Annotated in this window: 47 protein-coding genes (2 of these 47 running past the window's edge); 13 read left to right on the top strand and 34 right to left on the bottom strand. The window is 59.4% G+C overall.

Features of this window, described 5'->3' with window-relative positions:
• Both rcsC and gyrA read right to left on the bottom strand, forming a co-directional pair.
• Nucleotides 1-2,611: the 5' portion of a two-component system sensor histidine kinase RcsC gene (gene rcsC, locus ACLEXF_RS08725; protein ID WP_017899297.1), read on the bottom strand. 230 nt of this gene lie to the left of the window's left edge; 2,611 of the gene's 2,841 nt are visible here — the first part of the coding sequence; it begins with the start codon at nt 2,609-2,611; its stop codon lies off the left edge, out of view.
• Nucleotides 2,612-2,742: 131 nt separating this feature from the next.
• Nucleotides 2,743-5,376, bottom strand: a complete 2,634-nt coding sequence (gene gyrA / locus ACLEXF_RS08730) for a DNA topoisomerase (ATP-hydrolyzing) subunit A (protein WP_004201688.1) — start codon at nt 5,374-5,376, stop codon at nt 2,743-2,745.
• A gap of 146 nt (nt 5,377-5,522) precedes the next feature.
• On the opposite strand from gyrA, the gene ubiG reads away from it, so the two are divergent.
• The 4 genes from ubiG to yfaE all read left to right on the top strand — a co-directional run bounded on the left by ubiG (nt 5,523) and on the right by yfaE (nt 10,367).
• The gene (gene ubiG, locus ACLEXF_RS08735; RefSeq protein ID WP_087832074.1) at nt 5,523-6,251 is read left to right on the top strand and encodes a bifunctional 2-polyprenyl-6-hydroxyphenol methylase/3-demethylubiquinol 3-O-methyltransferase UbiG; all 729 of its coding nucleotides are present in this window, start codon (nt 5,523-5,525) and stop codon (nt 6,249-6,251) included.
• 344 nt (nt 6,252-6,595) lie between these two features.
• Entirely contained in the window at nt 6,596-8,881 is a 2,286-nt protein-coding gene (gene nrdA, locus ACLEXF_RS08740) for a class 1a ribonucleoside-diphosphate reductase subunit alpha (RefSeq protein ID WP_004201691.1), read from the top strand.
• Between the two features lie 101 nt (nt 8,882-8,982).
• On the top strand, nt 8,983-10,113 hold the full coding sequence (nrdB, locus tag ACLEXF_RS08745; protein WP_004140835.1) for a class Ia ribonucleoside-diphosphate reductase subunit beta: 1,131 nt from the start codon (nt 8,983-8,985) through the stop codon (nt 10,111-10,113).
• A complete protein-coding gene (gene yfaE, locus ACLEXF_RS08750) occupies nt 10,113-10,367 on the top strand; it encodes a class I ribonucleotide reductase maintenance protein YfaE (protein ID WP_004201692.1) in 255 nt (84 codons plus the stop codon). Before nrdB ends, yfaE begins: the two co-directional genes overlap by 1 nt.
• 463 nt (nt 10,368-10,830) lie before the next feature.
• Here the strand turns inward: yfaE and glpQ are convergent, their stop codons facing one another.
• Entirely contained in the window at nt 10,831-11,901 is a 1,071-nt protein-coding gene (glpQ, locus tag ACLEXF_RS08755; protein ID WP_004201693.1) for a glycerophosphodiester phosphodiesterase, read from the bottom strand.
• Nucleotides 11,902-11,910: 9 nt separating this feature from the next.
• Complete coding sequence (gene glpT, locus ACLEXF_RS08760; RefSeq protein WP_004201695.1) at nt 11,911-13,257, bottom strand: glycerol-3-phosphate transporter; 1,347 nt, start codon at nt 13,255-13,257, stop codon at nt 11,911-11,913.
• 272 nt (nt 13,258-13,529) lie between these two features.
• Between glpT and glpA the strand changes: the two genes are divergently transcribed.
• From glpA to glpC, 3 genes are read left to right on the top strand one after another with little or no spacing between them, the layout of a single operon-like run.
• Nucleotides 13,530-15,152: an anaerobic glycerol-3-phosphate dehydrogenase subunit A gene (glpA, locus tag ACLEXF_RS08765; RefSeq protein WP_080841623.1), complete on the top strand. Its 1,623-nt coding sequence runs from the start codon at nt 13,530-13,532 to the stop codon at nt 15,150-15,152.
• Nucleotides 15,142-16,401: a glycerol-3-phosphate dehydrogenase subunit GlpB gene (glpB, locus tag ACLEXF_RS08770; protein ID WP_131076372.1), complete on the top strand. Its 1,260-nt coding sequence runs from the start codon at nt 15,142-15,144 to the stop codon at nt 16,399-16,401. Before glpA ends, glpB begins: the two co-directional genes overlap by 11 nt.
• Nucleotides 16,398-17,576 (top strand): anaerobic glycerol-3-phosphate dehydrogenase subunit GlpC, encoded by a 1,179-nt coding sequence (glpC, locus tag ACLEXF_RS08775; RefSeq protein ID WP_131076371.1) that lies wholly within the window; start codon nt 16,398-16,400, stop codon nt 17,574-17,576. Before glpB ends, glpC begins: the two co-directional genes overlap by 4 nt.
• Nucleotides 17,577-17,597: 21 nt before the next feature.
• Here glpC and yfaU read toward each other — a convergent pair whose 3' ends face one another.
• From yfaU to ACLEXF_RS08810, 7 genes are all read right to left on the bottom strand, one after another.
• Nucleotides 17,598-18,401, bottom strand: coding sequence for a 2-keto-3-deoxy-L-rhamnonate aldolase (gene yfaU, locus ACLEXF_RS08780; RefSeq protein ID WP_004201703.1), 804 nt, complete (start codon nt 18,399-18,401; stop codon nt 17,598-17,600).
• Between the two features lie 14 nt (nt 18,402-18,415).
• Nucleotides 18,416-19,705: an MFS transporter gene (locus ACLEXF_RS08785; protein ID WP_004201705.1), complete on the bottom strand. Its 1,290-nt coding sequence runs from the start codon at nt 19,703-19,705 to the stop codon at nt 18,416-18,418.
• A 41-nt stretch (nt 19,706-19,746) separates the two neighbouring features.
• The gene (gene rhmD / locus ACLEXF_RS08790) at nt 19,747-20,952 is read right to left on the bottom strand and encodes an L-rhamnonate dehydratase (RefSeq protein ID WP_017899291.1); all 1,206 of its coding nucleotides are present in this window, start codon (nt 20,950-20,952) and stop codon (nt 19,747-19,749) included.
• A gap of 10 nt (nt 20,953-20,962) precedes the next feature.
• Nucleotides 20,963-21,748, bottom strand: coding sequence for an IclR family transcriptional regulator (locus ACLEXF_RS08795; RefSeq protein ID WP_032456422.1), 786 nt, complete (start codon nt 21,746-21,748; stop codon nt 20,963-20,965).
• A gap of 203 nt (nt 21,749-21,951) precedes the next feature.
• A complete protein-coding gene (locus ACLEXF_RS08800; protein WP_108433376.1) occupies nt 21,952-23,148 on the bottom strand; it encodes a nicotinamide mononucleotide deamidase-related protein YfaY in 1,197 nt (398 codons plus the stop codon).
• 102 nt (nt 23,149-23,250) lie between these two features.
• Nucleotides 23,251-23,793, bottom strand: a complete 543-nt coding sequence (locus ACLEXF_RS08805) for a YfaZ family outer membrane protein (protein WP_004201712.1) — start codon at nt 23,791-23,793, stop codon at nt 23,251-23,253.
• A gap of 283 nt (nt 23,794-24,076) precedes the next feature.
• Entirely contained in the window at nt 24,077-25,006 is a 930-nt protein-coding gene (locus tag ACLEXF_RS08810; protein ID WP_101992189.1) for an Rpn family recombination-promoting nuclease/putative transposase, read from the bottom strand.
• A 138-nt stretch (nt 25,007-25,144) separates the two neighbouring features.
• Here ACLEXF_RS08810 and nudI point away from each other — a divergent pair, with 138 nt between their 5' ends.
• The gene (gene nudI / locus ACLEXF_RS08815) at nt 25,145-25,570 is read left to right on the top strand and encodes a nucleoside triphosphatase NudI (protein ID WP_048295238.1); all 426 of its coding nucleotides are present in this window, start codon (nt 25,145-25,147) and stop codon (nt 25,568-25,570) included.
• Here nudI and ACLEXF_RS08820 read toward each other — a convergent pair.
• Both ACLEXF_RS08820 and tctD read right to left on the bottom strand, forming a co-directional pair.
• On the bottom strand, nt 25,562-26,968 hold the full coding sequence (locus tag ACLEXF_RS08820) for a HAMP domain-containing histidine kinase (protein WP_004201716.1): 1,407 nt from the start codon (nt 26,966-26,968) through the stop codon (nt 25,562-25,564). The two genes, nudI and ACLEXF_RS08820, sit on opposite strands and share 9 nt — an antisense overlap.
• Nucleotides 26,955-27,632, bottom strand: a complete 678-nt coding sequence (gene tctD, locus ACLEXF_RS08825; RefSeq protein WP_004201723.1) for a transcriptional regulator TctD — start codon at nt 27,630-27,632, stop codon at nt 26,955-26,957. The genes ACLEXF_RS08820 and tctD overlap by 14 nt, the downstream gene beginning before the upstream one ends.
• A gap of 133 nt (nt 27,633-27,765) precedes the next feature.
• Between tctD and ACLEXF_RS08830 the strand changes: the two genes are divergently transcribed.
• The 3 genes from ACLEXF_RS08830 to ACLEXF_RS08840 are packed head-to-tail and all read left to right on the top strand — an operon-like array spanning nt 27,766 to nt 30,722.
• Nucleotides 27,766-28,746, top strand: a complete 981-nt coding sequence (locus ACLEXF_RS08830) for a Bug family tripartite tricarboxylate transporter substrate binding protein (protein WP_017899284.1) — start codon at nt 27,766-27,768, stop codon at nt 28,744-28,746.
• 15 nt (nt 28,747-28,761) lie between these two features.
• On the top strand, nt 28,762-29,193 hold the full coding sequence (locus tag ACLEXF_RS08835) for a tripartite tricarboxylate transporter TctB family protein (RefSeq protein WP_004201725.1): 432 nt from the start codon (nt 28,762-28,764) through the stop codon (nt 29,191-29,193).
• Nucleotides 29,194-29,204: 11 nt separating this feature from the next.
• Nucleotides 29,205-30,722, top strand: coding sequence for a tripartite tricarboxylate transporter permease (locus tag ACLEXF_RS08840; protein ID WP_182948990.1), 1,518 nt, complete (start codon nt 29,205-29,207; stop codon nt 30,720-30,722).
• Here ACLEXF_RS08840 and menE read toward each other — a convergent pair.
• The 7 genes from menE to ACLEXF_RS08875 all read right to left on the bottom strand — a co-directional run bounded on the left by menE (nt 30,719) and on the right by ACLEXF_RS08875 (nt 38,307).
• The gene (gene menE / locus ACLEXF_RS08845) at nt 30,719-32,080 is read right to left on the bottom strand and encodes an o-succinylbenzoate--CoA ligase (protein ID WP_117129843.1); all 1,362 of its coding nucleotides are present in this window, start codon (nt 32,078-32,080) and stop codon (nt 30,719-30,721) included. The two genes, ACLEXF_RS08840 and menE, sit on opposite strands and share 4 nt — an antisense overlap.
• Nucleotides 32,077-33,042, bottom strand: a complete 966-nt coding sequence (gene menC / locus ACLEXF_RS08850; protein ID WP_117129842.1) for an o-succinylbenzoate synthase — start codon at nt 33,040-33,042, stop codon at nt 32,077-32,079. The genes menE and menC overlap by 4 nt, the downstream gene beginning before the upstream one ends.
• Nucleotides 33,042-33,899, bottom strand: a complete 858-nt coding sequence (menB, locus tag ACLEXF_RS08855; RefSeq protein WP_032456427.1) for a 1,4-dihydroxy-2-naphthoyl-CoA synthase — start codon at nt 33,897-33,899, stop codon at nt 33,042-33,044. The genes menC and menB overlap by 1 nt, the downstream gene beginning before the upstream one ends.
• 14 nt (nt 33,900-33,913) lie before the next feature.
• Nucleotides 33,914-34,672, bottom strand: coding sequence for a 2-succinyl-6-hydroxy-2,4-cyclohexadiene-1-carboxylate synthase (gene menH / locus ACLEXF_RS08860; protein ID WP_057216358.1), 759 nt, complete (start codon nt 34,670-34,672; stop codon nt 33,914-33,916).
• The gene (menD, locus tag ACLEXF_RS08865; RefSeq protein WP_117129841.1) at nt 34,669-36,339 is read right to left on the bottom strand and encodes a 2-succinyl-5-enolpyruvyl-6-hydroxy-3-cyclohexene-1-carboxylic-acid synthase; all 1,671 of its coding nucleotides are present in this window, start codon (nt 36,337-36,339) and stop codon (nt 34,669-34,671) included. Before menD ends, menH begins: the two co-directional genes overlap by 4 nt.
• 81 nt (nt 36,340-36,420) lie before the next feature.
• Nucleotides 36,421-37,710 (bottom strand): isochorismate synthase MenF, encoded by a 1,290-nt coding sequence (menF, locus tag ACLEXF_RS08870; RefSeq protein WP_117129840.1) that lies wholly within the window; start codon nt 37,708-37,710, stop codon nt 36,421-36,423.
• Nucleotides 37,711-37,845: 135 nt separating this feature from the next.
• On the bottom strand, nt 37,846-38,307 hold the full coding sequence (locus tag ACLEXF_RS08875) for a GNAT family N-acetyltransferase (protein WP_004201734.1): 462 nt from the start codon (nt 38,305-38,307) through the stop codon (nt 37,846-37,848).
• Between the two features lie 57 nt (nt 38,308-38,364).
• Between ACLEXF_RS08875 and rnz the strand changes: the two genes are divergently transcribed.
• The gene (gene rnz, locus ACLEXF_RS08880; protein ID WP_064150944.1) at nt 38,365-39,285 is read left to right on the top strand and encodes a ribonuclease Z; all 921 of its coding nucleotides are present in this window, start codon (nt 38,365-38,367) and stop codon (nt 39,283-39,285) included.
• Between the two features lie 56 nt (nt 39,286-39,341).
• Here rnz and nuoN read toward each other — a convergent pair whose 3' ends face one another.
• The 14 genes from nuoN to ACLEXF_RS08950 all read right to left on the bottom strand — a co-directional run bounded on the left by nuoN (nt 39,342) and on the right by ACLEXF_RS08950 (nt 56,073).
• The gene (gene nuoN, locus ACLEXF_RS08885) at nt 39,342-40,799 is read right to left on the bottom strand and encodes an NADH-quinone oxidoreductase subunit NuoN (protein ID WP_004201737.1); all 1,458 of its coding nucleotides are present in this window, start codon (nt 40,797-40,799) and stop codon (nt 39,342-39,344) included.
• 6 nt (nt 40,800-40,805) lie between these two features.
• Nucleotides 40,806-42,335, bottom strand: a complete 1,530-nt coding sequence (gene nuoM, locus ACLEXF_RS08890) for an NADH-quinone oxidoreductase subunit M (RefSeq protein WP_004201738.1) — start codon at nt 42,333-42,335, stop codon at nt 40,806-40,808.
• 298 nt (nt 42,336-42,633) lie between these two features.
• Nucleotides 42,634-44,475: an NADH-quinone oxidoreductase subunit L gene (gene nuoL / locus ACLEXF_RS08895; protein ID WP_004201740.1), complete on the bottom strand. Its 1,842-nt coding sequence runs from the start codon at nt 44,473-44,475 to the stop codon at nt 42,634-42,636.
• A complete protein-coding gene (gene nuoK, locus ACLEXF_RS08900) occupies nt 44,472-44,774 on the bottom strand; it encodes an NADH-quinone oxidoreductase subunit NuoK (RefSeq protein ID WP_002913148.1) in 303 nt (100 codons plus the stop codon). The genes nuoL and nuoK overlap by 4 nt, the downstream gene beginning before the upstream one ends.
• Nucleotides 44,771-45,325 carry an NADH-quinone oxidoreductase subunit J gene (gene nuoJ, locus ACLEXF_RS08905; RefSeq protein ID WP_004201743.1) on the bottom strand — a complete coding sequence of 185 codons (555 nt, stop codon included), beginning with the start codon at nt 45,323-45,325 and terminating at the stop codon, nt 44,771-44,773. Before nuoJ ends, nuoK begins: the two co-directional genes overlap by 4 nt.
• Before the next feature lie 10 nt (nt 45,326-45,335).
• A complete protein-coding gene (nuoI, locus tag ACLEXF_RS08910) occupies nt 45,336-45,878 on the bottom strand; it encodes an NADH-quinone oxidoreductase subunit NuoI (RefSeq protein WP_002913152.1) in 543 nt (180 codons plus the stop codon).
• 14 nt (nt 45,879-45,892) lie between these two features.
• Nucleotides 45,893-46,870 (bottom strand): NADH-quinone oxidoreductase subunit NuoH, encoded by a 978-nt coding sequence (nuoH, locus tag ACLEXF_RS08915; RefSeq protein ID WP_002913156.1) that lies wholly within the window; start codon nt 46,868-46,870, stop codon nt 45,893-45,895.
• Nucleotides 46,867-49,593, bottom strand: coding sequence for an NADH-quinone oxidoreductase subunit NuoG (nuoG, locus tag ACLEXF_RS08920; protein WP_407259683.1), 2,727 nt, complete (start codon nt 49,591-49,593; stop codon nt 46,867-46,869). The genes nuoH and nuoG overlap by 4 nt, the downstream gene beginning before the upstream one ends.
• 33 nt (nt 49,594-49,626) lie before the next feature.
• Nucleotides 49,627-50,964: an NADH-quinone oxidoreductase subunit NuoF gene (gene nuoF, locus ACLEXF_RS08925; RefSeq protein ID WP_002913158.1), complete on the bottom strand. Its 1,338-nt coding sequence runs from the start codon at nt 50,962-50,964 to the stop codon at nt 49,627-49,629.
• Nucleotides 50,961-51,461, bottom strand: a complete 501-nt coding sequence (gene nuoE / locus ACLEXF_RS08930) for an NADH-quinone oxidoreductase subunit NuoE (protein WP_002913160.1) — start codon at nt 51,459-51,461, stop codon at nt 50,961-50,963. Before nuoE ends, nuoF begins: the two co-directional genes overlap by 4 nt.
• Nucleotides 51,462-51,463: 2 nt before the next feature.
• Complete coding sequence (gene nuoC / locus ACLEXF_RS08935; RefSeq protein ID WP_004201746.1) at nt 51,464-53,272, bottom strand: NADH-quinone oxidoreductase subunit C/D; 1,809 nt, start codon at nt 53,270-53,272, stop codon at nt 51,464-51,466.
• An 87-nt stretch (nt 53,273-53,359) separates the two neighbouring features.
• Nucleotides 53,360-54,034, bottom strand: a complete 675-nt coding sequence (gene nuoB, locus ACLEXF_RS08940; protein ID WP_002913178.1) for an NADH-quinone oxidoreductase subunit NuoB — start codon at nt 54,032-54,034, stop codon at nt 53,360-53,362.
• Nucleotides 54,035-54,049: 15 nt separating this feature from the next.
• On the bottom strand, nt 54,050-54,496 hold the full coding sequence (gene nuoA, locus ACLEXF_RS08945) for an NADH-quinone oxidoreductase subunit NuoA (protein WP_002913181.1): 447 nt from the start codon (nt 54,494-54,496) through the stop codon (nt 54,050-54,052).
• Nucleotides 54,497-55,146: 650 nt separating this feature from the next.
• A complete protein-coding gene (locus ACLEXF_RS08950; protein WP_004201747.1) occupies nt 55,147-56,073 on the bottom strand; it encodes a LysR family transcriptional regulator in 927 nt (308 codons plus the stop codon).
• Nucleotides 56,074-56,948: 875 nt separating this feature from the next.
• Here ACLEXF_RS08950 and alaA point away from each other — a divergent pair.
• Nucleotides 56,949-57,671, top strand: partial view of an alanine transaminase AlaA gene (gene alaA, locus ACLEXF_RS08955; RefSeq protein WP_004201748.1) — the 5' portion only. 495 nt of this gene lie beyond the right edge of the window; 723 of the gene's 1,218 nt are visible here — the first part of the coding sequence; its start codon is at nt 56,949-56,951; the stop codon falls past the right edge of the window.

Genomic DNA, 57,671 nt, shown 5'->3' on the forward strand with positions numbered 1-57,671 from the left:
GCACAATATCGATGTGCTGCTTGCTGAGAACGTTGAGCGCGTCGACCCCGTCGTTGGCGGTCACGCACTGGTAGCCGAGCGATCCCAGCTGATCCGCCAGCAGGCGGCGGTTGATCGGATGATCGTCGACCACGAGAATCATCATGTCGTCGTTATTGCCGACCTGCGCCTCCGGCGCCATCAGCGCCCGGCTATTCTCCGCACTGGCCAGCGCGACGTGGAAAATACGTCCCAACAGCGGCAGCAGTTCATGCGGCGTCGTCACGCTATGCAGCCACTCGCCGGCGGCCCGCTCCTGCGGAATACCGATATGACGACGGCAGAAGATGACCATCGCCCTTCCCTGCCAGCCGCTCAGCGCTTCATCGTCAGTGAGTAAGACATCCTCGGCGTCCGGGGTTTCTCCGGCATGGCGGCGTACCGTCAGGCCGTGATAGCTGAGCAGCGAGGTGACGAACATCGCCAACGAGGTGTTGTGGATGGCCAGCCAGCAGGTCTTGCCAGCGAAACCGTCCGCCGTCACCTGCGGCGTGTTCTGCACGCCATACAGCGGGATGCGGATGGTAAAGCGGCTGCCCATTCCCGGCTCCGTTTCCACGGCGATATCGCCATCCATCATGCTGATCAGTTTTTCGCAGATCGCCAGGCCAAGGCCGGTGCCCTGGAAGTTGCGCTGCACGCCGGTCCCCACCTGGAAGAAAGGGTCGAAGAGGCGCAATACCTCTTTCGCCGGGATCCCCTCCCCGGTGTCGCGGACGCTAATCTGCAGATAATCTCCTGCGCACTGAACGTGGAGGATAATGCAGCCGGTGTCGGTGAACTTGATCGCATTGCTCAGCAGGTTTGAGATCACCTGCTGCAGACGCATCGGGTCGCCGGACATCTGTTCCGGAACGTCCGGTTCGATAAAGCAGTACAGACCCAGCTGCTTGCGCACCACCAGCGGCAGATAGTTGGCGGAGATATGGTTCATGACCTCGCGCGGGGAAAATTCCCGCGGCTCGATCTTCAACTGCTCGGACTCGATTTTGGAGAAATCGAGAATATCGCTGATGATTTTCAGCAGCAGGCTCGAGGAGTTGTTCATCGCCGTCACCAGGCGATCGACGCCTTTCGGCAAGGCTTTAGTCTGCAGCAGATCGAGGTTACCGATGATGCCATACAGCGGGGTACGCAGCTCATGGCTGACGGTGGCAAGGAACATCGATTTCGACTGGCTGGCCTGCTCCGCCGCCTGGGCCATCTCCTGCAGCGACTCCTCCATCTTCACGCGGGCGGAAACGTCCACCAGCACGCAAATCGCCACGTTTTCATTGCGATAGCGCGAGTGGACAAAGCTAATCTGCAGGTTGGTATGGTTGCTGGTCAGCACATCGACAAAGTTGACCTGCTGGCCGCAGATAATCTGCGTCAGCCGCTGGCGGTCCTCGTGGGTCAGCATGTTCAGATAGTTGTGCGCCAGCTCGTTACTGAGAATGTTGGTTCCGTCGAGGGTGCGCAGAATACAGATCCCCACCGGGGCGGAGGCCACGATTTTGCGGTTGAACTGCTCATGTTCTTCCAGCCGTTGAGCGTCATTTTCCGCCGGGATAAAAATGCGCCGCTCATACATCCGCGCCAGCGCAAACAGCATCGCGCCGCTGAGGATATTGAGAACGATGGCGTTGATGATCAGCATGCGGATCCGCTCCAGCACCTGGTCTACCGAGACGGAATAGACGATGCTCAGGGAGGACGGCGCGAGGCTTTTCTTCAGCACCAGCTCGCGGAAACCCGTGCTGTAGCCAAACCACATTCGCTCCTGCATCCACTTCGCTTCGCTCTGGACTTTGCCTTCCGCGCCGGCCAGCGAGATCAGCGGCTGGCCGTTATCGTCGAAGATCGTCACGCTCATCGGCAGGCTGCCCGGCGTAAAGAAGCTTTCCATGCGGATGGTCTGCTCCACGCCGAGCATCGCCTGCAGGCGATTGGCCATATAGATCGGCGTCAGGGCGTAAAAGTAGCCCACCCCGGGGCGCACGCCCTGGCTTATCCAGAAGAGATTGTTGCCGCGCTCGTTTTGCGGCGCATTGCGGTATTGCTCAATGCGTTGATGCAGGACTTTCAGCGCCTGATCGCGCTCAATCGGCACGTCCCGCAGGCCAAAGTTGGCCATACAGAGATTATCGCTGCCGATGAGAAAGATGCGGTTAAGGTCGTAGGCGGCGGTAAAATTATCCCGCCAGTAGCGCATAAACCACGCCAACGATTGGAGCGAATTACGCCAGGCACTACTCATTGCGCTGCAGTCGGAGTCAGGATACAGGGGTTCAAAGCTGGGGATCGCAATATCGCCGCTTTGCCCTTGCGCTACCGCATCCCCTGCCGACAGCCGGTTACCGGCGACATACTTCAGCTCTTTAATCACGTCCGCCGTACGCTGAATGTAGCGCTGGGCCTGATCGGCATTGAGATTGAGCTCCTGATGGATCTCGGCTTCCCGCTCGTGTAGCGCGTTGACGATATAAAACACAGAGACAAACGCAATCAGCAGCCACAGCAATACCGCCAGCGCTCTGAACAGATAACGTGAAACCTTCAGGGTTGTGTGGAAAGAGGCAAGATATTTCAATGTGGCGATGCTCGGCCGTCAGGGACTCAACAGAATGGGGTTAAAGTAGCGGTAAACCGGCTTTGCCGCAATGTTAATGCAAAAAGGGCCGGGAGAATACCCGGCCCTTTCAGAACATTTACCTGGGACGATTACTCTTCGTCTTCGGCGATGTCGTCATCAGTATCCGCTTCCGGGGCGATATCGTCATCGCCTTCCGCCGCGCTACCGTCGATGGCGTCCAGCTCTTCATCGTCTACCGGCTCAGCGACGCGCTGCAGACCCACCACGTTTTCATCTTCCGCGGTGCGGATGAGGATCACGCCCTGGGTGTTACGGCCCACGATGCTCACTTCGGAAACGCGGGTACGCACCAGCGTCCCGGCGTCGGTGATCATCATGATCTGATCGCAATCATCCACCTGTACGGCGCCGACCACGGAACCGTTACGCTCGGTGACTTTGATCGAGATAACGCCCTGGGTGGCACGCGACTTGGTCGGATACTCAGCCGCGGCGGTACGTTTACCGTAACCGTTTTGCGTCACCGTCAGGATCGCGCCTTCACCGCGCGGAATAATCAGCGAGACGACGCTGTCGTTTTCCGCCAGCTTAATGCCGCGTACGCCGGTGGCGGTACGGCCCATGGCGCGAACGGCATCTTCTTTGAAGCGCACGACCTTGCCGGCCGCGGAGAACAGCATCACTTCGTCCTGACCAGAGGTCAGATCGACGCCGATCAGCTCATCGCCTTCGTTCAGGTTGACCGCGATGATGCCAGCGGAACGCGGACGGCTGAACTCGGTCAGCGCGGTTTTCTTCACGGTACCGCTGGCGGTGGCCATAAAGACGTTAACGCCCTCTTCGTACTCGCGGACCGGCAGGATAGCGGTGATACGCTCATCGGCTTCCAGCGGCAGCAGGTTGACGATCGGACGACCGCGCGCGCCGCGGCTGGCTTCCGGCAGCTGATAGACCTTCATCCAGTACAGACGACCGCGGCTTGAGAAGCAGAGGATAGTGTCATGGGTGTTGGCCACCAGCAGGCGGTCAATAAAGTCTTCTTCTTTAATGCGCGCTGCCGATTTGCCTTTACCGCCACGACGCTGTGCTTCGTAGTCGGTCAACGGCTGATACTTCACATAGCCCTGATGCGACAGGGTGACCACCACGTCTTCCTGGTTGATCAGATCTTCGATGTTGATATCAGCGCTGTTGGCGGTGATTTCGGTACGACGTTCGTCGCCGAACTGGTCGCGGATCAGCTCCAGCTCTTCGCGAATCACTTCCATCAGACGGTCGGCGCTGCCGAGGATGTGCAGCAGTTCCGCGATCTGTTCCAGCAGCTCTTTATATTCGTCGAGCAGTTTTTCATGCTCAAGGCCGGTCAGTTTCTGCAGACGCAGATCCAGAATCGCCTGAGCCTGCTGCTCGGTCAGGTAGTATTTACCCTCGCGCACGCCGAACTCTGGCTCCAGCCATTCCGGACGCGCGGCGTCATCACCGGCACGTTCCAGCATCGCCGCGACATTACCGAGATCCCACGCCTGGGCAACCAGCGCCGCTTTCGCTTCAGCCGGGGTCGGCGCGCGACGGATCAGTTCGATAATCGGGTCGATGTTGGCCAGCGCCACGGCCAGCGCTTCGAGGATATGCGCCCGGTCGCGCGCTTTGCGCAGTTCAAAAATCGTACGACGGGTCACCACTTCGCGGCGGTGGCGCACGAAGGCGGCGATGATGTCTTTCAGGTTCATGATCTTCGGCTGGCCATGGTGCAGCGCAACCATGTTGATACCGAAGGAGACCTGCAGCTGGGTCTGGGAATAGAGGTTGTTGAGCACCACTTCCCCTACCGCGTCGCGCTTCACTTCAATCACGATGCGCATCCCGTCTTTATCAGACTCATCACGCAGCGCGCTGATGCCTTCCACGCGTTTTTCTTTTACCAGCTCGGCGATTTTCTCAATCAGGCGCGCTTTGTTCACCTGATAAGGAATTTCATGCACGATGATGGTTTCGCGGCCGGATTTGGCGTCCACTTCTACTTCCGCGCGCGCGCGGATGTAGACTTTACCGCGACCGGTGCGGTAGGCCTCTTCAATGCCGCGACGGCCGTTGATAATGGCGGCGGTCGGGAAATCAGGGCCAGGAATATGCGCCATCAGCCCTTCAATGCTGATGTCTTCGTCGTCGACATAGGCCAGACAGCCGTTGATCACTTCCGTCAGGTTATGCGGCGGTATGTTGGTGGCCATCCCGACGGCGATCCCGGAGGCGCCGTTTACCAGCAGGTTAGGAATTTTGGTCGGCATGACGTCCGGAATACGCTCCGTACCGTCATAGTTGTCAACGAAATCGACCGTCTCTTTTTCAAGATCGGCCATCAGCTCATGAGCGATTTTCGCCAGACGAATTTCGGTATAACGCATCGCCGCGGCGGAGTCGCCGTCGATGGAACCAAAGTTACCCTGGCCGTCCACCAGCATGTAACGCAGCGAGAACGGCTGCGCCATACGGACGATGGTGTCGTATACCGCGGAGTCGCCGTGCGGGTGGTATTTACCGATTACGTCACCAACGACACGGGCTGATTTTTTATAGGCTTTGTTCCAGTCATTGCCCAATACGTTCATGGCGTAAAGTACGCGACGGTGTACCGGCTTCAGGCCATCTCGGACATCCGGCAGCGCACGGCCAACAATGACCGACATCGCATAATCCAGATAAGAGTTCTTAAGCTCTTCCTCAATGTTGACCGGTGTAATTTCTCTCGCAAGGTCGCTCATCTAACCGCTATCCCTCTACTGTATCCCGGATTCAAAGGTCGCAAATTATAACACAGCCGCGCTAAGAGAGGTAAAGCAATACGGTTTATTCATGGCGCGCTGCTGATATACTCCCAGGTCTGAACAGAAAAGGAGTAAAAGCGCCCATGAATGCCGAAAAAACGTCGGTAGCCCCTAACGTCGATCATGCTGAAATCGCCAAATTCGAAGCCGTCGCCTCGCGCTGGTGGGATCTGGAGGGCGAGTTCAAACCGCTCCACCGCATTAATCCCCTGCGGCTGGGCTATATCGCCGAACGCTCAGGCGGCCTGTTCGGTAAAAAAGTCCTTGATGTCGGCTGCGGCGGCGGCATCCTCGCCGAGAGTATGGCGCGCGAAGGCGCGACGGTCACCGGACTGGACATGGGCGCAGAGCCGCTGCAGGTGGCGAAACTGCACGCCCTGGAGAGCGGTATTCAGGTGGAATATGTTCAGGAAACGGTTGAGGAACATGCCGCGAAGCACGCGCAGCAATACGATGTCGTCACCTGCATGGAGATGCTGGAGCACGTCCCTGACCCACAGTCGGTAGTCCACGCCTGCGCGCGGCTGGTGAAGCCTGGCGGTCAGGTCTTCTTCTCCACCATCAACCGCAACGGTAAAGCGTGGCTGATGGCGGTGGTCGGCGCGGAATATGTCATGAAGATGGTGCCCAAAGGCACCCATGATGTGAAAAAGTTTATCAAGCCGGCCGAACTGCTGGGCTGGGTAGATCAGACTACTCTGAAAGAGCAGCATATCATCGGTCTGCATTACAATCCGTTGACCAACACCTTCAAGTTGGCGCCGGGGGTTGATGTTAACTATATGTTGCATACCAGCGCCAGAAAAGCGTGACGTCAGCAGCTGCGCTTATGATGATTGCGCGGCATCAAGCCGCGTGATTATTTCTTCCGATGAAGAAATCAGCACTCGATCAAATTTTCATTTTTTTTTCTGTTTTATTGACTTCTTCTCCAGGCCTTATGCGACGTGGACTTGCGGATTATTACCCTTCCGCAACCTCAATTTAACGTCAAAATCAACCCTTGTACTCAAAAGATTCCTTACTAAAATACTCACCATATAGCGTTTCTTTTATCGACAACCCCCTACATATAGTATTTATCCACAGAGTTAGTCACAACGGCCTTCTGTGGATAAACGGGGGATATTTTCTTTCACGGACAGGTAAAATCCACATGAATCAGAGTCTGCTGGTGACAAAGCGCGACGGGACCACCGAGCGCATCAATCTCGACAAAATCCATCGCGTACTGGATTGGGCGGCAGAAGGACTGAATAACGTTTCGATTTCCCAGGTAGAGCTGCGCTCGCATATCCAGTTCTATGACGGCATTAAAACCGCGGACATCCACGAAACCATTATTAAAGCCGCTGCGGACCTGATCTCCCGCGAGGCGCCGGATTACCAGTACCTCGCCGCGCGTCTGGCGATCTTCCACTTGCGTAAAAAAGCCTTCGGCCAGTTTGAGCCGCCGGCGCTTTACGATCACGTGGTGAAGATGGTCGAGAAGGGTAAATACGATCATCATCTGCTGGAAGACTACACGGAAGAAGAGTTCCAGCAGATGGACGGTTTCCTCGACCACTGGCGCGACATGAACTTCTCCTATGCTGCCGTGAAGCAGCTGGAAGGCAAGTATCTGGTACAGAACCGCGTCACCGGCGAAATTTATGAGAGCGCGCAGTTCCTTTATATTCTGGTGGCTGCCTGCCTGTTCTCTAACTACCCGCGCGAAACGCGTCTGGACTACATCAAGCGTTTCTACGACGCGGTGTCGACCTTTAAAATCTCGCTGCCGACGCCGATCATGTCCGGCGTGCGTACCCCGACCCGTCAGTTCAGCTCCTGCGTGCTGATCGAGTGCGGCGACAGCCTGGATTCCATCAACGCCACCTCCAGCGCGATTGTGAAATACGTTTCCCAGCGCGCCGGCATCGGCATCAACGCCGGCCGCATTCGCGCGCTGGGCAGCCCGATCCGCGGCGGCGAAGCCTTCCACACCGGCTGCATTCCGTTCTACAAACATTTCCAGACCGCGGTGAAGTCCTGCTCGCAGGGCGGCGTTCGCGGCGGCGCGGCGACCCTCTTCTACCCAATGTGGCATCTGGAAGTGGAAAGCCTGTTGGTGCTGAAAAACAACCGCGGTACCGACGCCAACCGCGTTCGTCACATGGACTACGGGGTGCAGATCAATAAGCTGATGTACACCCGTCTGCTGAAGGGCGGCGACATTACCCTGTTCAGCCCTTCCGACGTCCCGGGCCTGTATGACGCCTTCTTCGCCGATCAGGACGAGTTTGAGCGCCTGTACACCCAGTACGAGCAGGACGACAGCATTCGCAAGCAGCGCATTAAAGCGGTTGAACTGTTCTCGCTGATGATGCAGGAGCGCGCCTCCACCGGCCGCATCTACATCCAGAACGTCGACCACTGCAACACCCACAGCCCGTTCGATCCGGTGGTCGCCCCGGTGCGCCAGTCTAACCTGTGCCTGGAGATCGCTCTGCCGACTAAACCGCTGGAAGACGTCAACGACGAAAACGGCGAAATCGCGCTGTGCACCCTGTCGGCCTTCAACCTCGGGGCTATCGACAGCCTCGACGAGCTGGAAGAGCTGGCGGTGCTGGCGGTGCGTGCCCTGGACGCGCTGCTCGACTATCAGGATTACCCCATCCCGGCCGCCAAACGCGGCGCAATGGGCCGCCGTACGCTGGGCATCGGCGTGATCAACTTCGCTTACTATCTGGCGAAGCATGGCAAACGCTACTCCGACGGCAGCGCCAACAACCTGACCCACAAAACGTTCGAAGCGATTCAGTACTACCTGCTGAAGGCCTCCAACGAGCTGGCTATCGAACAGGGCGCCTGCCCGTGGTTCAACGAAACCACCTATGCGCAGGGTATCCTGCCGATCGATACCTACAAAAAAGACCTGGACGGCATCGTCAGCGAATCCCTGCACTACGACTGGGAAGCGCTTCGCGAGTCCATTAAAACCCACGGCCTGCGCAACTCTACACTCTCCGCGCTGATGCCGTCCGAGACCTCGTCGCAGATCTCCAACGCCACCAATGGCATCGAGCCGCCGCGCGGTCACGTGAGTATCAAAGCCTCGAAGGATGGGATCCTGCGCCAGGTGGTGCCGGACTACGAAAACCTGCAGAACGCCTACGAGCTGCTGTGGGAAATGCCGAACAACGACGGCTACCTGCAGCTGGTGGGTATCATGCAGAAGTTTATCGACCAGTCGATCTCTGCGAATACCAACTACGATCCGACGCGCTTCCCTTCCGGAAAAGTGCCGATGCAGCAGTTGCTGAAAGACCTGCTCAACGCCTATAAATTCGGCGTCAAAACGCTGTACTATCACAACACCCGTGATGGCGCTGAAGACGCTCAGGATGACCTGGCCCCGTCCATTCAGGACGACGGCTGCGAAAGCGGCGCTTGTAAGATCTAAGGTATTTTTGCCGGGTGGCGCTACGCTTACCCGGCCTACGATTTTGTAGGCCCGGCCAACCCATTCCCGCCGGGCAATACAGTTCAACAGGACTCACTTCAATGGCATACACCACTTTTTCACAGACGAAAAACGATCAGTTGCTTGAGCCAATGTTTTTTGGCCAGCCGGTTAACGTGGCCCGCTACGATCAGCAAAAATACGACATCTTTGAAAAGCTGATTGAAAAGCAGCTCTCCTTCTTCTGGCGCCCGGAAGAGGTTGACGTTTCCCGCGATCGCATCGACTACCAGGCGCTGCCGGAACATGAAAAACACATTTTCATCAGCAACCTGAAGTACCAGACGCTGCTCGACTCCATCCAGGGCCGCAGCCCGAACGTTGCTCTGCTGCCGCTGATCTCCATCCCGGAGCTGGAGACCTGGGTGGAAACCTGGGCCTTCTCTGAGACCATTCACTCGCGCTCGTACACCCATATCATCCGCAACATCGTCAACGATCCGGCGACCGTGTTCGACGATATCGTCACCAACGAGCAGATCCAGAAGCGTGCCGAGGGGATCTCCCACTATTACGATTCGCTGATCGAGATGACCAGCTACTGGCACCTGCTGGGCGAAGGCACCCACACCGTCAACGGCAAGACCGTGACCGTCAATCTGCGCGAGCTGAAAAAGAAACTCTATCTGTGCCTGATGAGCGTTAACGCCCTGGAAGCGATCCGCTTCTACGTCAGCTTCGCCTGCTCCTTCGCTTTCGCCGAGCGCAAACTGATGGAAGGCAACGCCAAAATTATCCGCCTGATCGCCCGCGATGAAGCGCTGCACCTGACCGGCACTCAGCATATGCTGAACCTGCTGCGCTCCGGCAGCGACGATCCGGAAATGGCGGAAATCGCCGAAGAGTGCAAACAGGAGTGCTATGATCTGTTCGTGCTGGCGGCCCAGCAGGAGAAAGAGTGGGCGGACTACCTGTTCCGCGACGGCTCGATGATTGGCCTGAACAAAGATATTCTCTGCCAGTACGTCGAGTACATCACCAATATCCGCATGCAGGCGGTGGGCCTTGATCTGCCGTTCCAGACCCGCTCCAACCCGATCCCGTGGATCAACACCTGGCTGGTCTCCGACAACGTTCAGGTGGCGCCGCAGGAAGTAGAGGTCAGCTCTTACCTGGTCGGCCAGATCGACTCTGAAGTCGATGCCGACGATCTGAGCAACTTCCAGCTGTAATGAAGCGGATCTTCTTGAAAATCTCTGACACTCGCCTTGAGTGTCAGGATGAACACCCTTCCCTGTTGGCTGCTCTTGAATCGCATAATATCGACGTCGAGTATCAATGCCGCGCAGGCTATTGCGGCTCCTGCCGCACCCGTCTGGTCTCCGGCCAGGTTGACTGGCTGACCGAGCCGCTGGCCTTTATCCAGCCGGGCGAGATTTTGCCCTGCTGCTGCCGGGCGAAAGGCGATATTGAGATCGAGATGTAGTCTTGTCAGGTGGCGCTACGCTTACCTGACCTACTGTTCCAGGACCGGCCGTTTACGCACTGCCGCCCTGGGCTGCTGAAACTGCCGGTGTTGACGGCCTCAAAATCGCTGAGACGTTCCCGGAAGGCCGGGGCAGCCCGCATGGATGCGGGCTGAGGGCCGTGTTTTGCATGGACGCTGCCTCGGCCCGATCCGAAGCCTGCAGGGATAAGTCGAAGGGACCGCGCAGCGGCGATTTTGCTGGCCGGAGCCCGGGGGTACAGGGGGAGGCGGCGACTGGCCTCCCCCTGTGCGCTCCCTGCGCTATGAAAGGCATAACGCAGAAGAAATATCGGGAGCGCCATCTTCCAGGAAATATCATAGAACAAACGTTATTCCCGGGTCGAAATCGTTGCACGCCGAGAACCGTGTCAACAAAACCGCAGTTCGTACGCCGGGTAAGGCGCAACCGCCACCCGGCTTTTTAGCGTTTAGCGTCCAGGAACTGCACCGCTTTATCCGGGAAATCGGTAAACAAGCCGTCGACGCCCGCCTGGTTATACAGCAGGTCATAGAGCTGATTAACGTTAGTCGCGTACTCCGGCAACTGATCCGCGCGCACGGTGTACGGATGCACCTGCAGATGGCTGGCGTGCGCCTCTTTCACCATCGCCGTCAACTTCACCGCCCCCGGCTTTGAGCCTTCCGCCACCAGCATATGGTAATCCGGACCAATGCCGTCGGCGTATTGTGCAATCTGCGCCATGGCCCCCGGCTTGAACATCCAGTCATAGCTGTAGTTCACCCATTGGCCATCGGCCTGTTTCTGCTGGGTTTCATTCCAGTCGGTATAGGCGATGAGCTGCACCAGATTAAGATCCATGCCCATCTTCGGCTCCAGTTCATTTTTAATGCGCTTCAGCTCGTTGGCGTCAAAGCACTGCAGATAGACCTTATCCTGCTTGCTGGTATAGCCATATTCTTTCAGCACTTTCAGGGTGCTGGCAGCAATATCTTTGCCTTCCTGATGGTGGAACCACGGCGCTTTGATTTCCGGGTAAATACCGATGTTTTTGCCGGTGGAATGATTCAGCCCCTGGACAAACTCAATCTCCTCTTCAAAGGTATGAATGCGGAAATCGGATTTGCCCATCGGGAAACGCCCGGGGTAGGTTTGCACGTTCTTGCCATCTTTCGGCTCAAAGCCTTCGGTAAACTTCAGCGACTTAATCTCGGCCAGGGTAAAGTCGATGGCGTAGAAACGGCCATCTTGACGCGCCCGCTGCGGGAAGCGCTGAGCGACGTCGGTCACCCGGTCGAGATAATGGTCGTGCAACACCACCAGCCGGTCGTCTTTGGTCATCACCAGGTCTTGCTCAAGGTAATCCGCCCCCTGCGCGTAGGCCATCGCTTTCGCCGGCAGGGTATGTTCGGGCAGATAACCGCTGGCGCCCCGGTGGGCGATAACCATTTTATCCGCCGCTGTCGCGCTGAAGCACAGCGCCGAACTGGCCAACATCATGCCGCTCATTAGCGTGGTGAGTTTCATGTTCATCGCCGCTCCTTAGGCTTGTTTCAGCTGTTGATGATGACGGCGTTCACCGAGCATCACGATAACCAGCAGGACGACCGCCAGCACACTGCCGCCGATCATTACCATAAAGCCGCCGTCCCAGCCGAAGAAATCGACGGTGTAGCCGACGATGGCGCTCGCGGCCACGGAGCCGCCGAGATAACCGAACAGACCGGTGAAGCCTGCGGCGGTGCCGGCAGCTTTCTTCGGCGCCAGCTCCAGCGCATGCAGACCAATCAGCATCACCGGGCCGTAGATCAGGAAGCCGATAATAATCATACAGGCCATATCCACGCCCGGGTTACCCGCCGGGTTCAGCCAGTACACGATGGTAGCGATGGTCACCAGGGTCATAAAGAACACGCCGGTGGCGCCGCGGTTGCCTTTAAACACCTTATCCGACATCCAGCCGCACAGCAGGGTGCCCGGGATCCCCGCGTACTCGTACAGGAAGTAGGCCCAGGAGGATTTATCCAGCGCGAAGTGCTTCACCTCTTTCAGGTAGGTCGGCGACCAGTCGAGAATGCCGTAGCGCAGCAGATAAACGAAGACGTTGGCGACCGCGATGTACCACAGCAGCTTGTTCGGCAGAATGTACTGCATAAAGATCTGCTTCGCCGTCAGCTCTTGTTCATGCTCTTCGCTGTAATCGTCCGGGTAGTCATTTTTATATTCTTCGATTGGCGGCAGGCCGCAGGATTGCGGAGTATCGCGCATCATCGCAAAGGCGAAAATCGCCAGCAGGATAGCGGCGAACGCCGGCATATAGAGCGCCGCGTGCCAGTCGTTAAACCAGGCCATACCCAACAGGAACAACAGCGGCGGGATCCCGCCGCCGACGTTATGCGCGCAGTTCCACACTGAAACAATTCCGCCACGCTCTTTCTGCGACCACCAGTGGACCATGGTACGGCCGCACGGCGGCCAGCCCATCCCCTGGAACCAGCCGCAGAGGAACAGCAGCACGAACATGATCATGATGCTCGAGGTGGCCCACGGTACGAAGCCCATCACCAGCATCACCAGCGCGGCGAGGATCAGCCCCGCCGGCAGGAAAATGCGCGGATTCGAACGGTCAGAGACCGATCCCATGATGAATTTCGAAAATCCGTAGGCAATGGAGATGCCGGAAAGGGCGAAACCGAGGTCGCCGCGGGAGAAACCCTGCTCGATAAGATAGGGCATCGCCAGGGCAAAGTTCTTACGAACCAGATAGTAAGCGGCATAACCAAAGAAGATGCCGATAAAAATCTGCCAGCGTAACCGACGATAGAGCGGGTCGATCTCCGCGGCTGGCAAACGCGCTTTATGCGCGGCGGGTTTAAAAATACTTAACATATCAGCCTCCGTGGCCCTTGCTGTTTTTTACTAACGTCACGACAACAATCCCAGATTAATCACTAACTTCGAATCTGGCCGCGATGGTAGGCAATACGTAGAGCTGATACTGTGAAACATCGCACAATTTGTTACAGAAATATGACAAAAGGTTCCAATGTGAGCACGAAATCACATAACACGCTCAAATAACGCGCGAATGTGCTCGAAATCAAACAATAACCTTATAGACTGTGGCTAAATGGTGTTAAACGAAAGCAAAGGAGCTGAAGATGACGGGACGTCTGGATAGCGAGGTTATTATCATCGGCGGCGGAGCAACCGGCGCCGGTATCGCCCGCGATTGCGCCCGGCGCGGATTACGCACACTGCTCATTGAGCGTCATGATATCGCCACCGGGGCCACCGGCCGTAATCATGGGCTGCTGCACAGCGGCGCCCGCTATGCGGTGACCGACAACGAATCCGCCCGCGAATGCATCAGTGAGAACCGCATCCTGCGCCGCATCGCCCGTCACTGTATCGAACCAGCCGGCGGTCTGTTCATAACCCTGCCTGAAGACGATCTGGCATATCAGCAGGCCTTTATCGCCGCCTGCCAGCAGGCTGGCATAGAGGCCACGCCGCTCTCTGCGCAGGAGGCGCTGCGCCGCGAGCCCGCCGTCAACCCGGCGCTGCTGGGGGCGGTGCAGGTTCCGGACGGCACCATTGACCCGTTTCGCCTCACCGCGGCCAATATGCTCGACGCCCGCGAACACGGCGCGCAGATCCTCACCGGCTGCGAAGTCACTGGCCTGCTGCGCCAGGGCGATCGCGTCTGCGGCGTCCAGGTATACGACAGTCAGCTTCACCAGGCCCGCACGCTGTACGCCGGGGTAGTGGTTAATGCCGCCGGGATCTGGGGGCAGCGCATTGCGGAATATGCCGACCTGTGCATCACCATGTTCCCGGCGAAGGGATCGCTGTTGATCCTCGACCACCGGATTAACAACCTGGTGATCAACCGCTGCCGTAAGCCGGCCGATGCCGATATTCTGGTGCCCGGGGATACCATCTCGCTGATCGGCACCACCTCGATGCATATTCCTTATGACGAAATTGACGACAACCGGGTTACGACCGCGGAAGTCGATACCCTGCTGCGCGAAGGCGAAAAGCTGGCGCCGGTCATGGGCCGCACCCGGATCCTCCGCGCCTACTCCGGCGTCCGCCCGCTGGTGGCCAGCGACAACGATCCCAGCGGACGCAGCGTCAGCCGCGGCATCGTCCTGCTCGACCATGCTCAGCGTGACGGCATGGAAGGCTTCATTACCATCACCGGCGGCAAGCTGATGACCTATCGCCTGATGGCCGAGTGGGCCACCGACGCCGTCTGTCGTAAGCTGGGCAACACCACCCCCTGTACCACGGCCGAGAGCCCGCTGCCCGGCTCACAGGAGCCGACGGAAAGCACCCTGCGAAAAATTATCTCCCTGCCTGGCCCGCTGCGCGGCTCTGCCGTCTACCGCCATGGCGATCGCACTCCGGCCTGGCTTGGCGACAGCCGCCAGCACCGTAGCCTGGTCTGCGAATGCGAAGCCGTCACCGCTGGTGAAGTGAAATACGCGGTGGAAAATCTGGCGGTCAACACCCTGCTCGACCTGCGCCGCCGTACCCGGATTGGCATGGGGACCTGCCAGGGGGAACTCTGCGCCTGCCGCGCCGCCGGGCTGCTGCAGCGCTTTAACGTCACCACCCCCGCGCAGTCGTTGGCCCAGCTGTCGGCGTTTCTCAATGAACGCTGGAAGGGCGTGCAGCCCATCGCCTGGGGCGACGCGCTGCGCGAAAGCGAATTCACCCGCTGGGTCTACCTCGGCCTGTGCGGACTGCCACAGGAGCATCAGGATGAAATTTGACTGCGCGATTATCGGCGGCGGACTGGCCGGTCTGCTGTGCGGCCTGACGCTGAATCAGTCCGGCCTGCGCAGCGTTATCATCAGCCGCGGGCAAAGCGCGCTGCATTTTTCCTCCGCGTCGTTAGATCTGCTCTCGGCGCTGCCGAACGGCGATAACGTCACTGACCTCGCGCAAGGTCTGCAGCAGCTCGCTGAACTGCTTCCTGAGCACCCTTATTCCCGGCTCGGTGCCGGGGCGGTGCTCGAATACGCTAAACAGACTGAAGCCCTGCTGACCACCTGCGGGGCGGTGATGCAGGGCGACGCGCACCACCCGCACCGGCGAGTAACGCCGCTGGGGACGCTGCGCGCGGCGTGGCTATCGCCGCAGGAGGTTCCTGTCGCGCCACTCCCCCGACAAGGGGTCTGCCTGGTGGGGATCAGCGGCTTTGCCGATTTTCAGCCGCATCTCGCCGCCGCCGCGCTCGGGCAAACCGGCGTTACCGCCGTGGCGGCGGAAATCGAGTTACCGCTGCTGGATGTGTTGCGTGACAACCCCACCGAATTTCGCGCCGCCAATATCGCCCGCCTCCTCGACGATGAACACCACTGGCCTGCCCTGCACGCGGCGCTGCTGCCCCTGGCGCAGCAGCATGAGCTGCTGATCATGCCCGCCTGCTTTGGTCTCGCCGACGATCGCCTGTACCACTGGCTGCAGGCGCGCCTGCCCTGCCCGCTGCGTCTGCTGCCGACGCTGCCGCCTTCGGTTCCCGGGATGCGCCTGCACAGTCTGCTGCAGCGGCAGTTTATTCGCGGCGGCGGCACCTGGCTTGCCGGCGATGAAGTGGTGAACATCAGCCATCGACAGGGCGCCGTCGAGGCCGTCTGGACGCGAAATCACGGCGATATTGCGCTGCGTCCGCGTTTTACCGTGCTGGCCAGCGGCAGCTTTTTCAGCAACGGTCTTGTCGCCACGCGGGAGAGCGTGCGCGAACCCATTCTTGGTCTCGATCTGCAACAGACCCTGCCGCGCGACGACTGGTACCAGCGGGACTTCTTTGCCTCCCAGCCGTGGCAGCGCTTCGGGGTGAAAACCGATGCCCTGCTGCATCCCCTGCTGGGCGGGCAGCCGTTCAGCAATCTGTTCGCCATCGGTTCGCTGCTCGGCGGGTTCGATGCCATTCAGCTCGGCTGCGGCGGCGGGGTCTGTGCCGTCACCGCGCTGCACGCCGCCAGACAGATCCACGCTCTTGCCGGAGGCCGGCCATGAACGATACCCGTTTTGAAAGCTGCATTAAGTGCACGGTCTGTACCACCACCTGTCCGGTAAGCCGGGTCAATCCGCGCTATCCCGGGCCGAAACAGGCGGGGCCGGATGGCGAACGCCTCCGCCTGAAGGATGGCGCGCTGTACGATGAGGCGCTCAAGTACTGCATCAACTGCAAGCGCTGTGAGGTGGCCTGCCCGTCGGATGTGAAAATTGGCGATATCATTCAACGCGCCCGGGCACAGTACGGCCAGCAAAAGCCGACCCTGCGCGACGCCATCCTCAGCCATACCGACCTGATGGGCACCCTTTCCACCCCCTTTGCCCCACTGGTTAATGTCACCACCGGCTTAAAACCGGTACGCCGCCTGCTCGACGCAGCGCTCCATATCGATCATCGCCGCACGCTGCCGAAATATGGCTTCGGTACCTTCCGCCGCGCTTACCGCCAGCTCGCGGCCCACCAGACGCAGTACCCTGAGCAGGTGGCCTTCTTTCATGGTTGCTACGTCAACTATAACCACCCGCAGCTGGGCAAGGACCTGATTCGCGTCGTCAATACGCTGGGCACCGGCGTGCAGTTGTTATCAAGGGAAAAATGCTGCGGCGTGCCGCTGATCGCCAACGGCTTTTTTGACAAAGCGCGTAAGCAGGCGCTGAGCAACGTCGCCGCGATGCGGGAAAACGCGCTGCCGATCATTGCCACCTCTTCGACCTGCACCTTTACCCTGCGCGATGAATACCCTCACCTCCTGGATGTTGACAACAGCGACCTCCGCGACCGGGTGGAACTGGCCACTCGCTGGATCTGGAAACAACTGGATAGTGGCAAAACGCTGCCGCTGCGCCGGCTGCCGCTGAAGGTGGTCTATCACACCCCGTGCCATATGGAGAAAATGGGCTGGTCGCTGTATACCCTCGAACTGCTACGGCTGATCCCCGGCCTGCAGCTGGAGGTGCTGGATTCCCAGTGCTGCGGCATCGCCGGCACCTACGGGTTTAAGACTGAGAATTACGCGGTATCCCAGGCTATCGGCGCCCCGCTGTTCCGTCAGATTGAGGAGAGCGGAGCCGACATCGTCGTCACCGACTGCGAGACCTGCAAATGGCAGATAGAAATGTCCACCAGCAAACGCTGCGAACATCCGCTGACGGTGCTGGCGCAGGCGCTCGCCTGAGTCCGGCGCCAGCCTGCGCCGTCAATAGCTCGCTTTCCCCTGCGGCTGAGCGCTGGCGGATTTAAACATCGCCAGCCGGCGGTCCAGCGCCTCGGTGTAGAGCATGGTATCGACCCCGACGGCGACGAAATTGGCCCCCCAGGCGAGACATTTTTCCGCCATCGCCGGGTCGACCGCCAGAAATCCGGCCGCTTTACCCGCCGCACGAATGCGCCGGATGCTCTGCTCAATCACCCGCTGCACGTCAGGATGGCCGGCATCGTCCGGGTGCCCCAGCGAAGCGGAGAGATCCGCCGGACCGATAAATACGCCGTCAATGCCCTCCACCTCGAGGATAGCGTCCAGATTTTCCAGCGCGGTTCGGCTCTCTACCTGAATCAGCAGACAGAGCTCGTCATTCGCCTCCGCCATATAATTCTCCACTCTTCCCCAGCGTGCCGCCCGGGCCACGCCGGCGCCCACGCCGCGGCTACCGACGGGGGGATAACGGGTTGCCGAGACGACTTCCCGCGCCTGCTCGGCGGTATCGACCATCGGCACCAGCAACGTTCTGGCGCCAATATCCAGCACCTGTTTTATCAGGCTGCGGCTGCCCTCCACCGGTCGGATCACCGGCTGACTGGCATAGGGAGCGATGGCCTGGAGCTGATGATAAAGGTCCTGAATGGTGTTCGGGGCATGCTCGCCGTCGATCAGCAGCCAGTCATATCCTGAGGTGGCGGCAATCTCCGCCATATAGGAGGAGGTCGAGCTCAGCCACAGGCCAATTTGCGTCTCACCGCGTAATAATCCACGTTTGAAGGGGTTAGATAACAGTGCGTTCATAGCGATTCCTTTAATCAATGCTGTACGCTGCCGCGCTGAGGAACCGCGCGGGTGAGGCTTAATGAGAAGATGATGATCACCCCGACGATGGCCACGCCGGCCAGGGTTAACAGTCCGGCGGCGCTGCTGGCGAACAGCGTTTCGGCCTGCACGCGAACGATTGGCGCCAGAAAGCCGCCGATGGCGCCAAACAGGTTAACGAAACCAATCCCGGCGGCCAGCGCCGTGCCGGAGAGCAGCTGCGTCGGCATCGTCCAGAAGACCGGCTGCACGGCAATCACCCCAACCGCCGCCACGCACAGCGCGATGATAGCCAGCACCGGCGCCACCAGCCCGGAAACCGCAATCCCGACCGCTGCCGCCAGCAGCGTCAGCGCGGCAATATTGCGCCGCTCGCCGGTGCGATCGGAGTAGCGAGGGATAAGCCAGGTGCCGAACAGCGCCGCCACCCATGGGATAGCCGTCACCACCGACGCAATGAAGCCGACTTTGGTGCCCAACAGCGCGGCGACCTGAGTAGGCAGGAAGAAAATCAGGCCATAGACCGCCACCTGAATGGTCATGTAAATCAGCGCCAGCTGCCAGACCCGCCCGTTACGCAGCGCATCGGACAGGCGCGAGGTGACCTTTTTCTCCTCCTCTCGCGCCAGCTCGCCGATCAGCGCCTGTTTCTCCGCAGCGCTCAGGAAGCGGGCATGCTGCGGCGAATCGTCCAGCCAGAAGAAGGTGAACGCTCCCGCGGCGACAGCAAGCAGGCCTTCAATCACAAACATCCAGAACCAGCCGGGATGGCCCATAAACCCATGCATCTCCAGCAGTGCGCCGGATAAAGGCGAACCGAGCGTCAGCGCCAGCGGCGCCCCCATATAAAAAAGCCCCATAATGCTGGCGCGGTTTTGCTGGGGAAACCACTGTGAAGTGAGGTAGATCATGCCGGGGAAGAAGCCCGCCTCCGCCGCGCCCAGCAGGGTGCGTACCAGCAGGAATTTCGCTTCCGTATCCGCCCACGCCATCGCCGCCGACAGCACGCCCCACAGCAGCGTGGTGCAGCCGATCCATTTTCTGGCGCCGAATTTGCGCATCAGCAGGTTGGCAGGTACCCCGAGAAAGGCATAGACCACAAAGAAAATCCCCGCCCCCAGCGCATAGGCTTCGTTGCTGAGGCCCGTATCCAGCTGGTAGGTCTCTTTGGCGAAACCGATATTCGAACGGTCAAGAAACGCCAGCACGTACAGCGCCAGCATAAAGGGGATTAAGCGGGCGCGGTTTTTCTTCACCACGCTCTCCAGCAGTGTGTTGCTCATCATAATATCCTCAGGCGTGGGCCGCCGGGCGGCCCGGGGGATCAGTGTTGATAAGGACGTTTCAGGTTGCAGTCGCGATTGAGTTCGACGCCAAAACCGGGTTTATCCAGTACCGATTTATGAATGCGCCCCCTCTCAGGCACCGGCTCGCCGAGCAGGATCGGGTCGAACTGCGGACGCAGCGTGGCGCAGTCCGGACTGGTCATCAGAAACTCGCTGAACGGCGTGTTGGTGAAGGTGATCACCGCATGATGTGAGTACACCGACGAGCCGTGCGGCACCACCAGCTGCCCGCGCGCTTTAGCAATAGCCGCTATCTCCACCAGCGTGGTTAAGCCGCCGCACCAGCCGACGTCGGGCTGCATAATATCAATCCCGGTCTCCGACAGGGTGCGGAAGGACTGCAGGGTGCCGTGGTGCTCGCCGCTGGTCACCATCATCCCGGCGGGCGCCTGGCGCTTCAGCTCGCGATAGCCTTCATACTGCTGCGGCGGCAGGCACTCCTCGATCCACTTGAGGTTGTAAGGGGCGCAGGCATGGGCAAGTTTGGTGGCATAGTTAACGTCCTGGCTCATCCAGCAGTCCAGCATTAACCAGAAATCCGGGCCGCATTTTTCGCGCATGTCCGCCACCATGGCGACGTCTTTGCGGATCCCGGCGTCGCCATCGTGCGGCCCCCAGTGGGTGGGCATTTTGCCGCCGATAAAGCCCATCTCCTGCGCCAGATCCGGACGAGCGCCGGTAGCATAGAACTGGATTTCGTCACGCACCGCTCCGCCCAGCAGTTTGTAGACCGGCAGGCCAACCACTTTCCCGAACAGATCCCACAGCGCGAGGTCGACACAGGAGATAGTGTTCATCACCAGACCGCCGGATCCTGCGTAGTAGAGGGTGGCGTTGAGCATCTGGTCATGGATCAGTTTGATATCGCTGACGCATTTGCCTTCGATAAAGCGGTTGAGATGTTTTTCGACGATAAAGCAGCCCATCTCTCCGGCCGTCGACACGGCAAAGCCGGTCTGCCCGTTGTCAGCCTCCACTTCCACAATCAGCGTGCCCAGCACGTTGATGCCAAACGACTGGCGGGACTGCTCATACTGTTTATATTTGCTCATCGGGGTAGCGATATGATCGTCAATCCAGTGGTTAGCCCCCTGATCGTGGTAATCGCCGCCGCCGGCGCCCTGCTCTGCCGTGGCGCCGCCGGTAAACCAGGCACGGACATGTTTAATTTTCGGTAGGGTCATGGTGTTCTCCTTATGATGAGGCGAGTTGTTCGAAGGGGCTTTTCCACCCCAGCAGTCGTGAAATATCTTTCGCGCAGGCAATCGCCTTACCTGCCAGATAATCGCGATTGTCTTCATTGATTTGCAGACGGGTGCCCACCACCGAGATGGCGGCGGTCAGGTCGTTATTGGCGTTAAACACCGGCGCGGCCACGCAGCGCACATCCGGGTAGTCCTCGCCATTATCAAAGCTCCAGCCCCGGGCGCGGATCCGCCCCAGCTCCTCCCGCAGCTGTTGAGCATTGCTGATGGTCGTTGGCGTAGCCCGCTCCCACTGCAGGTCTTCGATAATCGACGCCTGAACGCTGGCGGGCTGCCAGGCCAGCAAACATTTGCCGATCCCGGAGCGATAAAGCGACAGGCTCTTACCTTCGTGCGAACGCACGCTAATGGTGGCGGGAGACTCAATTTTCAGAATGTAGTAGGCGTTACCGTGATCGATAATGCCCAGATGGCAGAGCAGGCCGCACTCATCCATCAGCCGGGTCAGGCGTGGCCGCGCCAGCTCGCGCAGGTCCATTTTGCTTAGCGCCTGCCCGGCCAGCTCCACCAGTTTGGTCCACAGGCAGTAGTTATCCTGATTATCCATACTGATGAAGCGCTGCTTTTTCAGCTCGCCCAGCAGCAGATAAACCGTGCTTTTCGGGATCCCCAGCTCCGCTATTATCGTCGCCGCGCTGCAGGGTCCGATGCGGCCAATTAAATTGAGGATCTCAATCGCGCGGGTCAGCGCCGGGACTTTCGTTGATTCCAACATACTGGACTCCAATCCTGAATACTGGAATCAGTGTTGCGGTTGTCCGGGCGGTAAAGTGTGAGCGACATCGCGGGGCAATCGCTTTCCCGTATGCTGGACCGTTCGCAGCGGAAAATTGCGACTTAACGCACAGAATTTTTTCAGGAGAGTACAACAGGCTGGACAACCGGCGCCCGGGAGAAGCCCGTGCGCCGGGAAACGACTTACAGCGAGAGGGAATCCACCACGTTAATCCAGCCATGTTCGCTGGCCAGCGGTTGGCCATTCAGCCAGCGACGCAGCAGGTTTAATGCCATCATGGCGCAGACTTCCTGGCGTACCGCCAGGCTGTGGCGGGTGACGCTGAACTTCACCCGCAGCGCGAGGGTGCCGTCCGGGGTGGCCAGGGCCACGTTAAGATGATCGTTCTCCTGGCCGCTCACCGCCAGGGCCAGGCCGGCAAAATGGTTTATGCGCCGCTCGGCCGCCCAGCGGGCCGCCTGCGCCAGCGTCTCCTCCTGCGCCGGGACCACTTCGCTGGCCAGCAGCGGCGCGCCGGCGCGGGACAGCTGGAGCGCCAGCAGACCGCCGGTAAACTGCTCGCTGAGCGTCAGGCTCAGCTGCCGCTCCTGCAGGCAGCGTGCAATCTGCGCCGGTAACCCTTCTGTGCCTTCGAAAATCAGGCTGTCGCCAGCCACTTTACGCACTTCCGGCCACAGAGCCAGCATGGCGTCACGCTGCTCAGCCGGTCCGGTCAGCTTCAGCTCAATGATCGGCATCGACGAGCGGTAGCCCATCACGACGCCAGGCGGTAACGTCAGCGGATTGAGGCTTTGCGCCAGCTCGCTCTCCGAGCGGCCAAAGGTGGTCAGACGCAGGCATACCGGCGGCTCCGGCAGCGTAAAGCGCTGGCGCAGACGCGGTAAAATCTCCTGCTCGACCATCACTTTAAATTCAGAGGGTACGCCGGGGGTGAAAAACATCAGGCAGCGATTGAGCTGGATGGCAAAGCCACAGGCCGTGCCCACCGGGTTATTGATCATCTCGGCGCTGGCGGGGATTTCCGCCTGCTTACGGTTGCTTTCCGCCATCGGCCGCCCACGTTCGGCAAAGAAGCGGGTCATGGTATCCAGCCACTCCGGATGCAAAATAAGCCCTTCGCCTTTCGCGGTGGCCGCGGCCAGCGCGCTCAGGTCGTCGCTGGTGGGGCCGAGGCCGCCATTGACGATTAGCACATCCGCCTGTTCGCTGCGTTCGCGCAGAATCGCCACCAGCGCATCGAGATCGTCGCCGACGGTATGACGGCGCGTTAACGGTAAACCCTGATTAAAAAAGAAATCCGCCAGCCATGCTGCATTGGTGTCAACGATTTGACCATGCAACACTTCATCGCCAGTGGACAGCATTTCCACATTCAACATTGCTCACTCCTTGCCTGCCAGGTGGCAAATACTATAACGCAAAGCGGGAGGCTGACGAGGAGGAAAATCTGGCGCGGCAAGAAGAGACCGCGCCGGAGGAGATTAGAAGCTGGCGCTGGCGCCGATGTACGGGCCGTCGGCGATGGTGTTATCGCGGTTGCCATCTTTACCCGCCAGGTTCAGATAGCGATAGCCCGCCTGGATGCTGAGCGGACGCATAATGGTCCAGCTGGCGCCGACGTTGGCTTCCTGATAGCTGTCAATACCGCTGGAGAGGGAATCTGGAGAATAGTAGTAGTCGCCATACAGACGGAAGCTGTCGCCGATTTTCCACTGCAGGCCGCCGCCGACCGCGGCCGCATAGCCTTCATCACCCTGTTTCGGGTTGGTGTATACCCCTTTACCGCCCACGGTCGCGAGGAACGGCCCCAGCGGAATATTCAGGCCCAGGCCTAAACCCGCGGCGTCGCCGTCGTTATCGCTGTGCAACCAGTTACCCGAAACAGCCAGACCGGTGGACTCGGTGCCGAAGCCGACCCCAAGGTTGGTGTAATGCTCGCCTGCTTCGCCGGTAACGCTGATCGCATGGGCCGCCGAAGAAACCAGCATGACGCCAGCCAGCGCCATAAAAATGCTTTTTTTCATTATTTACTCTATCCAGAAAATTAAAATCAAAGAAGTCCCGAAAAAACTCGAAAATTCTACTGCGCACTCGTCAGGAATCAATGACCTGGCGAAATGATTTTTCACAAGAGTGTAACCAGTTGCGTCTTTTTACAGCAATACCGCCGCGCATTTGCGAAAGAATGTAAATTTCACCGCATTCATATTCAGTGGAATTATATTTAATTAGGTTGTATTGGTTAAATAAATCTATATTTACCTGCGCAGTCGCCGTCGCGCAGGCTGTTTGAAGGAAGCAGAAAAATTAATGGGCGAGCAGGGCCAGGCGCTCCGGCGCAAGCCCCGTCAGCTTCGCCACCAGCGCCAGATCAAGCCCGTTTTCCAGCATCGCCTTGGCAATACGTTGCGCAGCCAATTGTTCTCCCTGTTCAAGACCTTGCTGCAGGCCCTGCTCAAGGCCCTGCTGATGGCCGCGTTGTTCCAGAAACTGGGCAATGTTCATTAGCGTCTCCTTATGCAGCCGTCTGGGGACATTTTGCGCAAGATTACGTAAAAAGGCGACCGGATCGGCGGCATTTCCTGCCTGCAATAAATAGTGAAGCAGCGTCCTGAGCTGTCTGCGGCTAGTGTATCCCAGCGCCAACAGGCTGGCTAGTTGCTCCTGCAGTTCCATCATATCGCGCTGCCGGATATGCTTTTGCAGCAACTCAAGCATCGCGACCCGTCGGTGCTGCATTATTGTATCGTCAGGAAGCACCGTGATATCGATTAAGTGAAAATCCTGATTGTATACTTGCCGCGCGGTTTGCGGATGAGCAAATCCTTCCAGCCAGCACATGGGATACGGCCAGGGCGAGACTTGCCCATGATAAAAAAGCAGCGGGATCACCAATGGCAGTTGCGTATGTCCTTTATCCAGATGGCGCTGCATCGCTGCTATCGCATAACGCATCAGGCGAAATGCCATATGACGGTCCGCAGAGCTTTGATGTTCGATAAGCAGATAGATATATCCGTCCCCCGCCTGGGTTTGCAGCGAGTAAAGAATATCGGAATGGCTGGCGCGCAGGTCTTCATCGATAAAACTTCCGGACTCCAACTGCAGCGTTTGCAGATTGCATAATTCTCGCAAATGTTCAGGAAGGTGAATGTCCAGAAAATCCCGCGCCGTCGCCCGATGCGACAGTAGGTGTTTAAACACGGCGTCATGTGGGGAATGGGTGGTCCTTTCCATGGTGGCTCTCCATACGATAATTTTCGCTTAACTTATCACTCTGTAAAGCCAGCGCCGTATTTCCCTTGCGGTTTGCCGAGGCGCCTCGCAAACTGTTTCCTCGATACCCGGCCCGACTTACTGCGAAGGAGAAAAATCATGCGTCAAAGGACGATTGTTTGCCCGCTAATCCAAAATGATGGCCATTACCTGTTGTGCAAGATGGCTGCCGACCGCGGGGTTTTTCCCGGACAGTGGGCGCTGGCCGGCGGCGGCGTGAAGCCAGGGGAACGTATCGAAGAGGCGCTGCGACGCGAAGTCCGCGAGGAGCTTGGCGAAAAACTGCAGTTGACCCGTATCACGCCATGGAGCTTCCGCGACGATACCCGCGTGAAAACCTATCCCGACGGGCGCCAGGAAACGATCTATATGATCTATCTGATCTTCGACTGCGTCAGCGCCAATCGTGACGTGACGATCAACGAGGAGTTTGACGATTACGCCTGGGTGAAAGCGGATGAGCTTAAAAACTACGATCTCAACGCCGCTACCCGCCTCACCCTGAGCATGAAGGGGCTACTCTGACGCCACGGTCGGCAGGCGCAGCGTCGCCTTCAGTCCGCCCAGGCTTTCGCTGCGCGAAAGCTGCAGGTGGCTACGATGCAGACGCGCGATATCGTTTACCAGCGCCAGCCCCAGCCCGGCGCCGGGTATCGCGCCCGCGTTATCGAGGCGGCGAAACGGCATCAGCGCCTGGTGTACCTGCTGGTCGTCAATTCCCGGGCCGCTGTCTTCCACGCTGAGCAGCACGGCGTCGCCGTCGCGATGCAGGCTAAGCGTGACCGTACCATATTCCGGGGTATAGCGAATGGCATTGTCGAGCAGGTTAGCGCACAGTTCCCCCAGCAGAACGCTATCGCCTGCCACCTGTACCGCCGACTGCTCGCCCTCATAGCCAAGATCGATATGTTTGCTCCGCGCTTGCGCAATACGCGAAAAGCAGCTGTTGCGCACAATTTCCGGCAAGTTAATCACCGCAAACGCCTGCTCCCGCTGTTTTACCGTCGCCAGCTGCAGCAACCGCTCCGTTAACAAGACCGTATCGTCCAGCGTGGCGCGCATCGCCTGCAGGCTTTCGCGCCACAATTGCGGATCGTCGCTGGCCAGCGCAACCGAAGCCTGCGTTTTCAGCACCGCCAGCGGGGTTTTCAGCTGATGGGACGCATCGGCGCTGAAGCGCTCCTGGCGGGAGATCATCACCCGCAGGCGGTCGATATAGCGGTTGAACGCGACAATCAGCAGCCGCGTTTCTGACCAGGGCAGCAGCTCCGGCAGCGGCGTCAGCAGGCCGGGTTCACGGCGCACCATCAGCGCGGAGAGCTGGCGCATGGGCCGCAGCACGCGGCGCAGCAGCCAGGCTGCCAGCACCAGCGTCAACAGGACCAGTAACCCCTGCGACACCCAGGATGAGAAGAGTAATTGTCCAGCCAGCCAGCGGCGGGACTGCAGCGTTTCGGCAATATAGATCTCCGCCATGCCCACGATGCCCCCTTCGTTGATGGGCTGCAGCAGGCGCGCCACGCGAATTGCCTGACCGCGATATTCGGTATGATAAAACCATGCCAGCGCCGGATAGAGCTGAGTTCGCGAGGTGGAGGGCGGCATCGCGGGCAGATCGTCATAGCCGGAAATGACCTTCCCCTGCGGGTCAAGCACCTTGTAATAGAGGCGATCGTTCATGTTGAGCTCGAAGCTGTCCAGCACCACCCAGGGCACATTCACCTCCAGTTGCCCTCCGCGCACCACCAGCCGCTCGGCCACCGTCCGCGCCGACGACAGCAGGGTACGATCGTAGGCTTGCGTCGCCGCCTGCAGCGCGCTGACGTAGCTATTAAACGCGGAGAGTCCCCACAGCAGAACCAGCGGCAGGCCGAGAAACAGCAATAGTTGGGCATAGAGCGATTGCGGCTTACCCCATCTCATGGCGCTCGCACTCAAGCAGATAGCCTAACCCGCGCAGGGTGGTTATACGCACATTGCTCGCCTGAAGTTTCTTGCGCAGACGGTGAATATAGAGTTCGATGCTTTCCGGACTGACGTCGTCGCTGAGACTGAACACCTGTTCGAATAACTGCTGGCGCGAAACCGGGCGGGTGCGGCGAAACATCAGCACCTTCAATAACGCCAGCTCACGCGGCGTCAAAGACAGCATCTGGCCACGGAGTAAAAAATAGCCTTCGTCACAATACGCCAGCTCACCAAGCTGCTGCACCTCATGCACCTGCCCTTCGCTGCGCCGGAGCAGCGCCCGCAGGCGGGCGTCAAGCTCTTCCAGCTCAAAGGGCTTGGGTAAATAGTCATCCGCGCCGGCATTTAAACCTTTCACCCGGTCCGCTACCGCGCTGCGGGCGGTCAGCAACAGCACCGGCAGAGTCTGCCCGCGCTTGCGCAGCCGCTGGACCACTTCAAGGCCATCGTACCCCGGCATACCGATATCCAGCACCGCCAGCGCATATTGCTCGCTTTGCAGCAGATGGTCGGCTGCACGCCCGTCAGCGACGCAATCCACGGCAAAACCGCCCTGCACCAGCGCTTTTTCCAGCCAGTGAGCCAGCTCACGGTTATCCTCGGCTAATAAGAGACGCATATCACATCCTGTAACGTTGCTGCCGCATTGAAAGGGAAATGAAAGGTAACTGTTTTAACAATCATGCAACCGAATCGCCATATGTCGGTTCACATAATCAAAAAAACCTGCCCTGTACCTGCTGAGGAAGCCTATGAAAACGCCATTTCTCCGTCATCTGAGCGCCATCGCGCTGTGCCTCTGTACCACATCCGCCTTCGCCGCAGAGGCCCCGTCCCGCACCGAATGTATCGCGCCTGCTAAACCGGGCGGCGGCTTTGACCTGACCTGTAAGTTGATTCAGGTGAGCCTGATGGAAACCGGCGCCATCGAAAAACCGATGCGCGTCACCTATATGCCCGGCGGCGTGGGCGCGGTGGCCTACAACGCCATTGTCGCCCAGCGCCCGGCAGAGCCGGGGACCGTCGTCGCCTTCTCCGGCGGCTCGCTGCTAAACCTGTCGCAGGGTAAATTCGGCCGTTACAGCGTCGATGACGTGCGCTGGCTGGCGAGCGTCGGCACCGACTACGGCATGATCGCCGTGCGCGCCGATTCGCCATGGAAAGATCTGAAATCGTTTATGACCGCGATGGAGAAAAACCCCTCCAGTATCGTGATTGGCGCCGGGGCTTCCATCGGCAGTCAGGACTGGATGAAAGCGGCGCTGCTGGCGCAAAAAGCCAACGTCGACCCGCATAAAATGCGCTATGTCGCCTTTGAAGGCGGCGGCGAGCCGGTGACCGCGCTGCTCGGTAACCATGTGCAAGCAGTCTCCGGCGATCTCAGCGAGATGGTGCCCTATCTGCAGGGTAATAAAATCCGCGTGCTGGCGGTCTTCTCCAGTGAACGGCTGCCGGGCGCGCTCGCCGATGTCCCCACTGCAAAAGAGCAGGGCTACGACCTGGTCTGGCCGATTATTCGCGGTTTCTTTATGGGCCCGAAAGTCAGCGACGCCGAATACCAGTGGTGGGTCGATGAATTCACTAAACTGCAGCAAACCGAAGCGTTCAAAAAGCAACGTGAACTGCGCGGCCTGTTTGAATTCAATATGAACGGCAAGGCGCTCGATACCTACGTTAAGCAGCAGGTCAGCGACTACCGCGAACAGGCGAAAGCCTTTGGCCTGGCAAAATAAACCGCGGAGGCGCTCATGAGCGATCGTATTTTTGCCGGAGTATGGCTGTTGTTATGTACTGGCGGTCTGTTTATCGCCTGGCAGATCCATAGCGAATACTCCTATGAACCCGTCGGCCCGCGCCCCTTCCCGCTCGGGATCATCGGCCTGATGCTGCTGTGCTCGGCGTTAATGCTGCTGCGTCGCCCGGACGCCGTCGAGTGGCCGGGACGGCATGTGCTGCAGCGTCTGCTGACCATGGTCGTGGTGCTGGTGGTGTACGCCTGGGGGTTTGAATGGCTCGGTTTTCCGTTGGCCACCGCGCTGCTGACGGCGATCATTGGTCTGCTGTTCGGCGCGACGCTGCCGGCGGCGGGCATTGCCGGCGTCGCGATGGGCGTGTCGTTATGGTACGCCTTCGACACCCTGCTCGATGTCACCCTGCCCCTCGGCATCTGGTTTAATTAACGGAGGCGTTTATGGATACCTGGATCTATCTCTCGCAGGGCTTCGCCGTCGCCATGACGCCGGAGAACCTGCTGATCGCCCTGATCGGCTGCTTTGTCGGGACTATCGTCGGCCTGCTGCCGGGGCTGGGGCCTATCAACGGCGTGGCGATCCTGCTGCCGCTGGCTTTCGCCCTGCATTTACCCGCGGAGTCGGCGCTGATCCTGCTGGCGACGGTCTATATCGGTTGCGAATACGGCGGGCGTATTTCATCGATTCTGCTGAACGTGCCCGGCGATGCCGCCGCCATTATGACCGCCCTCGACGGCTATCCGATGGCCCAGCAGGGTCGCGGCGGCGTTGCGCTGTCGATTTCCGCCGTCAGTTCCTTCTTTGGCTCACTGATCGCCATCGGCGGCATTATTTTGTTCGCGCCGCTGCTCGCCCAGTGGTCGCTGGCGTTCGGTCCCGCGGAATACTTCGCGCTGATGGTCTTCGCCATCGCCTGTCTTGGCAGCATGATGGCGCAGAACCCGCTGAAGTCGTTCCTCGCGGCGTTAATCGGCCTGGGTCTGGCGACGGTGGGCGTAGACGCTAATACCGGGGTTTACCGCTTCACCTTCGACAGCGTCCATCTCTCCGACGGCGTACAGTTTATTGTGGTGGTGATCGGCTTGTTCTCGGTTTCGGAGATCCTGCTGATGCTGGAGAGCACCAGCGGCGGACAAACCCTGGTGCGGAAAACCGGACGGATGCTGTTTAACACCAAAGAGGCCGCACAGTGCGTCGGCGCGACGCTGCGCTCCTCGGTGGTGGGTTTCTTCGTCGGTATTCTGCCCGGCGCCGGGGCGACCATCGCCAGCGCCATTACCTACATGACGGAGAAAAAACTCAGCGGTAACAGCGATAACTTCGGCAAGGGAGATATTCGCGGCGTGGCGGCGCCGGAAGCGGCCAATAACGCCTCCGCCTGCGGTTCCTTTATTCCCATGCTGACGCTCGGCGTGCCGGGGTCCGGCACCACCGCGGTGATGATGGGCGCGCTGACGCTGTATAACATTACGCCCGGCCCGGCGATGTTCACCGAACAGCCGGATATCGTCTGGGGGCTGATTGCCGCCCTGCTGATCGCCAACGTGATGCTGCTTATCATGAACATTCCGCTGATCGGCCTGTTCACCCGTATGCTGACCATTCCGCTGTGGTTTCTGGTCCCGGCCATCGCCGCGGTCTCCGCCGTCGGCGTTTACGCAGTACACAGCACCACTTTTGACCTGTTGCTGATGGTGGGGCTTGGCGTGCTTGGCTACATCATGCGCAAAATGCACTTCCCGATGTCGCCGCTGATCCTTGGCTTCGTGCTGGGGGAGATGCTGGAGCAGAACCTGCGTCGCGCGCTGTCCATCAGCAACGGCAACCTGGCGATCCTGTGGCAAAGTGGAGTGACCAAAACGCTGCTGGTGCTGGCCATCGCCGTGCTGGTGGTGCCGCCGCTGCTGCGTCTGCGGCGTAAACAGCGCCAGCGTCGCTCCGAAGCCAATATCGGCTAAGCCGGCGAATTGACCCATTCGCGCAGCGCCCGGCGCGAGATCTTAATCCCACCGTTCTTTAACGTTTCCGGCAGCCGCAGCCAACGCACCGGCTGCTGGAAACGCGCCAGCCGCTCCGCGCTCCATGCCGCCAGCACGCTCATTTCGCAGCCATCATCGCATTCCACCACCGCGACCGGACGCTGGCCATATTCCGCATCGTCCAGCGGCACGACAAACGCCTGCTGTATCTGCGGGTGCGCCACGATGATCCGTTCCACCTCCTCAGGCTGGATCCCTTCCCCACCGCTGAAAAAGAGATTATCCAGGCGCCCGAGGAGAGTGAGCCGTCCATTGATGATCTCGCCGCGATCGCGGGTGGCAAACCACCCTTCGTCGTTGGTCAATGGCAACAATTGACCGTCGCGCCAGTAGCCTGCGGCCATACTCGCCGCCCGCAGCCAGACCTCGCCGGCAACGATTTTCATCTCCCGCCCCGGCAACGGCGCGCCCACATCCGCCGCGCCGTCGGCCTCTTTGGCGCAGACGGTGGAAGCGAACTCGGTCAGGCCATAGCCGCAATAGGTGCGTACCCCCTGCCCCCGCGCCCGCTCGGTCAACTCGACGGGGATCGCCGCGCCGCCAAGCAGCACCGCCTTGAGGGAGAGCGCAGCACCTTCATTCAGCAGGCGCCACAGCTGTGTCGGTACCAGCGAAGCATGGGTGCAGCCCTGCAGCATCTGCGCCAGCGGTTGTTTATCGCGCACCGTCAGCCGCGCGCCGGCCAGCAGCCAGCGCCACATAATCCCCTGGCCGGAGACATGAAACAGCGGCAGCGACAGCAGCCAGTCATCTTCTGCGGCAAACGGCATCAGCGCCAGCACGCCGGCGGCGCTGGCCAGATGGGCGCTGGCATCATGCACTGCCGCCTTCGGCAGACCGGTCGACCCCGAGGTCAGCGTCATTGAGGCGAAACGATCCCCGCGCCACGGCACAGCATGGGTTCCCGCTGCCGCCTGCAGGGTTAACGCCGGTAAATCCCCCGGCAGCGCATCGCCGTTAAGCACCAGCTGATGCTGGACGGTCAACGCTGGCAGCAGTTCCTGCAGCAACGCTGCGGGCAGCTGCGGATTCAGCGGCAGCACCCGCGCGCCGCACTGCAGCAGCGCCAGCCAGGCCAGCAGCGTCGCCGGCTGGTTAAAAGCCTGCAGCGCCACCCCGTGACCTGCCGTTACGCCCTGCGCGGCAAAGCCGACCGCCAGCGCGTCAACGTGGGCGCACAGGTCGCGCCAGGTCAGCGGCTGGTCATTCAGGCGCAGCGCCTGCGCCTCTCCGCGCCGCTGGCGCCAGTGGCGCCAGGGCCAGTCGCAAAAGGTCACAACAGCGCCTCCAGCGTATCCATGTTGATCATCGGCAGGGTGCTTTCCGGCCACGGCCGTACCAGTTGGGCGCTCATCAGCGACAGGGTGTCCAGTCCGGGGATGGTCTGCGGCGTCAGCCAGGCGGCAACCCGCGCCAGCTGAGTTAACCCGAGGCTGGACTCGATCGACGAACTGATCACCGCGCTCAGCCCCAGCGCATGGGCCGCGGCGACCTGCTGCTGAACCTGTTGTAAACTGCCGGTTAGCGTCGGCTTGATCACCACCGCGCGCACGCCCGGCTCGGCGACGAAGCGAAAATCCGCCTCGCGCAGGCTTTCATCCCAGGCGATAGCGATCCCGGCTTCGCGGCTAAAGGCCCGCGAGTCCTCCCGCGTTTTACAGGGCTCCTCAATAAACGCAATGCGCTGGCGATACGCCGGATTGACGTATTTCGCAAACTGCTGCGCTTTCAGCGGCGTCCAGGCCCGGTTGGCATCCAGACGCAGCTGCAGGTCGGGAATGGCTTCCAGCAGCAGATTAACCACCATACCGTCGCGGACCGCCTCCCAGAGCCCCACTTTCACCTTAGCGACTTTCTCGCCGGGCATCGCCGCCAGTCTGGCGAACAGCTCATCCGGATCGCCGGAGCAGAGCGGCGCTGCGCGATAATCCGCGGCCAGCGGCAGCTCGCCGTTGAGCTCCGCCTGCGCGCAGCTGATGCCAAACGCGACAGAGGGCAGCGCAGGAAGCGCCGGCTCCGCGCCGTCGCGCCAGGCCTGCGCCCACGCCAATAGCGCCGCCTGCGCCTCCTCCAGGGTCTCTGCGCTGAATCCCGGCAGGGGAGATATTTCCCCCCAGCCTTCGCGTTCACCCTCCCGCAGGCGGATGAACAAGCCGTCGCGGGTTTTTAACCGCCGTTCGCGCAGCACCACGCCCGCGTCCATCGGTATCTGCCAGCGGTAAACCTGCGATACGCGCATTAGGGATTCCGTTTAAATTTGCTGAAGTCCGGCTGACGTTTCTGGTTGAAGGCATTGCGGCCTTCCTGCCCCTCTTCCGTCATGTAGAACAGCATGGTGGCGTTGCCGGCCAGCTCCTGCAGACCGGCCTGGCCGTCGCAGTCGGCGTTCAGCGCCGCTTTCAGGCAGCGCAGCGCCATTGGACTGTTCTGCAGCATTTCCCGACACCAACGCACCGTCTCTTTTTCCAGATCCGCCAGCGGCACCACGGTATTCACCAGCCCCATATCCAGCGCCTGCTGGGCGTCATACTGACGGCAGAGGAACCAGATTTCCCGCGCTTTTTTCTGCCCGACGATGCGCGCCATATAGGAGGCGCCCCAGCCGCCGTCGAAGGAGCCGACTTTCGGCCCGGTCTGACCGAAGATGGCGTTTTCCGCCGCGATGGTCAGATCGCACATCATGTGCAACACGTGGCCGCCGCCGATAGAGTAGCCGGCCACCATCGCCACCACCGGTTTCGGGCAGGTGCGGATCTGGCGCTGAAAATCGAGTACGTTGAGATGATGTACGCCGGAGTCATCCTGATAGCCGCCGTAATCGCCGCGAACTTTCTGATCGCCGCCCGCGCAAAAGGCTTTCTCACCTTCGCCGGTCAGGACAATCACCCCGATATTGTCGTCATAACGGGCATCCGCCAGCGCCTGGATCATTTCTTTGACGGTCAGCGGGCGGAAGGCGTTGCGCACCTGCGGGCGGTTGATAGTGATTTTGGCAATGCCGTCGGCCGATTTGTGGTAGCGAATATCGGTATAGCCTTCGGAACAATCGCGCCATTCAACAGGGGCATAGAGCATTGCTTCATCAAGAGAGATCATAGAATGTCCTTCAGTTAACTTGCCAAAATCTGCGCCAGACAGGCAATCACCGCCGCCGGGTTGTCCCGGTGCGCGTTGTGTCCGGCATGGTGAATAAGATGGAGATCCGCCGCGAGCGCCTGGGCGATGGCGTGAAACTTCGCGTCGCGCTCGCCGCACAGGTAATGAAAGGGGAAATCGCGCGCCTGCAGGGGTGCGCGCAGATCGGCCTGCCCGGCAAGGGAGGTCGCCTGCAGCATCGCCGCCAGCGTCGCGCCGTTGTTCCGGCTGCGTAAGGCGACCAGCGCCGCGCGCTGCCCGGCGTTCAGTGAAGCGAAGACCGGCTGCTGATACCAGTCGGCAAAGACCTGTGCCAACGGCTCATGGCGAAAACGGTCCGCCCAGGCGCTGTCGTTGCTGCGCCGCGCCAGCCGCGCTTCGGCATCCTGCAGGCCCGGATGGCCGCCTTCGACGATCAGGCCGCGCAGACCCGCGCGCGGCTGGCAGGCGAAGTTCATCGCCACCCGGCCCCCCAGCGAGTAACCGATCAGCCAGTATTTAAGTATGTTGTAACTATTAAGCGTAGCCTGCAGCAGAATATTGACCCCGGCAAAGTCCTGCACTGCGATATTCGCGGAGCCGCCGTGGCCCGGCAGATCGAGATACAGCCGCGGCCAGGCGCGAAACGCGTCGCCCACTTCCCGCCACTCGTTGCGGTCGCCGGAAAAACCGTGCAGAAAGACCAGCCAGGGATAACCCGGCTGGCCATGTTCGACAGCCGCGCTGAGAGTCACAGGCGGCTTACCTGCGCCAGCAGCTGCTGGAGGGTCTGTGTGCCGTCGGTCTCATTGACCGCCAGCTCAATCACCGTCGCCCCTGCCCTGCGCCAGGCGCCGGCCAGCGCCTCATCCAGCGCCTGCCAGTCAGCCGGGCGATGATAGGCCAGACCGAACATCGCCGCCGCGTGGCTGAAATCAACATCCTGCGGCATTAAGTAGAACTGGCGCCGCTCGTCCTGCGGCGTCGGCAGCATGGAGAAAATCTGCCCGCCGTTGTTGTTCACCACGATCAGCACCAGCGGCGCCGACGCCTGGCGCAGTAGAGCCAGCGAGTTGAGATCGTACAGCGCCGAAAGATCGCCGACGATGGCCAGGGTTGGCCTGGCGCTGGCGCGCTGCACGCCGGCGGCGGTGGCGATCAAGCCATCAATGCCGCTGGCGCCGCGGTTGCTGTAAACCGGGTAGCCGGCCGGCAGCTGCGCCAGGGCGTCGATCAGGCGCACCACCAGGCTGTTGCCGACAAACAGTTGCCCCTGTTCCGGCAGATAGTGGCGAATTCGCTGCGCCAGCTGCGCTTCGCCAAAGGGTTCGTTGCTGGCGACCGCCGCCTCCCACGCCTGACGGGCCAGTTCAGGAATGGCCGTCGCCCACGGCTGGCGTTTCTCCGCCGGGTGCAGCTCAAGCCAGCGGTCAACGCTGGCGAGCAGACGGCGGCCGCGGTGCTGTGCCGGATCGAGACGACCGGCCAGATTATCCACCAGCCAGTATTCATCAGGCTCGCAGGTGGCCTGCCACTGCAGAACCCGCTTGCCGGTCAGGCTGCTGCCGAGCTGAACCACGATCTGCGCCTGCGCCAGCTCGCTCACCGCTTTGCCATTACCCAGCCACAGGTCAGCGCACGGCAGCGGCTGCCCGGTCTGCGACAGGACATCGCCGATCAGCGGCCAGCCGAGGGTTTGGGCCCACTCGGCCACTTTTTTCCCTTCGGCAGCGCTCATTCTGCCCGCCACGACCACGCCGCGCTTTTGCCGCCAGAAGAACCAGTCGCGCTGTTTCTCACTTTCCCTCTGCAGCGCCTGACGCAGCCAGGGCTTATCGCTCTGCCACCAGCTGCCGAGCTGCTGCTGCCACTCCACGCCGGTATCATCCATATCGCCATACAGCGGTTCGGCGAACGGGCAGTTGATATGCACCCCGCCGGCGTGCAGCTCGCCCAGCGCCTGGTCGATGGTCGAGACCAGCCAGCGGGCGGAAATATCCTGCGAGGGACGCGGCAGAGAAATCGTCTGCGACGGATGGGAGGCGAACATCCCCGGCTGACGAATCGCCTGATTGGCGCCACAGTCGATCAGCTCCGGCGGACGGTCGGCGGTCAGGAGAATCAGCTTTTCCCCGGTGAGCCCTGCCTCAATCAGCGCCGGGTAAAGGTTCGCGGTGGCGGTCCCGGAGGTCACAATGACCGCCACCGGCTGGCGGCTGGCTTTCGCCAGACCGAGCGCCAGGTGGCCGAGGCCGCGTTCGTCAAAATGGGTATGATGGATAAAGGCGCGGTTTTCCGCCGCCGCCAGGGTTAAGGGTGTCGAGCGCGAGCCCGGCGCGATGCAGATATGCTGCACGCCGTGGCGCGTTAAAGCTTCCAGGATCACCGCCGCCCAGCGTCGGTTAAATGCGCTTACTGACATGAAATTGTCCGGTATCAAATATTGATGCTAAGTATAGATAAGCCAAAGTGACGGCGTTTTGATATGCATCGTCATTCCCGCTTATGGACAGAGTAGCGAGCGCAGCCCGGCCGCTTTGTTGTCAATCTCCTGCCACTCCTGCAGCGCATCGGAGCCGCTGACGATCCCCGCCCCGGCATACAGTCGCAGGGTGTCGTTGTCCACTTTCGCCGAACGCAGCGCCACGCAAAACTCGCTTTGCGCCAGCGACAGATACCCGGCGGAACCGGCGTACCATTCACGGGAAAAAGGTTCATGGCGCTGAATGAATGCCAGCGCCGCCCGCCGCGGCAGGCCGGCCACCGCGGCGGTAGGCTGCAGCTGCAGCAGACAGCGGCTGTCGTCAGGCTCCGCCAGCTCGGTCCAGATGCAGCGTCGAAGATGCTGTACCTTGCGCAACCTCACCACCTGCGGCGGCAGAACGTCCAGCGTCGAGGCCTCACTCTGCAGGCGCTGGCAGATATCCTCCACCACCAGCATGTTTTCCCGCTGATTTTTGTCGTCTTTCATCAACCAGTCGGCCAACTGCTGCGCCTTCGCGTCATCCTGATGATTAGCGACGGTGCCCGCCAGCGCTTCGGTGCGCAGCAGCGCGCCGCGCCGGCGCCACAGCCGCTCCGGCGTGGAGCCGAAAAACGCCTGACGGGCATTGAACGCCATCAGGAAATGAAAACAGTTAAGATTGCGGCTGCGGCTGGCGGCCATGATGCTCACGGCATCCAGCGGGGCGGCAAACTGCAGGTCGGTTGCCCGCGCCAGCACCACTTTATCCATGTCGCCGGCGGCGATGGCCTGCGTCGCCAGGTCTATCATTGCCTGCCACAGGGGATAATCGGAGGAGTGGCGCTCGCTCAACAGCGGCGGTACGCCGCCAGGGGTCGCCTGGGCGGTGGTCAGGCTGGCGAGAAAATCACGCGCCGTCATGGCATCGTCGCGAAGGGAGCGGTCGCTGTGCAGCACCAGCCGCATCACGGCCCTGCCGCCGCACCGACGCCATTCCAGACGCGGCAGCACCAGCCGGCCTTGCTGCGGGGCAAACGCATTCAGGCCGCAGATGCGCAGATCCTGCCGTCCGGCCTGGTGTAAAAAGCGGTTCGCGGCGTCGAGCGAGGGAAAGCTTTTTACCGCCCCCAGCGCCGCCATCTCCTCGTCGCCATTGCGCTGTTGCCAGTAGAACTGCGGCCACTGCGGCTGCTGGCCGCACCATAGCAGCGGATCGAAGGCATCATTCAGCGGAAAGGCAATATCGATAATTCGCGTGCCGGGTGAGTCAGGAAAGGGCTCACTCAGGCCGTCACGTAAACGGGCCAGCGCAGTGGAAACAGACAGCACGCAAACCTCCACGGTAGTAAAACCCCACATTATAAGGGGTTCGACGGCGGAATAGCAGTACCCATGACGAGGGAGCGGGTTTTATCTCACCTGCTCGCCGGCCCGGAACAGGGTTGGAATATGAGTGTTGAGGGGTCAAACAGCGCGGCTTTCCCGCGCCATGCCGATGTGCGGAATGCCATCCTCATCATAGACCTCAGTCACCGGCGTAAAACCGAAGTGGGCGTAAAAAGCTTGCAGGTGCGCCTGCGCCCCAAGGTAAATCGACTTTTGCGGCCAGTGCCGCTGACAGCTGGCCAGCGCCTGCGCCATCAGCTGATGGCCAAGCTTTTCGCCGCGCGCGGCGGGGCTGACGATAACCCGGCCAATCACCACCGGATCGTACATCTCTTCGCTTTTAAGGATCCGCGCATAAGCCACCAGTTCGCCATCGCGCCAGCCGAGAAGATGGCGATTTTCCCCAACCAAATCATCGCCGTCGACATCCTGATAAGCGCACTGCTGCTCCACGACAAAGACTTCGCTGCGCAGCTTCAGCAGCGCATACAGCTGGGGAACGGTGAGTTCACTATGATGGAGATCCTGCCAGGTCATCATCTGCTGCTCCTTATTGATATACTGATGTTTTGCGACTCGCCCTGAGGACACTGGACGATGGAATTAACTTTTTTGGGGACATCCGCCGGGGTGCCGACCCGCACGCGTAATATGACGTCGATAATACTCAATTTGCAACAGCCAACCCGCGCCGAAATGTGGTTGTTTGACTGCGGCGAAGGGACCCAGCATCAGTTTCTGCATACGCCCCATCATCCTGGCAAACTGAATAAGATCTTTATTACCCATTTGCACGGCGACCATCTGTTCGGCCTGCCCGGGCTGCTGTGCAGCCGCTCGATGCAGGGGAATTCGCTGCCGCTGACGGTCTACGGACCAACAGGAATAAAAGAATTCATTGACACCGCGCTGCGCCTCAGCGGCTCGTGGACCGACTATCCTCTGACCATCATCGAAGTCGGCCCCGGTCTGGTGTTCGACGAAGAGGGCTATCGGGTCACCGCGTTCCCGCTTAGCCATCCGGTGGAGTGCTACGGGTATCGCATTGAGCAACACGACAAGCCCGGCGCCCTCGACGCCGCCCAGCTGATTGCCGACGGCGTGCCTCCCGGGCCGCTGTTTCACCGCCTTAAGCGCGGTGAACAGGTGACGCTGGCGGATGGCCGGGTGATCGACGGCAGCCGCTACCTGGGGCCCGCCACGCCGGGTAAAACGCTGGCCATCTTTGGCGATACCGCCCCCTGCCCGCAGGCGCTGGAGATGGCGCGCGGGGCGGATGTGATGGTCCACGAGACCACCCTGGAGCAGGCGATGGCGGAGAAAGCCAATAGTCGCGGCCACTCCTCCAGTCAGCAGACCGCGACGCTGGCTAAAGAGGCAGGCGTCGGCACGCTTATCGCCACCCACTTTAGCTCACGCTACGATGCCAAGGGCTGCCTGCGGATGCTGGCGGAATGCCGGGAGATTTTCCCGGACACCCTGCTGGCGGAAGACTTTATGGTTTACACGGTGGCGTAACATTCCGGGCATAAAAAAACCGCCATTCCGGCGGTTTTTTTATTGAGTCAATCCACTTACATCAGCGGCGTCGCCAGCTGCACGATGCTAATCAGCGGCTGCGGCCAGATACCGAGCACCAGCACCAGCAGGGCAGAGATCAGCACCACGATACCGCCAGCGCTGTACTGCCAGTTCGACGGCGCATCACGGTTCAGCTGCTCCGGCGCGCTCAGGTACAGGCTCACCGCCACGCGCAGGTAGTAGTAGAGACCGATCGCCGAGCCGACAACTACCGCAGCAACCAGCCACCACAGATGGGCGTGAACACCGACGGCCAGCACGTAGAACTTACCGATAAAGCCAAGAGTCATTGGGATACCGGCCAGGGAGAGCATCATCACCGTCATCACCGCCGACAGGATCGGACGGTGCCAGAACAGACCGCGGTAGGAGAACAGCGAGTCCGCGTCCGGGCCACGGTATGGGCTGGACATCAGGCTGACCACGCCGAACGCGCCGAGGCTGCTGAACAGGTAGCCGGCCAGGTAGACGCCAACGGCTTCCATCGACATTTCGCCGCTTTGCAGGGCGATCAGCGCCACCAGCAGATAGCCGAGGTGGGAGATAGAAGAGTAACCGAGCAGACGTTTGATATTGGTCTGGCTCAGCGCCATCAGGTTACCGAAGATGATAGAGGCGAAGGCGATCAGCCCCAGCACCACGCGCACCGCTTCGCTGTTGCCCACCGGCATGTACAGGAACAGACGCATCACCACGCCGAAGATGGCGATCTTGCTGGCGGTCGCCAGGAAGGTGGAGACCGGCGCAGGCGCCCCCTGGTAAACGTCCGGCGTCCACAGGTGGAACGGCACCAGCGACAGCTTAAAGCCAAGACCGACGATCATCAGGCCGAGACCCGCCAGCAGCAGCGGCTCGTGCAGCGTGTTGTCCGCCAGGCTCTTGCCCAGCGCAAGGAAGGACAGGTTGCCGGAGTTCGCATACACCAGCGCCATACCGAACAGCAGGAAAGAGGAGGCTGCCGCGGAGAGGATGGTGTATTTGATGCTCGCTTCCAGCGAACGCTTCTGGCGGAAGGCGTAGCCGACCAGGCCGAACAGCGGCAGCGAGATTAACTCAATGCCGAGGAACAGCGCCGCCAGATGATTCGCACCGGCCAGCAGAATGCCGCCCAGGGCGGCGATCAGCACCAGCAGGTAGAACTCTTCTTTGTTGTCCTTGTAACCCTCAAGCCACGGATAGGCGAAAGTACAGGTGGCGAGACTCGCCAGCAGCACCAGCCCAGTGTAGAGCATCGCGTAGCCGTCAACGCGGATCAGCGGCGTGACGTCCATTGCCCCATTCTGGCCGACGAACCAGAGCGAGACCAGCGCGGCATTAAGCCCGAGAACCGACAGCGTGGCATTGAGAAAATGATTGCGTCGCCACGCAATGGAGAGCATCACAACCACCACCGTCAAGCCGACGATCAGCAGCGGTAGCAGTGCGATCAGTTGTTGTGGAGTTATTGTCATGGCGAATTACGGCCTTGTAGTAGAAACAGAATTAACAAACCACTGCTGAATGTTGCTCATCGCAGCATGCGAGGTGTCGAGGATCGGCTGTGGGAAGAAGCCCAACAGCACCAGCAGCACCACCAGCAGCAGGATGATAGACAGTTCACGCAGGGACATCCCCGGCAGCGCTTTCGCCGCGATTTCGCTTTTCGCTTTACCGAAGTAAGCGCGATGCAGCATCGACAGCGAGTAAACGGACGCGAATACCAGACCAAAGGTCGAGATCACGGTGATCACCGGCACCACTTTATAGCTGCCGAACAGGATCATAAATTCGCCGACGAAGTTACCGGTGCCCGGCATCCCCAGGGTGGCGACGGCGAAGAACATCGACATCGCCGGCAGCCATTTGATTTTGCTCCACAGACCGCCCATCTGACGCATGTCACGGGTATGTAGACGTTCGTACAGCTGGCCGCAGAGAATAAACAGACCCGCCGCGGAGAGACCGTGAGCAATCATCTGGATCACCGCCCCCTGATACGCCAGCTGGCTGCCGGTGTAGATAGCAATCAGCACGAAGCCCATGTGGGACACGGAGGTGTAGGCGATGAGACGTTTGATATCAGTCTGGGCAAAGGCCATCCACGCGCCGTAGAAGATCCCGATCACGCCCAGCCACATGGCGATAGGCGCAAACTCGGCGGAGGCGTTCGGGAACAGCGGCAGCGCAAAGCGCAGCAGACCGTAGGCCGCAGTTTTCAGCAGGATCCCCGCAAGGTCGACGGAACCGGCGGTCGGCGCCTGGGAGTGGGCGTCCGGCAGCCAGCCGTGCAGCGGCACCACCGGCATTTTCACCGCGAAGGCGATGAAGAAGCCGAGCATCAGCAGATATTCCACGCCGTGGGACATCGGGGTTTTCAGTAGCTCTTCATAGTTGAAAGTCCACACGCCGGTGGCGTTGAAGTGGACGAATGCCAGCGCCAGAATGGCAATCAGCATCACCAGGCCGCTCGCCTGGGTATAGATGAAGAACTTGGTGGCCGCCGTGATACGCGTTTTACCATCAGAGGCTTTGTGGCCCCACAGCGCAATCAGGAAGTACATCGGCACCAACATCATTTCCCAGAAGAAGAAGAACAGGAACATGTCGATGGCGAGGAACACGCCGATGACGCCGCCCAGGATCCACATCAGGTTGAGGTGGAAGAAGCCCTGGTATTTTTCGATTTCGCGCCAGGAACAGAGCACCGCCAGCACGCCGAGCAGGCCGGTCAGCACTACCATCAGCAGCGACAGGCCGTCGATCGCCAGATGAATGCTAATGCCGAAGCGTGGGATCCACGGCAGCACGAACTCAGACTGCCACTGCGGAATACCCGCGGATTGCGTCAGAGAATAGCCGCCCTGCATCCACAGCTGCAGGCCAAGCACCAGCGTCAGTCCCATGGTAATCAGCGCGATCCAGCGCGGCACTTTCACGCCAAAGCGTTCGGTCTGCCAGCACAGGAAGCCGCCGATAAAGGGGATTAATATCAACCAAGGCAATAACATGGTGATTTTTATTCCTTATTTAAGTCCGGTTCAGGCTATCTTACTCGTCATAACGAACTCCGGCTGTGCTCACAATCCTCACGTACTTTAGTACGCTTCGATTGCTCCGCGCAGGCGGCGTCCACTTTGACTTCGCCGATAACGCCTGTCCTTTACGACCTGATTTTCAACGAATTCTCACAGAAAATTCACTTCGGTTTGAGGCTTGTTTTGTCAGGTGGAGCTAATGCTAACCCGACCTACGCTCCCGTAGGCCCGGCAAGCACCGCGCCGCCGGGCAACACAAAGGTTCTCAAACTCAACGCAATACCATCAGCAGCGCCAGCACCACCACCGCGCCAATGCTCATTGACGCCACATACCAGCGCAGATAGCCGTTCTCGCTCACCAGCAGGCCTTTACCTGCGAAGCGGGAGAGGAGCGCCGGGATGTTCATCAACGAGTTCAGCGGATCGCTCTTCAGCAGCCAGGCAATGCCGAGGAATGGCTTAACGAATACTTTGTCGTATAACCAGTCGAAGCCCCAGGCATGGAACCACCAGGTACCGAAGAAGCGGCCAGGCGCGCTGTTGGCGATAGAGGTCACCAGGGTGCGTTTGCCCAGCCACAGCCATGCGGCGATCAGGATGCCGGCAATAGCGATGATCCCGGAGGCAATCTCCAGCGTCATCACGCTGCCGTGCGCCAGTTCAGTGGTCTGCGGTAAGACGCCTTCCAGCGGCGGCACGATCAGCGCGCCAACGAAGGTGGACAGCACCAGCAGCACAATCAGCGGCAGATGATGGGTGATCCCCTTCCCTGCGTGCGCGTGAATTTGCTCTTTACCGTGGAACACAATGAAAATCATGCGGAAGGTGTACAGCGAGGTCATAAAGGCGCCGACCAGGCCCGCCACCATCAGGTTGATATGACCGTTGGCCATCGCCCCCGCCAGGATCTCATCCTTACTGAAGAAGCCTGCGGTAATGAGCGGCAGAGCGGACAGCGCCGCGCCCCCCACCAGGAAGCAGACGTACACCAGCGGAATAGATTTGCGCAGGCCGCCCATCTTGAAGATGTTCTGTTCGTGATGGCAGGCGAGAATCACCGAACCAGACGACAGGAACAGCAACGCTTTAAAGAACGCGTGAGTCATCAGATGGAAAATCGCCGCGTCCCATGCCTGCACGCCCAGCGCGAGGAACATGTAGCCAATCTGGCTCATGGTGGAGTAAGCGAGAACGCGTTTAATGTCGGTCTGCACCAGCGCGGCGAAGCCCGCCAGCACCAGGGTAACCGCCCCGACGATCCCGACCAGATGCAGCACTTCCGGCGTCATCAGGAACAGACCGTGGGTACGGGCGATCAGGTAGACGCCGGCGGTGACCATGGTCGCGGCGTGGATCAGCGCGGAAACCGGCGTCGGACCCGCCATCGCATCGGCAAGCCACGTTTGCAGCGGCAGCTGGGCGGATTTACCGACCGCGCCGCCGAGCAGCATCAGCGTCGCCCACTGCAGCGTGGTACTGCCGTTAGCAAAGTGCTGCGGCGCCAGCTCAACCATTTCGCGGAAGTTGAGGGTACCCAGTTCGTTGTAGAGGATGAACAGCGCGAAGGCGAGGAACACGTCGCCGACGCGAGTCACCACAAACGCTTTCATCGCTGCGGCGCCGTTCTTCGGATCGGTGTAGTAGAAGCCGATCAGCAGGTAAGAGCAAAGACCCACCCCTTCCCAACCCAGGTACATCAGCAGCAGGTTGTCGGCCAGTACCAGAACCACCATGCTGGCGATAAACAGGTTGGTGTAGGCGAAGAAGCGGGAGTAGCCCTCTTCACCGCGCATATACCAGGAGGCGAACATGTGGATCAGGAAGCCGACGCCGGTCACCACGGAGAGCATGGTCAGCGACAGGCCGTCCAGCACCAGGTTGAAGCCGATGTTGAAATCCCCTACCGACATCCAGGTCCACAGCGGCACGCTGACCGCCTGTTTGCCGTTAGCGAAAAAGTCGACGCCGACATAGGCGGTGACCAGCGCCGCCAGGCCTACCGAGCCCATGCCAACGGTGGCGGAAAGGTTTTCCGACCAGCGCCCGCGGGAGAAGGCCAGCAGCACAAAGCCAATCAATGGCAAAAGAATGGTTAAGGCAAGCATGTTCATCCACGCAACTCACTTACTGAATCGATGTTCAGGTTCTGGCGGCGACGATGGAGCTGCAGCAGCAGCGCCAGACCGATACTCGCTTCCGCAGCCGCAAGGCTGATAGCGAGGATATACATAATCTGACCATCTGCCTGGCCCCAGTAGCTTCCCGCAACCACAAAGGCCAGCGCGGCGGCGTTAATCATGATTTCCAGGCTGATCAACATAAACAGCAGATTGCGGCGGATCACCAGCCCCGTCAGACCAAGCACAAACAGGATGGCCGCGAGGATCAGTCCATGTGTTAAGGGGATCATGCGTGTTCCTCCGTTTTTCTTTTGTCGCTGTCGTTCACGCGGTTGCTCAGCACCTCGCCGGCGCGCTCTTCGCGACCGATGTGGAAGGCGACCACCAGGCCCGCCAGCAGCAGCATGGAGGCCAGCTCCACCGCCAGGACGTACGGCCCAAACAGCGCAATACCCACTTCTTTAGCGTTGATTGCCGCGCCGTCGATACCCTGGTCGTTAATCCCCAGAATGGCGTAAACGATAACCACCAGCAGCACTGCGGAGAGGATGGCCGGGCCAATCCAGATCCCCGGCTGCAGCCATTTGCGTTCCTGTTCGATTTCGCTGCCGCCCAGGTTGAGCATCATCACCACGAAGACGAACAGCACCATAATGGCCCCAGCGTAGACGATAATCTCCAGCGCCCCGGCGAAGTACGCGCCCAGCGAGAAGAACACCCCGGCAATCGCTAACAGCGAAATGATCAGGTACAGCAGCGCATGCACCGGATTGGTGTGGGTGACGACCCGCAAGGTTGCGAGGATGGCGATCAGGCCACAGATATAAAAAGCGAATTCCATTGACCTCTCCTTACGGTAACAGGCTCTTGACGTCGATCGGCTTAGCTTCGTTTTCCGCTTCGCCCTTATCTTTGCCGTCGATTGCCATACCCGCCATCCGGTAGAAGTTATATTCCGGGTATTTGCCCGGACCGGAAATCAGCAGATCCTCTTTTTCGTACACCAGATCCTGACGTTTGTATTCACCCAGCTCGAAGTCAGGGGTCAACTGGATCGCCGTGGTCGGGCACGCTTCTTCGCACAGACCGCAGAAGATGCAGCGTGAGAAGTTGATGCGGAAGAACTCAGGGTACCAGCGGCCGTCTACCGTCTCTGCTTTCTGCAGCGAAATACAGCCCACCGGGCAGGCTACCGCACACAGGTTACAGGCGACGCAGCGCTCTGCACCGTCCGGATCGCGCGTCAGCACGATGCGGCCGCGATAACGCGGCGGCAAATAGACCGGCTCTTCCGGGTACATCCGGGTTTCACGTTTGGCGAAGGCATGCAGGCCAATCATCCAGATACTCCGGACCTGGGTGCCGAACCCCACCAATAATTCTTTTAAGGTCATGTTCAATTCACCCCTTATTGCGCCTGCCAGAGAATGACAGCCGCCGTTACCAACAAGTTGACCAGCGTTAACGGCAGGCATACCTTCCAGCCAAAGGACATTACCTGGTCATAGCGCGGACGCGGTAATGATGCGCGGATCAAAATGAACATCATCATGAAGAACGCGGTTTTCAGCGCGAACCAGATGAAAGGAGGTAACCACGGGCCATTCCAGCCGCCGAAGAACAGCGTGACGATCAGCGCTGAAACGGTGACGATACCGATGTATTCACCCACGAAGAACAGACCGAACTTCATGCCGGAGTATTCAATGTGGTAACCATCGGCCAGCTCCTGCTCCGCTTCCGGCTGGTCGAACGGGTGACGGTGACACACCGCCACGCCGGCGATGGCGAACGTCACGAAGCCGAAGAACTGCGGGATAACGTTCCACAGATGCGCCTGGTTGTTGACGATATCGGTCATATTGAATGACCCCGCCTGCGCCACCACGCCCATCAGGGAGAGGCCGAGGAACACTTCGTAGCTTAGGGTCTGCGCGGAAGCACGCATCGCCCCCAGCAGGGAGTATTTGTTGTTGCTCGACCAACCGGCGAACAGCACCGCGTAAACCGCCAGGCCTGCCATCATCAGGAAGAACAGGATCCCGATGTTCAGGTCAGCCACCACCCACGTCGGGCTGACCGGCACGATAGCGAAGGCCAGCAGCAGCGAGGTAAAGGCGATAACCGGCGCCAGAGTAAAGATCACGCGATCGGAAAAGCGCGGGATCCAGTCCTCTTTAAAGAACATCTTGATCATGTCGGCGACCAGCTGCAGCGAACCGCCCCAGCCCACCCGGTTTGGCCCGTAGCGGTTCTGGAACAGACCGAGCAGACGACGCTCGCCGAAGCTCATGAACGCGCCGCAGGTGACCACCACCAGCAGAATGACCACGGCCTTCAGGATGCTTAACAGAATGTCGATAAGATCCGGCGTTAACCAGCTCATGCTTTCGCCTCCTGCAGTGAATCAATACGCGATCCGGTCAGTACCGGCGCAATGCCCGGCATGCCCATCGGTAAGCCAACCTGCCCTGCGGTCAGACCTTCAGAGATAACCAGCGGCAGACGCAGGGTCTGGCCTTCCACGCTAAAGGAGAGCATCGCCCCGGCGTTGACGCCAAGCTTCGCGGCATCCGCCGGGTTCAGCTTGATGTACGGCTCAGGCATCCGGCTCTGGAACACCGGCGCGCGCTGTGACAACTCATCGCTGCCAAACAGGTGATAATAAGGTGCGATACGCCATTTCCCCTCTTCCGCCTGGAAGCTGGCCGGCACCGCCGTGAAGTATTCCAGCCCGCTGGCGGAAGCTTCAAACAGGCGGACGCCCGGATCGCCATGGCGCAGTTTCCCGCCCACTTCATCCTGGAACTTGTTCCATGCCTGCGGGGAGTTCCAGCCCGGCGCCCAGGCGAACGGGATCTGCGAACGCGGGGCAGACGGCTGGTTGTTCCCTTCCATGGAGAAGGCGAACATCGTGTCTTTATCCTGCGGCTGACGCGGCTCGTGGACGCTGATGTTAGCGCGCATCGCCGTGCGGCCGCTGTAGCGGTGCGGTTCACGCGCCAGTTTCTGCCCACGAATGCGGAAGGTCGCATCCGGCGCGGCATCTTTTATGCCCGCCAGCTGCGGCAGTGCGGCAATCGCGGCATCGATAACGTGGTCCAGCTGCGTCCAGTCAACCTGACGGTTGTTAACGGTGCTGTGCAGAGAATGCAGCCAGCGCCAGCTTTCCAGCATCACGGTTTTCGCGTCGTAGTAGGCCGGGTCGTAGACCTGGAAGAAACGCTGGGCGCGGCCTTCGTTGTTCACCACGGTACCGTCGCTTTCCGCAAAGCTTGCTGCGGAGAGCACCAGGTGCGCTTTGTCCATAATCGCCGTGCGCTGATGGTCAACCACCATCACCAGCGGCGCTTTGGAGAGCGCTGCGTCGACGCGGGCGGCGGAAGCATGACGGTGAAGGTCGTTTTCCAGCACGATAACTGCGTCTGCGGCGCCGCTTTCCAGTTCGTCGAGCGCCTCCTCGAGCGAGCCGCCGCCGATCATGCCCAGACCGACGCTGTTCACCGCGCGGGCAACCATGGTCACGCCGACGTCGGCGCCACGGCCTTTCAGGGCTTTCGCCACGTTAGCAGCGGCCTGGATGATCTCCATGCTGCCGGCGTTGGTCCCGGAAATAATCAGTGGTTTTTTCGCCCCGGCCAGCGCCTGGACGATGACATCGACTTTACCCTGCAGTTCGCGGCTCAGGCCGTCAACCGCCGGCGCGCTGTCGTCCAGCGCATGGGCGATGGCGAAGCCGAGACGCGCCTGATCTTCTACCGGCGCGCGGTAGGTCCACGCGGCGATGTCATCCAGGCGGGTGTCATCGATGTTGGTGACGAATAGCGGGTGCTTGGCGCGCTGGCCGATGTTGAGGATCGCCGCAATCTGCCAGTCGGCCACTTTCTGTGCCGCCGCCATTTCGCGTGCTTTCCCTTTCACCGCCTGACGCACCGCCAGCGCGACGCGCGCGCCGGTCTGGGTAATGTCTTCGCCCAGCACCAGTACCGCATCGTAGGATTCGATATCGCGCAGCGTCGGGGTATGGATCCCGCCTTCACGCAGCACTTTAAGCATCATCTGCAGGCGCGCTTGTTCGCCTTTAGCGATGCCGGTATAGAAGTTTTCGCTACCGACCAGCTCACGCAGCGCGAAGTTGCTTTCAATGCTGGCGCGCGGAGAACCGATACCAATGACTTTCTTCGACTGACGCAGGATATCCGCCGCCCCCTGCATCGCCTGTTCGGCGTTGAGCGCGATCAGATCGTCGCCGCGGCGCTGAACCGGCTGACGCGGACGGTCTTTCAGGTTCACATAGCCATAGCCGAAACGACCGCGGTCGCAGAGGAAGTAGCGGTTAACGGTCCCGTTATAGCGGTTTTCGATACGACGCAGCTCGCCATAGCGTTCGCCCGGGCTGATGTTGCAGCCAATGGAACACTGCTGGCAGATGCTCGGCGCAAACTGCATGTCCCACTTACGGTTATAACGCTCGGAGTGCGTTTTATCGGTGAAGACGCCGGTCGGGCAGACTTCCACCAGGTTGCCGGAGAATTCGCTTTCCAGGGTGCCATCTTCCGGGCGGCCGAAGTAGACGTTGTCGTGGGCGCCATAGACGCCCAGATCGGTGCCGTCGGCATAATCTTTGTAGTAGCGCACGCAGCGGTAGCAGGCGATGCAGCGGTTCATTTCGTGAGAAATAAACGGCCCCAGATCCTGGTTGCGGTGGGTACGCTTGGTAAAACGATAGCGGCGGAAGCTATGGCCGGTCATCACCGTCATATCCTGCAGGTGGCAGTTGCCGCCCTCTTCGCAGACCGGGCAGTCGTGCGGGTGGTTGGTCATCAGCCACTCCACCACGCTTTCGCGGAACTGCTTCGCTTCGCCGTCGTCGATAGAAATAAAGGTGCCGTCGGATGCCGGAGTCATACAGGACATCACCAGGCGACCACGCGTGTCTTCCGCGTTCTGATATTGCTTCACCGCACACTGGCGGCAAGCACCGACGCTCCCTAGCGCCGGATGCCAGCAAAAGTAGGGAATATCAAGCCCAAGAGAGAGACAAGCCTCCAGCAGGTTGTCCGCTCCGTTGACCTCGTATTCTTTGCCGTCTACATGAATCGTAGCCATTAGCGTGCTTCCAAAAATAAAAAAACCTTTAGATTACCAGCGCGTCTTAAGCAGGTTCGGCTGAATCCCGTTGATTGCATGGGTATTGCTGAACTGCTGCTTAATGCCAGCCTCGAATTCTTCGCGGAAATATTTAATCGCGCTCTGCAGCGGCTCAACCGCGCCCGGCGCGTGCGCGCAGAAGGTTTTCCCTGGGCCCAGGAATCGACACAGTTGCTCAAGCGTTTCGATATCGCCAGGCTGACCTTCGCCGCGCTCCAGGGCGCGCAGGATCTTCACGCTCCACGGCAGACCATCGCGGCACGGCGTACACCAGCCACAGGACTCGCGGGCAAAGAACTCTTCGAGGTTGCGCACCAGCGAGACCATGTTGATCTCGTGGTCAACGGCCATCGCCAGCGAGGTGCCCAGACGGCTGCCCGCTTTACCAATGCTTTCGAACTCCATCGGCAGATCGAGGTGCGCTTCGGTGAGGAAGTCGGTCCCTGCCCCACCCGGCTGCCAGGCTTTAAACTTCAGGCCATCGCGCATACCGCCGGCGTAATCTTCAAGGATCTCGCGGGCAGTGGTGCCGAACGGCAGCTCCCAGACGCCCGGGTTCTTCACGCGGCCGGAGAAGCCCATCAGCTTGGTGCCGGCATCTTTACTGGTGGAGATGTTCTGGTACCACTCGACGCCGTTAGCCAGAATCGCCGGCACGTTGCACAGGGTTTCCACGTTGTTGACGCAGGTCGGCTTACCCCACACGCCGGAGCTCGCCGGGAACGGCGGCTTGGAGCGCGGGTTAGCGCGGCGGCCTTCCAGGGAGTTGATCAGCGCCGTCTCTTCGCCGCAGATATAGCGTCCTGCCCCGGTGTGGACAAACAGCTCGAAGTCAAAACCAGTGCCGAGGATATTTTTCCCCAGCAGGCCCGCCTCGGTGGCTTCGGCAATCGCGCGGCGCAGATGCTGGGCCGCTTCGATATACTCTCCGCGCAGGAAGATGTAGCCGCGATAAGCCTTCAGCGCAAAGGCGGAGATCAGCATGCCTTCCACCAGCAGGTGCGGGAGCTGCTCCATCAGCAGGCGGTCTTTATAGGTGCCCGGCTCCATCTCATCGGCGTTACACAGCAGGTAACGGATGTTCATGGATTCGTCTTTCGGCATCAGGCTCCACTTCAGACCGGTGGAGAAGCCCGCGCCGCCGCGCCCTTTCAGGCCAGCGTCTTTTACCGCCGTGACGATCTCGTCCGGCGCCATGCCGGTCAGCGCTTTTCGCGCCCCTTCATAGCCATTTTTGCTGCGATACTCGTCCAGCCAGACCGGCTGCTTGTCGTCGCGCAGGCGCCAGGTGAGCGGATGCGTTTCCGCAGTACGAATTACGGTTTTCATTTGTACTGCTCCAGCAGGTCAGGAATTGCCTCCGGCGTCAGATGGCTGTGAGTGTCCTCATCAATCATCATGGTCGGTCCCTTGTCGCAGTTGCCCAGGCAGCAGGTCGGCAGCAGGGTAAAGCGGCCATCAAAGGTGGTCTGCCCTGGCTTGATGTTCAGCTTCTTCTCGATGGCGGCCTGAATCCCCTGATAGCCGGTAATGTGACACACCACGCTGTCGCAGTAGCGGATCACGTGACGGCCAACCGGCTGGCGGAAAATTTGGCTATAGAACGTCGCCACGCCTTCGACGTCGCTGGCCGGGATGCCCAGCACATCGGCAATGGCGTAGATCGCGCCATCCGGCACCCAGCCGCGCTGTTTCTGAACGATTTTCAGCGCTTCGATGGACGCCGCACGCGGGTCTTCGTAGTGGTGCTTCTCGTGCTCAATAGCCTCACGCTCTGCCGCACTCAGCTCAAAAGCCTCGGTTTGTGGTTGTTGATTCTCGTGCATAATTAGCGGTCCACGTCTGACATAACAAAATCGATACTACCCAGATAGACGATCAGGTCGGATACCAGGCTGCCGCGGATCGCCGACGGGATCTGCTGCAGGTGCGCAAAGCTCGGCGTGCGGACGCGGGTACGGTAGCTCATGGTGCTGCCGTCGCTGGTCAGGTAGTAACTGTTAATCCCCTTGGTCGCCTCAATCATCTGGAAGGATTCGTTGGCCGGCATGACCGGGCCCCACGATACCTGCAGGAAGTGGGTGATCAGGGTTTCGATATGCTGCAGCGTGCGCTCTTTCGGCGGCGGCGTGGTCAGCGGGTGATCCGCTTTGAACGGCCCTTCCGGCATATTGTCGAGGCACTGCTGAAGAATGCGCAGGCTCTGGCGCAGCTCTTCGACTTTCAGCATCACGCGGGTGTAGCAGTCAGAAACGCCACCGCCGGTCGGGACTTCGAAGTCGAAATTTTCGTAGCCAGAATAAGGACGCCATTTACGCACGTCGAAGCCGATACCTGTGGCGCGCAGGCCTGCGCCGGTGGTGCCCCACTCCAGCGCCTCTTTGGCGGTATAGGCTGCCACGCCGACGGAACGGCCCTTCAGAATGGTGTTGCGCAGGGCGGCTTTTTCATAGGAGTCCAGACGCTTCGGCATCCACTCGAGGAACTCACGCAGCAGACGATCCCAGCCGCGCGGCAGATCGTGCGCGACGCCGCCGATGCGGAACCACGCCGGGTGCATACGGAAACCGGTGATCGCTTCCACCAGATCGTAGATTTTCTGCCGATCGGTAAAGGCGAAGAAGACCGGCGTCATCGCGCCGACGTCCTGAATAAAGGTTGAGATATACAGCAGGTGGCTGTTGATGCGGAACAGTTCGGAGAGCATCACGCGGATCACGTTGACGCGATCCGGCACGGTGATCCCGGCCAGTTTTTCTACGGCCAGCACGTACGGCATCTCGTTGACGCAGCCGCCAAGGTATTCGATACGGTCGGTGTACGGGATGTAGCTGTGCCAGGACTGGCGCTCGCCCATCTTCTCGGCGCCGCGGTGGTGGTAACCGATATCCGGCACGCAGTCGACGATCTCTTCGCCATCCAGCTGCAGAATAATGCGGAAGGCACCGTGCGCGGACGGGTGGTTCGGACCGAGGTTGAGGAACATGAAGTCCTCGTTGTCGGTGCCGCGTTTCATGCCCCACTCTTCCGGTTTGAAAGTCAGCGCTTCCATCTCCAGATCCTGTTTGGCTTTGGTCAGCTCAAACGGATCGAATTCGGTGGCGCGCGCCGGGTAGTCTTTACGCAGCGGGTGGCCTTCCCAGGTCGGCGGCATCATGATGCGACGCAGATTTGGGTGGCCATCGAAGGTAATACCAAACATTTCCCAGGTTTCACGTTCATACCAGTTGGCGTTGGGGAACAGTTTGGTGAAGGTTGGCAGATGCAGATCGTTTTCAGACAGCGCCACCTTGAGCATGATGTCGCGGTTGCGGTCGATGGAAATCAGGTGATAGAAAACGGAAAAATCCGCGGCGGGCAGGCCATCGCGGTGCGTGCGCAGACGTTCGTCCATACCGTGCAGGTCAAACAGCATCACGTAAGGCTTCGGCAATTTCTTCAGGAAATCACCCACCTCAAGCAGCTGCTCGCGCTTGACCCATACCACCGGTACGCCGGTGCGGGTTGGCTGAACGGTAAAGGCATCCGGCCCAAAGCGGTTGCGCAGTTCGCCGATCACCGGGTCATCAAGGTGATCGCGGGTTTGCCAGGCTGGTGCGGCGTCATGCGCGGTTAAATCGGTCATATTGTTCACCATTGCAAAAGGTCCGTGGTGACTGCCGGGCGAGACTTCGCGCTGTTGTAGATTGATTTGCGAAGTGTTTCTCCCGCCCGCAGGCGCAAATTAAATCTCGTCCGGCGTCCGCAGATTGGTCACTGCAATACGTTCGCCGCGTTTACGCTCGCGTTCCGACTGCATATTGGCGCGATAGACGCCCTGATCGCCAACCACCCATGAGAGCGGACGACGTTCTTTACCAATGGACTCCTGCAGCAGCATCAGCGCCTGCATATAGGCCTCCGGACGCGGCGGGCAGCCCGGGATGTACACATCGACCGGGATGAATTTATCCACGCCCTGGACGACGGAATAGATGTCGTACATGCCGCCGGAGTTCGCGCAGGCGCCCATGGAAATCACCCACTTCGGCTCCAGCATCTGATCATAGAGACGCTGAATCACCGGCGCCATTTTGGTGAAGCAGGTTCCGGCGACCACCATCAGGTCCGCCTGACGCGGAGAGGCGCGCAGAACTTCGGCCCCAAAGCGCGCAACGTCATGCACCGCAGTGAATGACGTCACCATTTCCACATAACAGCAAGAAAGGCCGAAGTTATACGGCCAAATTGAGTTCTTACGGCCCCAGTTCACCATGTCATGCAGCGCGTGTTCGAGTTTCCCCATATACACGCTTTTGTTGACTTCCTGCTCCAGGGGGTCGGTAACGATCTCCTGTTTCTGCAGGGGGTAACGGTCGTTCTCACCGTTAGGATCTATGCGGGTGAGCGTATAATCCATCTTATTGCCTCGCTTTTACTGCATATGACGGTTAGTGGGACTGTCTGTTTCCGGGTTAACCAGCGTGCGACGGGAACGCGCGGGCGTCCAGTCCAGTGCGCCGATGCGAACGAGATAAACCAGACCAGCCAGTAGCACTAAAATGAAAATTGCGGCTTCCACAAAGCCGACCCAACCGCTCTCGCGGATGGAGGTCGACCATGCGTAGAGATACAGGGCTTCCACGTCGAAGATAACGAAGAACATGGCAACCAGATAAAACTTCGCAGAAAGACGTAAGCGGGCCGAACCAACGGAGTCGATCCCCGATTCAAACGGCGTGTTTTTGCTACGCGCGCGCGCGCGACCGCCAAGGTACCAGCCGCCGACGAGCATCAGGCAGCACAGGCCGATAGCGATGATGAGAAATATAGCGAATGCCCAGTGATGAGCGATGACTTCAGTGGATGTTGACATACGCATTGCTTAACCAAAAAAGTGTAGCGCCAAAACCCTCTGCTCTTACTGGCAGATGAACGCCACAGCGTTTCACGGGAGGAATAAAAAATAACCGTGCAAAAAAGCGTCCCTGGAAGATGTGAGAAGCCCAGATGCCGTGGCTTTTTACCCCTTTCTTTAACCTTTTGTCAACTTTAACAAAAGTTTTCATAACATTAATTTACATTGGAATCTTTTCATTAACATTAAATGCCCTTTTATGCGAAATAACCTTGCATACTGTTCGGTTTTAGTGTTGTTGAATCGTGTCCGTTTCCGTCGTAAATCAAAAATCCCTGCTATTTTGACAGGATTTAGCCTCGATTCCTCCCCCCAAAGAGGGGTATTTTCTTGATCTGCGACACGGTTTTGTTAATTACCCCAGGAAATCGGCAACAATCCATCCGGTTTTTTAACATTAGCAGGAAGTGTTGAAAGTGCTGGGAAAAGTCGGCAAGGTGAGCGCCAGGTCACGCCAATATGCTGATTTTCTTGCAAAGAAATAAAAAAAAGATTCAAAACATCAATAATAGTGCAAAAAAAAGAGCCACCAGACGGGAAACCCACCCTTGAGGCTCTTTTTGGGCACTTACATTCTGTTACCAGTTTTTGTGATCTTTGTTAGCAAAATAACCTCACAAAATGAAGGTGCTTCCTCCCTCTTCCGGAGTAAGTGCCGGCCCGGCGCGCCAGGGATCGCTCTCCTGGCTCAGTGATTGAAAAATCGCCTGCGGTAGTTCGCCCACCGTCTGCGGATTGCAGCTAACGACGTACCGGGTATCCGGCAGGACCGGCAGGCCATCGCTGATGCCGGCCACGCGCAAATCCGGGCTCATCATTTCGACCGGACGCGCGGTGACCCCCAGCCCGGCTTTCACCGCCGCTTTCACCCCGGAGAGCGACGAGGCGCCGTGAGCCAAATGCCAGGAGACGCGGGCAGCCTCCAGCGCGGCGATGATGTCCTCACGGAACGGGCCAGGCTCTTCGAGCAAGATGAGGGGGATCGATTCCCCTTTCGCCAGCACGTAGTCCGCTGCACAGTACCAGAGGGTAGGCGACGTTCTCAGCGTGAAAGCGGTAAAACCGGGAAGCTGATGGGTGGTTAATGCCAGATCGACCTCTCCCGCGCTCAGCATCGCCATGATGACGGCATGGGGATGGACTTTAATCTCCAGCGTCATTCTGGGATAGAAGCAGCCGATGCGGTTTAACAGAAACGGCAGGATAGTATCAGCGGTTTCTTCCGACGCGCCGATGGTCAGTCCCCCCTGCAGGCTGCCATACATCAGCGACATGCAGGCTTCATCGTTAAAGCGCAGGATTTTGCGGGCATAGCCCAGCAGCTGGATGCCCTGCTCGGTCAGCAGTTTATTGCGTCCGTGACGAGCGAAAAGCTCCTTGCCAACCAGTTGCTCCAGGCGTTGCATTTGCTGGCTGACCGCGGACTGGGTACGACACACTGCGGCGGCGGCGGCGGCGAAGGTGTTCAAATCAGCGACTGCTACAAAGGTGCGCAGCAGATCGAGATCGAGGTTGAGTATCGGACGTGTTGTATTAATCATCTTTCTTCACTTACAGGTGGCTAACGCTGACCTGCCTTGTTGATGCTTTACGCCAGGTTTCCGGCTATTCCCTGAGCCTCGTGCTCACCGTCTGATGGCGGATAAACAACTGGACGAACGTTATTACATGCCAAAGTACTCGTCTGAGCAAATGCGCAGAACACCGGAGTAATATATTGTTCGTATTTCTCATTATTATTTATTACCACGGCCAGCCAGGCGTCTTACGTCGCCCCGGAAAATCGCGCAGTAGTGGTGAGAAAGCCTCTCTTTCGCCGGACTTCTTTTTGGCGAACGACGAACAATAAAATCCTGTAATAACAATATATTAAATATCAATTCAGCCATAATTCATGCCGACTACCACTGATATTAACGGCGATATTCTAACCGATTCCCATCCTTTTTATAAGCCTTAATAAGGATTAACTGAGATAATTTTAAATTTTTTTCAACATTTTATATAAATTAACAAACCTCAGATTATTACCTGTCAAAAATAATAATAATGCGCTTACGCGCAGTTTTTTATTAAAATTATTTAACATCAAAATTACAAATCAACCGCTATGAGATTAAGAATAGCGTTTTCTAGCCGCCCCCCATTCTCCAGCGCCCCGTTTACCTAACCAACAAACCAGATAAATGATGGTAAAAAAGGCACTACATCAACATAGACGACCGAAAAAATGCCATGAAAAGGCATAAACAATAGGAAAAACCAGCAACCAACAGATAAATCAATTACGCTTAAAATCCTGCATTAGCAAAATCTTCTCCTGCAAAGCCTTCAAAACAGCGGGGAGGCGGAGTACATTGTTCCGTGCTGACTTCCACGGCAGGGAGTGGCGATAACAGCTAAAAGGTCAAGATTCATGTCCCCCATCGAAAAATCCAGCAAGTTAGAGAACGTCTGTTATGACATCCGCGGACCGGTTCTGAAAGAAGCGAAACGTCTTGAAGAAGAAGGCAATAAGGTTCTGAAACTGAACATCGGCAACCCGGCACCCTTCGGCTTCGAGGCCCCTGACGAGATCCTCGTCGACGTCATCCGCAATCTGCCTACCGCCCAGGGATACTGCGATTCGAAAGGATTGTACTCGGCGCGTAAAGCTATCATGCAGCATTACCAGGCGCGGGGAATGCGCGATGTCACCGTGGAAGATATTTACATCGGCAACGGCGTGTCCGAGCTGATTGTGCAGGCGATGCAGGCGCTGTTAAACAGTGGCGATGAGATGCTGGTTCCCGCTCCGGACTACCCGCTGTGGACGGCGGCGGTGTCTCTTTCCAGTGGTAAAGCGGTGCACTATCTGTGTGACGAATCCTCTGACTGGTTTCCGGATCTTGACGATATCCGCGCCAAAATCACGCCTCGCACCCGCGGGATCGTGATCATCAACCCCAACAACCCCACCGGCGCGGTCTACTCCAAAGAGCTGCTGCAGGAGATCGTGGAGATCGCCCGCCAGCACAACCTGATTATTTTCGCCGATGAGATCTACGACAAGATCCTCTACGACGAAGCCCAGCATCACTCGATTGCCGCTCTGGCGCCGGATCTGCTGACGGTGACCTTCAACGGACTGTCGAAAACT

Origin of the sequence: Klebsiella pneumoniae complex sp. WS1778, from assembly GCF_049472055.1 — a bacterium.
In the GTDB taxonomy this organism is placed as follows: Bacteria; Pseudomonadota; Gammaproteobacteria; order Enterobacterales; family Enterobacteriaceae; genus Klebsiella; species Klebsiella quasipneumoniae.

Excerpts from the sequence above, each read along its gene's own strand:
- gyrA (WP_004201688.1), bottom strand. The coding sequence starts at position 5,376 with ATGAGCGACCTTGCGAGAGAAATTACACCGGTCAACATTGAGGAAGAG.
- ubiG (WP_087832074.1), top strand. The coding sequence starts at position 5,523 with ATGAATGCCGAAAAAACGTCGGTAGCCCCTAACGTCGATCATGCTGAA.
- nrdA (WP_004201691.1), top strand. The coding sequence starts at position 6,596 with ATGAATCAGAGTCTGCTGGTGACAAAGCGCGACGGGACCACCGAGCGC.
- nrdB (WP_004140835.1), top strand. The coding sequence starts at position 8,983 with ATGGCATACACCACTTTTTCACAGACGAAAAACGATCAGTTGCTTGAG.
- yfaE (WP_004201692.1), top strand. The coding sequence starts at position 10,113 with ATGAAGCGGATCTTCTTGAAAATCTCTGACACTCGCCTTGAGTGTCAG.
- glpQ (WP_004201693.1), bottom strand. The coding sequence starts at position 11,901 with ATGAACATGAAACTCACCACGCTAATGAGCGGCATGATGTTGGCCAGT.
- glpT (WP_004201695.1), bottom strand. The coding sequence starts at position 13,257 with ATGTTAAGTATTTTTAAACCCGCCGCGCATAAAGCGCGTTTGCCAGCC.
- glpA (WP_080841623.1), top strand. The coding sequence starts at position 13,530 with ATGACGGGACGTCTGGATAGCGAGGTTATTATCATCGGCGGCGGAGCA.
- glpB (WP_131076372.1), top strand. The coding sequence starts at position 15,142 with ATGAAATTTGACTGCGCGATTATCGGCGGCGGACTGGCCGGTCTGCTG.
- glpC (WP_131076371.1), top strand. The coding sequence starts at position 16,398 with ATGAACGATACCCGTTTTGAAAGCTGCATTAAGTGCACGGTCTGTACC.
- yfaU (WP_004201703.1), bottom strand. The coding sequence starts at position 18,401 with ATGAACGCACTGTTATCTAACCCCTTCAAACGTGGATTATTACGCGGT.
- ACLEXF_RS08785 (WP_004201705.1), bottom strand. The coding sequence starts at position 19,705 with ATGAGCAACACACTGCTGGAGAGCGTGGTGAAGAAAAACCGCGCCCGC.
- rhmD (WP_017899291.1), bottom strand. The coding sequence starts at position 20,952 with ATGACCCTACCGAAAATTAAACATGTCCGTGCCTGGTTTACCGGCGGC.
- ACLEXF_RS08795 (WP_032456422.1), bottom strand. The coding sequence starts at position 21,748 with ATGTTGGAATCAACGAAAGTCCCGGCGCTGACCCGCGCGATTGAGATC.
- ACLEXF_RS08800 (WP_108433376.1), bottom strand. The coding sequence starts at position 23,148 with ATGTTGAATGTGGAAATGCTGTCCACTGGCGATGAAGTGTTGCATGGT.
- ACLEXF_RS08805 (WP_004201712.1), bottom strand. The coding sequence starts at position 23,793 with ATGAAAAAAAGCATTTTTATGGCGCTGGCTGGCGTCATGCTGGTTTCT.
- ACLEXF_RS08810 (WP_101992189.1), bottom strand. The coding sequence starts at position 25,006 with ATGGAAAGGACCACCCATTCCCCACATGACGCCGTGTTTAAACACCTA.
- nudI (WP_048295238.1), top strand. The coding sequence starts at position 25,145 with ATGCGTCAAAGGACGATTGTTTGCCCGCTAATCCAAAATGATGGCCAT.
- ACLEXF_RS08820 (WP_004201716.1), bottom strand. The coding sequence starts at position 26,968 with ATGAGATGGGGTAAGCCGCAATCGCTCTATGCCCAACTATTGCTGTTT.
- tctD (WP_004201723.1), bottom strand. The coding sequence starts at position 27,632 with ATGCGTCTCTTATTAGCCGAGGATAACCGTGAGCTGGCTCACTGGCTG.
- ACLEXF_RS08830 (WP_017899284.1), top strand. The coding sequence starts at position 27,766 with ATGAAAACGCCATTTCTCCGTCATCTGAGCGCCATCGCGCTGTGCCTC.
- ACLEXF_RS08835 (WP_004201725.1), top strand. The coding sequence starts at position 28,762 with ATGAGCGATCGTATTTTTGCCGGAGTATGGCTGTTGTTATGTACTGGC.
- ACLEXF_RS08840 (WP_182948990.1), top strand. The coding sequence starts at position 29,205 with ATGGATACCTGGATCTATCTCTCGCAGGGCTTCGCCGTCGCCATGACG.
- menC (WP_117129842.1), bottom strand. The coding sequence starts at position 33,042 with ATGCGCGTATCGCAGGTTTACCGCTGGCAGATACCGATGGACGCGGGC.
- menB (WP_032456427.1), bottom strand. The coding sequence starts at position 33,899 with ATGATCTCTCTTGATGAAGCAATGCTCTATGCCCCTGTTGAATGGCGC.
- menD (WP_117129841.1), bottom strand. The coding sequence starts at position 36,339 with ATGTCAGTAAGCGCATTTAACCGACGCTGGGCGGCGGTGATCCTGGAA.
- ACLEXF_RS08875 (WP_004201734.1), bottom strand. The coding sequence starts at position 38,307 with ATGATGACCTGGCAGGATCTCCATCATAGTGAACTCACCGTTCCCCAG.
- rnz (WP_064150944.1), top strand. The coding sequence starts at position 38,365 with ATGGAATTAACTTTTTTGGGGACATCCGCCGGGGTGCCGACCCGCACG.
- nuoN (WP_004201737.1), bottom strand. The coding sequence starts at position 40,799 with ATGACAATAACTCCACAACAACTGATCGCACTGCTACCGCTGCTGATC.
- nuoM (WP_004201738.1), bottom strand. The coding sequence starts at position 42,335 with ATGTTATTGCCTTGGTTGATATTAATCCCCTTTATCGGCGGCTTCCTG.
- nuoL (WP_004201740.1), bottom strand. The coding sequence starts at position 44,475 with ATGAACATGCTTGCCTTAACCATTCTTTTGCCATTGATTGGCTTTGTG.
- nuoK (WP_002913148.1), bottom strand. The coding sequence starts at position 44,774 with ATGATCCCCTTAACACATGGACTGATCCTCGCGGCCATCCTGTTTGTG.
- nuoJ (WP_004201743.1), bottom strand. The coding sequence starts at position 45,325 with ATGGAATTCGCTTTTTATATCTGTGGCCTGATCGCCATCCTCGCAACC.
- nuoI (WP_002913152.1), bottom strand. The coding sequence starts at position 45,878 with ATGACCTTAAAAGAATTATTGGTGGGGTTCGGCACCCAGGTCCGGAGT.
- nuoH (WP_002913156.1), bottom strand. The coding sequence starts at position 46,870 with ATGAGCTGGTTAACGCCGGATCTTATCGACATTCTGTTAAGCATCCTG.
- nuoG (WP_407259683.1), bottom strand. The coding sequence starts at position 49,593 with ATGGCTACGATTCATGTAGACGGCAAAGAATACGAGGTCAACGGAGCG.
- nuoF (WP_002913158.1), bottom strand. The coding sequence starts at position 50,964 with ATGAAAACCGTAATTCGTACTGCGGAAACGCATCCGCTCACCTGGCGC.
- nuoE (WP_002913160.1), bottom strand. The coding sequence starts at position 51,461 with ATGCACGAGAATCAACAACCACAAACCGAGGCTTTTGAGCTGAGTGCG.
- nuoC (WP_004201746.1), bottom strand. The coding sequence starts at position 53,272 with ATGGTGAACAATATGACCGATTTAACCGCGCATGACGCCGCACCAGCC.
- nuoB (WP_002913178.1), bottom strand. The coding sequence starts at position 54,034 with ATGGATTATACGCTCACCCGCATAGATCCTAACGGTGAGAACGACCGT.
- nuoA (WP_002913181.1), bottom strand. The coding sequence starts at position 54,496 with ATGCGTATGTCAACATCCACTGAAGTCATCGCTCATCACTGGGCATTC.
- ACLEXF_RS08950 (WP_004201747.1), bottom strand. The coding sequence starts at position 56,073 with ATGATTAATACAACACGTCCGATACTCAACCTCGATCTCGATCTGCTG.